At 52.5% G+C, this 55,111-nt stretch carries 68 protein-coding genes, 1 tRNA gene and 1 pseudogene (2 of these 70 cut by a window edge); 49 read left to right on the top strand and 21 right to left on the bottom strand.

The window, feature by feature from the left end:
* Both pyrD and zapC read left to right on the top strand, forming a co-directional pair.
* Nucleotides 1–769, top strand: the 3' portion of a protein-coding gene (pyrD, locus tag Y71_RS17800) for a quinone-dependent dihydroorotate dehydrogenase (protein WP_007374172.1). It extends 242 nt beyond the left edge of the window; only the last 769 of its 1,011 coding nucleotides appear in the window; its start codon lies off the left edge, out of view; the stop codon is at nucleotides 767–769.
* 166 nt (nucleotides 770–935) lie between these two features.
* Nucleotides 936–1,478, top strand: coding sequence for a cell division protein ZapC (zapC, locus tag Y71_RS17795; RefSeq protein WP_007374173.1), 543 nt, complete (start codon nucleotides 936–938; stop codon nucleotides 1,476–1,478).
* Here the strand turns inward: zapC and Y71_RS17790 are convergent.
* Nucleotides 1,475–2,584 (bottom strand): YcbX family protein, encoded by a 1,110-nt coding sequence (locus tag Y71_RS17790; protein WP_081120824.1) that lies wholly within the window; start codon nucleotides 2,582–2,584, stop codon nucleotides 1,475–1,477. The two genes, zapC and Y71_RS17790, sit on opposite strands and share 4 nt — an antisense overlap.
* Nucleotides 2,585–2,684: 100 nt before the next feature.
* Between Y71_RS17790 and rlmKL the strand changes: the two genes are divergently transcribed.
* From rlmKL to rmf, 6 genes are all read left to right on the top strand, one after another.
* A complete protein-coding gene (rlmKL, locus tag Y71_RS17785; protein ID WP_007374175.1) occupies nucleotides 2,685–4,793 on the top strand; it encodes a bifunctional 23S rRNA (guanine(2069)-N(7))-methyltransferase RlmK/23S rRNA (guanine(2445)-N(2))-methyltransferase RlmL in 2,109 nt (702 codons plus the stop codon).
* 12 nt (nucleotides 4,794–4,805) lie between these two features.
* Nucleotides 4,806–6,713, top strand: coding sequence for an ABC transporter ATP-binding protein (locus Y71_RS17780; protein ID WP_007374176.1), 1,908 nt, complete (start codon nucleotides 4,806–4,808; stop codon nucleotides 6,711–6,713).
* 11 nt (nucleotides 6,714–6,724) lie between these two features.
* A complete protein-coding gene (gene pqiA / locus Y71_RS17775) occupies nucleotides 6,725–7,993 on the top strand; it encodes a membrane integrity-associated transporter subunit PqiA (RefSeq protein WP_035943243.1) in 1,269 nt (422 codons plus the stop codon).
* A complete protein-coding gene (gene pqiB, locus Y71_RS17770) occupies nucleotides 7,983–9,623 on the top strand; it encodes an intermembrane transport protein PqiB (protein WP_007374178.1) in 1,641 nt (546 codons plus the stop codon). The genes pqiA and pqiB overlap by 11 nt, the downstream gene beginning before the upstream one ends.
* On the top strand, nucleotides 9,620–10,192 hold the full coding sequence (pqiC, locus tag Y71_RS17765) for a membrane integrity-associated transporter subunit PqiC (protein ID WP_007374179.1): 573 nt from the start codon (nucleotides 9,620–9,622) through the stop codon (nucleotides 10,190–10,192). The genes pqiB and pqiC overlap by 4 nt, the downstream gene beginning before the upstream one ends.
* Nucleotides 10,193–10,445: 253 nt before the next feature.
* Nucleotides 10,446–10,613: a ribosome modulation factor gene (gene rmf / locus Y71_RS17760; protein WP_017456222.1), complete on the top strand. Its 168-nt coding sequence runs from the start codon at nucleotides 10,446–10,448 to the stop codon at nucleotides 10,611–10,613.
* Between the two features lie 69 nt (nucleotides 10,614–10,682).
* Here the strand turns inward: rmf and fabA are convergent, their stop codons facing one another.
* Both fabA and Y71_RS17750 read right to left on the bottom strand, forming a co-directional pair.
* The gene (gene fabA, locus Y71_RS17755; protein ID WP_007374180.1) at nucleotides 10,683–11,201 is read right to left on the bottom strand and encodes a bifunctional 3-hydroxydecanoyl-ACP dehydratase/trans-2-decenoyl-ACP isomerase; all 519 of its coding nucleotides are present in this window, start codon (nucleotides 11,199–11,201) and stop codon (nucleotides 10,683–10,685) included.
* Between the two features lie 69 nt (nucleotides 11,202–11,270).
* Nucleotides 11,271–13,031, bottom strand: a complete 1,761-nt coding sequence (locus Y71_RS17750; protein WP_007374181.1) for an AAA family ATPase — start codon at nucleotides 13,029–13,031, stop codon at nucleotides 11,271–11,273.
* Between the two features lie 182 nt (nucleotides 13,032–13,213).
* Here Y71_RS17750 and matP point away from each other — a divergent pair, with 182 nt between their 5' ends.
* The gene (gene matP, locus Y71_RS17745; RefSeq protein ID WP_007374182.1) at nucleotides 13,214–13,666 is read left to right on the top strand and encodes a macrodomain Ter protein MatP; all 453 of its coding nucleotides are present in this window, start codon (nucleotides 13,214–13,216) and stop codon (nucleotides 13,664–13,666) included.
* Between the two features lie 77 nt (nucleotides 13,667–13,743).
* Here matP and ompA read toward each other — a convergent pair whose 3' ends face one another.
* Together ompA and sulA are read right to left on the bottom strand one after the other, a co-directional pair.
* Entirely contained in the window at nucleotides 13,744–14,793 is a 1,050-nt protein-coding gene (ompA, locus tag Y71_RS17740; protein ID WP_007374183.1) for a porin OmpA, read from the bottom strand.
* A 366-nt stretch (nucleotides 14,794–15,159) separates the two neighbouring features.
* Entirely contained in the window at nucleotides 15,160–15,669 is a 510-nt protein-coding gene (sulA, locus tag Y71_RS17735) for an SOS-induced cell division inhibitor SulA (protein ID WP_007374185.1), read from the bottom strand.
* A 217-nt stretch (nucleotides 15,670–15,886) separates the two neighbouring features.
* On the opposite strand from sulA, the gene Y71_RS17730 reads away from it, so the two are divergent.
* Complete coding sequence (locus Y71_RS17730) at nucleotides 15,887–16,507, top strand: TfoX/Sxy family DNA transformation protein (protein ID WP_007374186.1); 621 nt, start codon at nucleotides 15,887–15,889, stop codon at nucleotides 16,505–16,507.
* Here Y71_RS17730 and yccS read toward each other — a convergent pair.
* A complete protein-coding gene (yccS, locus tag Y71_RS17725) occupies nucleotides 16,501–18,630 on the bottom strand; it encodes a YccS family putative transporter (RefSeq protein ID WP_007374187.1) in 2,130 nt (709 codons plus the stop codon). The two genes, Y71_RS17730 and yccS, sit on opposite strands and share 7 nt — an antisense overlap.
* A 17-nt stretch (nucleotides 18,631–18,647) precedes the next feature.
* Complete coding sequence (locus Y71_RS17720) at nucleotides 18,648–19,094, bottom strand: YccF domain-containing protein (RefSeq protein ID WP_007374188.1); 447 nt, start codon at nucleotides 19,092–19,094, stop codon at nucleotides 18,648–18,650.
* 122 nt (nucleotides 19,095–19,216) lie between these two features.
* On the opposite strand from Y71_RS17720, the gene helD reads away from it, so the two are divergent.
* Nucleotides 19,217–21,271, top strand: a complete 2,055-nt coding sequence (gene helD, locus Y71_RS17715) for a DNA helicase IV (protein ID WP_007374189.1) — start codon at nucleotides 19,217–19,219, stop codon at nucleotides 21,269–21,271.
* 26 nt (nucleotides 21,272–21,297) lie between these two features.
* Here helD and mgsA read toward each other — a convergent pair whose 3' ends face one another.
* Nucleotides 21,298–21,756, bottom strand: a complete 459-nt coding sequence (gene mgsA, locus Y71_RS17710; RefSeq protein WP_035885840.1) for a methylglyoxal synthase — start codon at nucleotides 21,754–21,756, stop codon at nucleotides 21,298–21,300.
* 136 nt (nucleotides 21,757–21,892) lie between these two features.
* On the opposite strand from mgsA, the gene Y71_RS17705 reads away from it, so the two are divergent.
* Nucleotides 21,893–22,306 carry a CoA-binding protein gene (locus Y71_RS17705; protein WP_007374191.1) on the top strand — a complete coding sequence of 138 codons (414 nt, stop codon included), beginning with the start codon at nucleotides 21,893–21,895 and terminating at the stop codon, nucleotides 22,304–22,306.
* A 29-nt stretch (nucleotides 22,307–22,335) separates the two neighbouring features.
* On the opposite strand, the gene hspQ is transcribed toward Y71_RS17705, so the two are convergent.
* Complete coding sequence (gene hspQ / locus Y71_RS17700) at nucleotides 22,336–22,653, bottom strand: heat shock protein HspQ (RefSeq protein WP_007374192.1); 318 nt, start codon at nucleotides 22,651–22,653, stop codon at nucleotides 22,336–22,338.
* 60 nt (nucleotides 22,654–22,713) lie between these two features.
* Entirely contained in the window at nucleotides 22,714–23,904 is a 1,191-nt protein-coding gene (rlmI, locus tag Y71_RS17695; RefSeq protein ID WP_007374193.1) for a 23S rRNA (cytosine(1962)-C(5))-methyltransferase RlmI, read from the bottom strand.
* A gap of 91 nt (nucleotides 23,905–23,995) precedes the next feature.
* Here rlmI and yccX point away from each other — a divergent pair, with 91 nt between their 5' ends.
* Nucleotides 23,996–24,277: an acylphosphatase gene (gene yccX, locus Y71_RS17690; RefSeq protein ID WP_007374194.1), complete on the top strand. Its 282-nt coding sequence runs from the start codon at nucleotides 23,996–23,998 to the stop codon at nucleotides 24,275–24,277.
* Here yccX and tusE read toward each other — a convergent pair.
* Together tusE and yccA are read right to left on the bottom strand one after the other, a co-directional pair.
* Nucleotides 24,274–24,603 (bottom strand): sulfurtransferase TusE, encoded by a 330-nt coding sequence (gene tusE / locus Y71_RS17685; RefSeq protein ID WP_007374195.1) that lies wholly within the window; start codon nucleotides 24,601–24,603, stop codon nucleotides 24,274–24,276. The two genes, yccX and tusE, sit on opposite strands and share 4 nt — an antisense overlap.
* An 88-nt stretch (nucleotides 24,604–24,691) precedes the next feature.
* Nucleotides 24,692–25,351, bottom strand: coding sequence for an FtsH protease modulator YccA (gene yccA / locus Y71_RS17680; protein ID WP_007374196.1), 660 nt, complete (start codon nucleotides 25,349–25,351; stop codon nucleotides 24,692–24,694).
* Nucleotides 25,352–25,624: 273 nt separating this feature from the next.
* Between yccA and Y71_RS17675 the strand changes: the two genes are divergently transcribed.
* Nucleotides 25,625–27,253, top strand: coding sequence for an ABC transporter substrate-binding protein (locus tag Y71_RS17675; RefSeq protein ID WP_007374197.1), 1,629 nt, complete (start codon nucleotides 25,625–25,627; stop codon nucleotides 27,251–27,253).
* 141 nt (nucleotides 27,254–27,394) lie between these two features.
* Nucleotides 27,395–27,482 (top strand) — tRNA-Ser (locus Y71_RS17670).
* Between the two features lie 105 nt (nucleotides 27,483–27,587).
* Here the strand turns inward: Y71_RS17670 and Y71_RS17665 are convergent.
* The 8 genes from Y71_RS17665 to Y71_RS17625 form a co-directional block, all read right to left on the bottom strand.
* The gene (locus tag Y71_RS17665; protein WP_007374198.1) at nucleotides 27,588–28,607 is read right to left on the bottom strand and encodes a tyrosine-type recombinase/integrase; all 1,020 of its coding nucleotides are present in this window, start codon (nucleotides 28,605–28,607) and stop codon (nucleotides 27,588–27,590) included.
* The gene (locus Y71_RS17660) at nucleotides 28,608–28,832 is read right to left on the bottom strand and encodes a DUF4224 domain-containing protein (RefSeq protein ID WP_007374199.1); all 225 of its coding nucleotides are present in this window, start codon (nucleotides 28,830–28,832) and stop codon (nucleotides 28,608–28,610) included.
* Between the two features lie 211 nt (nucleotides 28,833–29,043).
* On the bottom strand, nucleotides 29,044–29,226 hold the full coding sequence (locus Y71_RS17650) for a hypothetical protein (RefSeq protein WP_035943246.1): 183 nt from the start codon (nucleotides 29,224–29,226) through the stop codon (nucleotides 29,044–29,046).
* A gap of 2 nt (nucleotides 29,227–29,228) precedes the next feature.
* Nucleotides 29,229–29,789 (bottom strand): siphovirus Gp157 family protein, encoded by a 561-nt coding sequence (locus tag Y71_RS17645; protein WP_007374202.1) that lies wholly within the window; start codon nucleotides 29,787–29,789, stop codon nucleotides 29,229–29,231.
* A gap of 10 nt (nucleotides 29,790–29,799) precedes the next feature.
* Nucleotides 29,800–30,240, bottom strand: coding sequence for a hypothetical protein (locus tag Y71_RS17640; RefSeq protein WP_007374203.1), 441 nt, complete (start codon nucleotides 30,238–30,240; stop codon nucleotides 29,800–29,802).
* On the bottom strand, nucleotides 30,237–32,492 hold the full coding sequence (locus tag Y71_RS30415) for a phage-associated endonuclease (protein WP_081120822.1): 2,256 nt from the start codon (nucleotides 32,490–32,492) through the stop codon (nucleotides 30,237–30,239). Before Y71_RS30415 ends, Y71_RS17640 begins: the two co-directional genes overlap by 4 nt.
* A 17-nt stretch (nucleotides 32,493–32,509) precedes the next feature.
* Complete coding sequence (locus Y71_RS17630; protein WP_007374205.1) at nucleotides 32,510–32,698, bottom strand: hypothetical protein; 189 nt, start codon at nucleotides 32,696–32,698, stop codon at nucleotides 32,510–32,512.
* A 12-nt stretch (nucleotides 32,699–32,710) separates the two neighbouring features.
* On the bottom strand, nucleotides 32,711–33,034 hold the full coding sequence (locus tag Y71_RS17625) for a hypothetical protein (RefSeq protein WP_007374206.1): 324 nt from the start codon (nucleotides 33,032–33,034) through the stop codon (nucleotides 32,711–32,713).
* Nucleotides 33,035–33,381: 347 nt separating this feature from the next.
* On the opposite strand from Y71_RS17625, the gene Y71_RS30080 reads away from it, so the two are divergent.
* A complete protein-coding gene (locus tag Y71_RS30080) occupies nucleotides 33,382–33,738 on the top strand; it encodes a hypothetical protein (RefSeq protein ID WP_007374207.1) in 357 nt (118 codons plus the stop codon).
* A 92-nt stretch (nucleotides 33,739–33,830) separates the two neighbouring features.
* On the opposite strand, the gene Y71_RS17620 is transcribed toward Y71_RS30080, so the two are convergent.
* On the bottom strand, nucleotides 33,831–34,232 hold the full coding sequence (locus Y71_RS17620; RefSeq protein ID WP_081120820.1) for a helix-turn-helix domain-containing protein: 402 nt from the start codon (nucleotides 34,230–34,232) through the stop codon (nucleotides 33,831–33,833).
* A gap of 78 nt (nucleotides 34,233–34,310) precedes the next feature.
* Here Y71_RS17620 and Y71_RS17615 point away from each other — a divergent pair, with 78 nt between their 5' ends.
* The 33 genes and pseudogenes from Y71_RS17615 to Y71_RS17460 all read left to right on the top strand — a co-directional run.
* Nucleotides 34,311–34,514 (top strand): Cro/CI family transcriptional regulator, encoded by a 204-nt coding sequence (locus tag Y71_RS17615; RefSeq protein WP_035943249.1) that lies wholly within the window; start codon nucleotides 34,311–34,313, stop codon nucleotides 34,512–34,514.
* A gap of 63 nt (nucleotides 34,515–34,577) precedes the next feature.
* Nucleotides 34,578–35,024 (top strand): toxin YdaT family protein, encoded by a 447-nt coding sequence (locus tag Y71_RS17610; protein WP_007374209.1) that lies wholly within the window; start codon nucleotides 34,578–34,580, stop codon nucleotides 35,022–35,024.
* A gap of 18 nt (nucleotides 35,025–35,042) precedes the next feature.
* Nucleotides 35,043–35,264 carry a hypothetical protein gene (locus Y71_RS17605; protein WP_007374210.1) on the top strand — a complete coding sequence of 74 codons (222 nt, stop codon included), beginning with the start codon at nucleotides 35,043–35,045 and terminating at the stop codon, nucleotides 35,262–35,264.
* Nucleotides 35,265–36,106: 842 nt separating this feature from the next.
* Nucleotides 36,107–36,643, top strand: a pseudogene (locus Y71_RS31015) (HNH endonuclease); the annotation flags it as partial.
* Nucleotides 36,640–38,031, top strand: a complete 1,392-nt coding sequence (locus Y71_RS17595) for a replicative DNA helicase (protein ID WP_035943250.1) — start codon at nucleotides 36,640–36,642, stop codon at nucleotides 38,029–38,031. The pseudogene Y71_RS31015 and the gene Y71_RS17595, both read left to right, overlap by 4 nt.
* A 42-nt stretch (nucleotides 38,032–38,073) precedes the next feature.
* A complete protein-coding gene (locus Y71_RS17590) occupies nucleotides 38,074–38,760 on the top strand; it encodes a hypothetical protein (protein WP_007374213.1) in 687 nt (228 codons plus the stop codon).
* 3 nt (nucleotides 38,761–38,763) lie between these two features.
* Entirely contained in the window at nucleotides 38,764–39,009 is a 246-nt protein-coding gene (locus Y71_RS17585) for a hypothetical protein (RefSeq protein WP_007374214.1), read from the top strand.
* A gap of 121 nt (nucleotides 39,010–39,130) precedes the next feature.
* The gene (locus Y71_RS17580; protein ID WP_007374216.1) at nucleotides 39,131–39,619 is read left to right on the top strand and encodes a hypothetical protein; all 489 of its coding nucleotides are present in this window, start codon (nucleotides 39,131–39,133) and stop codon (nucleotides 39,617–39,619) included.
* Nucleotides 39,616–39,840 carry a hypothetical protein gene (locus tag Y71_RS17575; RefSeq protein ID WP_007374217.1) on the top strand — a complete coding sequence of 75 codons (225 nt, stop codon included), beginning with the start codon at nucleotides 39,616–39,618 and terminating at the stop codon, nucleotides 39,838–39,840. Before Y71_RS17580 ends, Y71_RS17575 begins: the two co-directional genes overlap by 4 nt.
* Nucleotides 39,833–40,027, top strand: a complete 195-nt coding sequence (locus Y71_RS17570; RefSeq protein WP_007374218.1) for a hypothetical protein — start codon at nucleotides 39,833–39,835, stop codon at nucleotides 40,025–40,027. The genes Y71_RS17575 and Y71_RS17570 overlap by 8 nt, the downstream gene beginning before the upstream one ends.
* Complete coding sequence (locus Y71_RS31125) at nucleotides 40,020–40,841, top strand: ead/Ea22-like family protein (RefSeq protein WP_007374219.1); 822 nt, start codon at nucleotides 40,020–40,022, stop codon at nucleotides 40,839–40,841. Before Y71_RS17570 ends, Y71_RS31125 begins: the two co-directional genes overlap by 8 nt.
* A gap of 2 nt (nucleotides 40,842–40,843) precedes the next feature.
* Nucleotides 40,844–41,023 (top strand): DUF7167 family protein, encoded by a 180-nt coding sequence (locus tag Y71_RS17560; RefSeq protein ID WP_007374220.1) that lies wholly within the window; start codon nucleotides 40,844–40,846, stop codon nucleotides 41,021–41,023.
* Nucleotides 41,020–42,153: a phiTE_015 family protein gene (locus Y71_RS17555; protein WP_007374221.1), complete on the top strand. Its 1,134-nt coding sequence runs from the start codon at nucleotides 41,020–41,022 to the stop codon at nucleotides 42,151–42,153. Before Y71_RS17560 ends, Y71_RS17555 begins: the two co-directional genes overlap by 4 nt.
* Before the next feature lies 1 nt (nucleotide 42,154).
* Nucleotides 42,155–42,433 (top strand): DUF4752 family protein, encoded by a 279-nt coding sequence (locus Y71_RS17550; RefSeq protein WP_007374222.1) that lies wholly within the window; start codon nucleotides 42,155–42,157, stop codon nucleotides 42,431–42,433.
* A 66-nt stretch (nucleotides 42,434–42,499) separates the two neighbouring features.
* The gene (locus Y71_RS30410) at nucleotides 42,500–42,667 is read left to right on the top strand and encodes a hypothetical protein (RefSeq protein ID WP_007374223.1); all 168 of its coding nucleotides are present in this window, start codon (nucleotides 42,500–42,502) and stop codon (nucleotides 42,665–42,667) included.
* A 127-nt stretch (nucleotides 42,668–42,794) separates the two neighbouring features.
* A complete protein-coding gene (locus tag Y71_RS17545) occupies nucleotides 42,795–42,986 on the top strand; it encodes a hypothetical protein (protein WP_035943255.1) in 192 nt (63 codons plus the stop codon).
* A 67-nt stretch (nucleotides 42,987–43,053) separates the two neighbouring features.
* Nucleotides 43,054–43,650: a DUF1367 family protein gene (locus Y71_RS17540; RefSeq protein ID WP_007374224.1), complete on the top strand. Its 597-nt coding sequence runs from the start codon at nucleotides 43,054–43,056 to the stop codon at nucleotides 43,648–43,650.
* Between the two features lie 10 nt (nucleotides 43,651–43,660).
* Nucleotides 43,661–43,963: a Ref family recombination enhancement nuclease gene (locus tag Y71_RS17535; RefSeq protein ID WP_007374225.1), complete on the top strand. Its 303-nt coding sequence runs from the start codon at nucleotides 43,661–43,663 to the stop codon at nucleotides 43,961–43,963.
* Entirely contained in the window at nucleotides 43,951–44,307 is a 357-nt protein-coding gene (locus Y71_RS17530) for a helix-turn-helix domain-containing protein (RefSeq protein WP_007374226.1), read from the top strand. The genes Y71_RS17535 and Y71_RS17530 overlap by 13 nt, the downstream gene beginning before the upstream one ends.
* Nucleotides 44,304–44,588: an Acb2/Tad1 domain-containing protein gene (locus Y71_RS17525; RefSeq protein WP_007374227.1), complete on the top strand. Its 285-nt coding sequence runs from the start codon at nucleotides 44,304–44,306 to the stop codon at nucleotides 44,586–44,588. Before Y71_RS17530 ends, Y71_RS17525 begins: the two co-directional genes overlap by 4 nt.
* A gap of 35 nt (nucleotides 44,589–44,623) precedes the next feature.
* Nucleotides 44,624–45,139, top strand: coding sequence for a DUF2829 domain-containing protein (locus tag Y71_RS17520; RefSeq protein WP_007374228.1), 516 nt, complete (start codon nucleotides 44,624–44,626; stop codon nucleotides 45,137–45,139).
* Between the two features lie 60 nt (nucleotides 45,140–45,199).
* Entirely contained in the window at nucleotides 45,200–45,403 is a 204-nt protein-coding gene (locus Y71_RS17515) for a hypothetical protein (RefSeq protein WP_007374229.1), read from the top strand.
* Nucleotides 45,404–45,416: 13 nt separating this feature from the next.
* Nucleotides 45,417–45,716 (top strand): hypothetical protein, encoded by a 300-nt coding sequence (locus Y71_RS17510; protein WP_007374230.1) that lies wholly within the window; start codon nucleotides 45,417–45,419, stop codon nucleotides 45,714–45,716.
* 6 nt (nucleotides 45,717–45,722) lie between these two features.
* Nucleotides 45,723–46,175, top strand: a complete 453-nt coding sequence (locus tag Y71_RS17505) for a DNA-packaging protein (RefSeq protein ID WP_007374231.1) — start codon at nucleotides 45,723–45,725, stop codon at nucleotides 46,173–46,175.
* Nucleotides 46,176–46,259: 84 nt separating this feature from the next.
* A complete protein-coding gene (locus Y71_RS17500) occupies nucleotides 46,260–47,657 on the top strand; it encodes a hypothetical protein (RefSeq protein ID WP_007374232.1) in 1,398 nt (465 codons plus the stop codon).
* Nucleotides 47,657–49,324 (top strand): portal protein, encoded by a 1,668-nt coding sequence (locus Y71_RS17495; RefSeq protein ID WP_007374233.1) that lies wholly within the window; start codon nucleotides 47,657–47,659, stop codon nucleotides 49,322–49,324. Before Y71_RS17500 ends, Y71_RS17495 begins: the two co-directional genes overlap by 1 nt.
* Nucleotides 49,324–49,647, top strand: a complete 324-nt coding sequence (locus Y71_RS17490) for a Bbp19 family protein (protein ID WP_007374234.1) — start codon at nucleotides 49,324–49,326, stop codon at nucleotides 49,645–49,647. The genes Y71_RS17495 and Y71_RS17490 overlap by 1 nt, the downstream gene beginning before the upstream one ends.
* Nucleotides 49,634–50,368, top strand: a complete 735-nt coding sequence (locus Y71_RS17485) for a hypothetical protein (RefSeq protein WP_007374235.1) — start codon at nucleotides 49,634–49,636, stop codon at nucleotides 50,366–50,368. The genes Y71_RS17490 and Y71_RS17485 overlap by 14 nt, the downstream gene beginning before the upstream one ends.
* Before the next feature lie 10 nt (nucleotides 50,369–50,378).
* A complete protein-coding gene (locus Y71_RS17480) occupies nucleotides 50,379–51,374 on the top strand; it encodes a major capsid protein (protein ID WP_007374236.1) in 996 nt (331 codons plus the stop codon).
* 39 nt (nucleotides 51,375–51,413) lie between these two features.
* A complete protein-coding gene (locus tag Y71_RS17475) occupies nucleotides 51,414–52,127 on the top strand; it encodes a Bbp16 family capsid cement protein (RefSeq protein ID WP_007374237.1) in 714 nt (237 codons plus the stop codon).
* A 57-nt stretch (nucleotides 52,128–52,184) separates the two neighbouring features.
* Nucleotides 52,185–52,790, top strand: coding sequence for a phage connector family protein (locus Y71_RS17470; RefSeq protein ID WP_007374238.1), 606 nt, complete (start codon nucleotides 52,185–52,187; stop codon nucleotides 52,788–52,790).
* 1 nt (nucleotide 52,791) lies between these two features.
* Nucleotides 52,792–55,029, top strand: a complete 2,238-nt coding sequence (locus Y71_RS17465) for a phage tail protein (protein ID WP_007374239.1) — start codon at nucleotides 52,792–52,794, stop codon at nucleotides 55,027–55,029.
* On the top strand, nucleotides 55,022–55,111 hold the beginning of the coding sequence (locus tag Y71_RS17460) for a hypothetical protein (protein WP_007374240.1). The gene runs 312 nt beyond the window's last position; the window shows 90 of its 402 coding nt (coding positions 1–90); the start codon lies at nucleotides 55,022–55,024; the stop codon falls past the right edge of the window. The genes Y71_RS17465 and Y71_RS17460 overlap by 8 nt, the downstream gene beginning before the upstream one ends.

The raw sequence follows: 55,111 nt of genomic DNA, 5'->3' as shown, positions 1-55,111 counted from the left end.
CATTGAGATCGGTACCGTTACGCCTCGCCCGCAGCCGGGAAATGACAAGCCGAGGATCTTCCGTCTGGTGGATGCTGAAGGTCTGATCAACCGCATGGGGTTTAATAATCTTGGCGTGGATAACCTGGTCGAGAACGTCAAAAAATCGCATTTTGACGGTGTACTGGGCATTAATATTGGTAAAAATAAAGACACGCCGGTAGAGCAGGGGAAAGATGACTATCTGATTTGCATGGAAAAAGTCTATGCTTATGCCGGTTATATCGCCATTAATATTTCCTCACCGAATACCCCAGGTTTACGCACGCTGCAATATGGCGAAGCGCTGGATGATCTTTTAACGGCGATTAAAAATAAGCAGAACGATCTGCAAAACATCCACCATAAATATGTTCCGGTGGCGGTGAAGATCGCGCCCGATCTTTCTGAAGAAGAATTGATCCAGGTGGCCGACAGTTTAGTTCGCCACAATATTGATGGTGTTATTGCTACCAATACCACGCTGGAAAGATCGCTGGTGCAGGGAATGAAACACTGTGATGAAACCGGTGGTTTAAGTGGACGCCCGCTGCAATTAAAAAGCACGGAAATAATCCGTCGCCTGTCGCAGGAATTAAATGGTCGTTTGCCAATTATCGGCGTCGGCGGTATTGACTCAGTGATTGCTGCCCGTGAGAAGATCGCTGCGGGTGCGTCTATCGTGCAAATTTATTCCGGCTTTATTTTTAAAGGCCCGCCGCTGATTAAAGAAATCGTCACCCATATCTAATCTTTTTTTGTCAGTATGTATCCAGGGCTTTATTTCCGGCCCTGGTTGTTTTATATTCCCTCATTGTTGCTAATTTGTACATTGTGGTCTTTTATTATTAGAGCAATAAGCGAGACGGCGACAGGATAAAAAAGCGACAGGAAGTTTAAGGGGAGGGGAGAGAACAATGCGAATTAAACCTGATGATAATTGGCGCTGGTATTTTGATGACGAGCACGATCGTATGATGCTCGATTTAGCCAATGGCATGTTATTTCGCTCCCGTTTTGCCCGAAAAATGCTGACGCCGGATGCGTTTTCACCTTCCGGTTTTTGTGTTGATGACGCTGCTTTATATTTCTCGTTTGAGGAAAAATGCCGCAACCTTGATCTCTCTAATGAGCAGCGTGCGGAACTGGTACTTAACGCGCTCGTGGCGATTCGCTTCCTGAAACCGCAAATGCCGAAAAGCTGGCACTTTATGACGCACGATACGCTCTGGTCGCCGGCGACCGGTGAAGGTGCCTGTGTCTGGCTGAGCGACACTCAGGAGTGCGTAAACCTGCTGGTGGTTGAGCCGGGCGAAAATGCTGCACTGTGCCTGCTGGCGCAACCCGGCGTGGTGATTGCCGGGCGCACGATGCAACTGGGTGATGCGATTAAGGTGATGAACGATCGCCTGAAACCCCAGCTTCACGCCGAGAGTCTCCGTTTCGAACAGGCGGTTTAAGCCTCCAGTCGCAGTGCCGTTTTCGGAATACAACTGCAACAGAGGATGGCACCGCCCTGCCTGATGGCCGATTTTTTCATCGCACTCACTTCACCTTCAATCAGCTTGATCTGGCAACAGCCGCATATGCCTGCCCGGCAGGAATAGGGTACGCGGATCCCCTGATTTTCCAGTTGCTCCAGCAGCACCTGCTGATTGTTGCCAATAAATGTTTGCCCCTGCCAGCTAATCTCTACTGTTCCCGCTGCCTGAACTTCCGGTTCCAGCGCTTCTGCCACGGCGCCAGCGCCATAAATTTTTGCTGGTGCGGTCGCCAGCACGGCCACGTCGTCGCCCACGCGGATGACGCCACTGTTGCGCGCAATCAGGTTCTGCCCAAAATCGACTTCGCCGTTATCCTGCGCAGTACGAAAACCTTGCAGCGTGGATAACGGTTCGCCGGTCGGATGTTTTTGCCCACGCTCCGGGCTGACGGTGGTAAATACGCAACGGCTACACGGTTTAACAACATCAAACACCACATCGCCGATACGCACGACTTTCCAGCTATCCTCTTCCCACGCTTGCGCGCCAGTTACCACCAGGTTGGGGCGAAACTGCTCCATCTTCACGCTGGCCGGGCAGCGGTTTTGCAAATCACGCAGCGAAGCTTCGTTGGTCAATAAATAAGGGAAACCGTCAGCAAAGGAGAGCGGTACATCTTCATAACGCTTAACACGGCGGGTTAATTCCGGGCCGACCCAGCGCAATTGCACTTCACGGGCGAAAAAGCCGCTGAGCCAGCGATTAATCTCATCCGGCGCGATTAGCGCGGTAAAATGGTTGCCCCACACTTCCGTTGGCGCGCCATCAGGCGCAAAATCGGTAAAACGAATTATCGCGCCACTGCCGTCCGGTGCGGTCAGATGCAGGCCATCGGTTAATGGCGAGGGTGTAAAGCGTACCATCTGCGGATACTGACGCGCGGTAATAAAAGTGCCATCGGGCTGAGTGACCATAAAAATACGGTCAAAAGCAAAGCCGCTGGCATCGGCAAGCGCATGCGTCAGCCCAATACCGCGCATGGATTTCACCGGATGGATAAAGAGACGCGAAATCGTAGGCACGTCTTGCCCCCTGTAAGTCGAAAATAAGCCCTCAACTTTATGACATGACCGCCAGATTAGCTATAATGCGCAACAATTTTCGTTGAGTATAAGTGACATTATGATTTCTCTGTTTGCCAGTACGGCCCGCGGGCTGGAAGAGCTGTTAAAAACTGAACTGGAAAAACTCGGCGCGCAGGAGTGCCGCGTGGTTCAGGGTGGTGTCCATTTTGAAGGTGACACGCGGCTTCTGTACCAGAGCCTGATGTGGAGTCGCCTGGCTTCGCGCATTATGTTGCCGCTCGGAGAGTGCAAGGTTTATAGCGATCTTGACCTTTATCTCGGTGTGCAGGCGATCAACTGGACAGAGATTTTCAATCCTGGCGCGACGTTTGCTGTGCACTTTAGCGGTCTGAATGATGAGATTCGCAACAGCCAGTACGGCGCGCTGAAAGTGAAAGACGCCATCGTCGATAGCTTTACCCGCAAAAATCTGCCGCGTCCAAACGTTGAGCGTGAACTGCCGGATCTGCGTATTAACGTCTGGCTGAATCAGGAGACAGCGAATATCTCCCTCGATCTGAGCGGCGAAGGCCTGCACCTGCGCGGCTACCGCGATCGTACCGGTATTGCGCCGATCAAAGAGAACCTGGCAGCAGCCATTGTGATGCGCTCCGGCTGGCAGCCGGGCACACCGCTGCTCGATCCTATGTGCGGTTCCGGCACGCTGCTGATCGAAGCTGCCATGGCGGCAACCGATCGCGCACCGGGTCTGCATCGCGGTCACTGGGGTTTTGGCGGCTGGGCGCAGCATGATGAAGCGCTGTGGAAAGAGGTAAAAGCAGAAGCGCAAACGCGCGCGCGCCAGGGGCTGGCGGGTTATGAATCTCACTTTTACGGCTCCGACAACGATGCGCGTGTTATTGAGCGTGCCCGCAGCAACGCCCGCCGCGCCGGGATTGGCGAGCTGGTGACCTTCGAAGTAAAAGATGTCGCCCAGCTCAGCAATCCGTTGCCGAAAGGCCCGTACGGTACTGTGATCAGTAACCCGCCGTACGGTGAACGTCTGGAGAGCGAGCCGGCACTGATCGCGCTGCATAGCCTGCTGGGTCGCCTGCTGAAAGCGCAGTTTGGCGGCTGGCATCTGTCGCTGTTCAGCGCCTCTGTCGATTTGCTTAACTGCCTGCAACTGCGTGCTGAGCGCCAGTTCAAAGCCAAGAACGGCCCGCTGGATTGCGTACAGAAAAATTACCATCTGGCCGAAAATACCGGCGAAGCAAAAGCGCCAGCGATGGCGGAAGACTATGCCAACCGCCTTCGCAAGAACGTTAAGAAACTGGAGAAATGGGCGCGCCAGGAGGGCATTGAATGCTATCGCCTGTACGATGCCGATCTGCCGGATTACAACGTGGCGGTCGATCGCTACGCCGACTGGGTGGTGGTGCAGGAGTATGCCGCGCCGAAAACCATCGATGCGCAAAAAGCGCGCCAGCGCCTGTTTGATATTATCGCCGCCACCATCCAGGTGCTGGGTATCGCCCCGAACAAGCTGGTGCTGAAAACCCGCGAGCGGCAAAAGGGCACCAATCAGTATCAGAAAATGAACGAGAAGGGCGACTTTATGGAGGTGAGCGAATACAACGCCCGCCTGTGGGTCAACCTGACGGACTATCTGGATACCGGCCTGTTCCTTGACCACCGTATTGCCCGCCGTATGCTGGGGCAGATGAGCAAGGGTAAAGACTTCCTCAATCTCTTCTCCTACACCGGCAGCGCCAGCGTGCATGCCGGTCTGGGCGGCGCGCGTTCCACCACTACGGTGGATATGTCGCGTACTTATCTGGAGTGGGCCGAGCGCAACCTGCGCCTTAACGGCCTGAGCGGCCGCGCTCATCGCCTGATTCAGGCCGATTGTCTGAGCTGGCTGCGTGAGACCGATGAGCAGTTCGATCTGATCTTTATCGATCCGCCGACCTTCTCCAACTCCAAACGTATGGAAGACTCTTTTGATGTGCAGCGCGATCATATGCGTCTGATGCAGGATCTGAAACGCCTGCTGCGCAAAGGCGGCACCATTATGTTTTCCAATAACAAACGCGGTTTCCGTATGGATCTCGACGGGCTGGCGAAACTGGGTCTGCAGGCACAAGAAATTACTCAAAAAACGCAGTCGCAGGATTTTGCCCGCAACCGTCAAATCCACAACTGCTGGCTGATTACCGCAGCCTGAAAGGATAAATAAATGTCATTAATCAGTATGCATGGCGCGTGGCTGTCGTTCAGCGATGCGCCGCTCCTCGATAATGCTGAACTGCATATCGAAGAAAATGAACGCGTCTGTCTGGTCGGCCGTAACGGCGCAGGTAAATCGACGTTGATGAAGATCCTCAACCGTGAACAGGGCCTGGATGATGGCCGCATTGTTTACGAACAGGATCTGATCGTTTCACGCCTACAGCAGGACCCGCCGCGCAATGTCACCGGTAGCGTCTATGACTTCGTCGCGGAAGGTATTTCTGAACAGGCTGAGTATCTGAAGCGTTATCACGAAATCTCCCATCTGGTGATGACCGATCCGAGTGATAAAAATCTCAATGAACTGGCGAAAGTGCAGGAGATGCTGGATCACCACGGTCTGTGGCAGTTGGAAGATCGTATCAATGAGGTGCTGGGGCAACTCGGTCTGGAGCCGGATATGGAGCTGTCGGCGTTATCCGGTGGCTGGTTGCGTAAAGCGGCGTTGGGCCGTGCGCTGGTCAGCGGGCCTAAAGTACTGCTGCTGGACGAACCGACGAACCACCTGGATATTGAAGCGATCGACTGGCTGGAAGGTTTCCTGAAAACCTTTAGCGGCACCATTATCTTTATCTCGCACGACCGTTCATTTATCCGCAATATGGCGACGCGCATTGTCGATCTCGATCGCGGCAAGCTGGTTACCTATCCTGGCGATTACGATACTTACCTGCTGGAGAAAGAAGAGAACCTTCGCGTTGAAGAGCTGCAAAACGCCGAGTTCGACCGCAAACTGGCGCAGGAAGAAGTGTGGATCCGTCAGGGGATTAAAGCGCGCCGTACCCGTAACGAAGGCCGCGTCCGTGCGCTGAAAGCGATGCGTCGCGAGCGCAGTGAACGCCGTGAAGTGATGGGTAGCGCGAAGATGCAAGTCGAAGAGGCATCTCGCTCCGGCAAAATCGTCTTTGAGATGGAAAACGTTAATTATGGCGTGGAGGGCAAAGTGCTGGTGCGCGACTTCTCTACGCAGGTACAGCGCGGCGATAAAATTGCGCTGATTGGTCCCAACGGCTGCGGTAAAACTACCTTGCTTAAGCTGATGCTGGATCAACTGAAAGCCGACAGCGGCCGCGTGCATGTGGGTACCAAGCTGGAAGTGGCGTACTTCGATCAGCACCGCGCCGAACTTGATCCGGATAAAACGGTGATGGACAACCTGGCTGAAGGCAAGCAGGAAGTGCTGGTAAACGGTAAGCCGCGCCATATTCTGGGATATTTGCAGGACTTCTTGTTCCATCCGAAACGGGCGATGACGCCGGTACGCGCGCTCTCCGGCGGGGAACGCAACCGTCTGTTACTGGCGCGTTTGTTCCTGAAACCCAGCAATCTGTTGATTCTCGATGAACCGACCAACGACCTGGATGTGGAAACGCTGGAGCTGCTGGAAGAGCTGATTGATAGCTATCAGGGCACCGTTCTGTTGGTGAGCCACGATCGTCAGTTTGTGGATAATACAGTGACCGAATGCTGGATTTTCGAAGGCGAAGGCCGGATTGGACAGTATGTGGGCGGTTACCACGATGCCCGCGGTCAGCAAGCGGCTTCACAGGCCTTTAAACAGGCGGCGGCGAAGAAAACGGTGGAAGTTCCAGTAACCAAAGCAGGAACTGTCAAACGCGGTAGTAACAAACTAAGCTATAACCTGCAACGAGAACTGGAACAATTGCCGCAAAAGCTGGAACAACTGGAAGCGGAACTGAGTGATTTGCAGGCTCAGGTCGCCGATGCCAGCTTCTTTAGCCAGCCGCACGATCATACGCAAAAAGTCCTGGCTGACATGGCTGCGGCGGAACAGGCGCTGGAAGAGGCGTTTGAACGCTGGGAGTACCTGGAGGCTTTGAAAAACGGCGCATAAAGGGAGTCAGTATGTGTGAACACCACCACGCCACACGGCACATTCTTTGTTCGCAATGTGACATGCTGGTGGCGCTGCCGCTGTTGCAGCATGGTCATAAAGCGACTTGTCCGCGCTGTGGCACGACACTGACAACCGAATGGGACGCGCCCCGGCAGCGTCCCACGGCTTATGCCATTGTGGCATTGTTCATGTTGTTGCTCGCCAACCTTTTTCCTTTCGTTAATATGCAGGTCGCCGGTGTCGCCAGCGAGGTCACACTGCTGGAAATTCCCGGCGTGCTCTTTTCTGAAGATTACGCCAGCCTTGGCACTTTCTTCCTGCTGTTCGTACAACTGGTTCCGGCATTCTGCCTGGTGACTATCCTGCTGTTGGTGAATCGTGTGCCGATGGAGTTCCGTCTGCGCGTTAATCTGGCGCGGGTGTTATTCCAGCTAAAAAGTTGGGGAATGGCGGAGATCTTCCTCGCAGGCGTGCTGGTGAGTTTTGTCAAGCTGATGGCCTATGGTGATATTGGCATTGGCAGCAGTTTTATTCCCTGGTGTCTGTTCTGTCTGTTGCAATTGCGCGCTTTCCAGTGCGTTGATCGTCACTGGTTGTGGGATGACATTGCGCCCGCGCCGCAGCCGCAACAGGCATTGCGCGTCGGTGTGCCGGGGATCCGTCAGGGGCTGCGTTCCTGCCCGTGCTGTACGGCGATTGTCGCGATCGATCAACCTGTGTGCCCGCGCTGCCACACGCGTGGACACGCCCGACGGCGCAACAGTATCCAGTGGACGCTGGCGCTGTTGATGACTGCGATGATGCTCTATCTGCCTGCCAATATTTTGCCGATCATGGTGACTGACCTACTGGGCGATCGCATGCCATCGACCATTCTCGCCGGGGTGATTTTGCTGTGGAGCGAGGGTTCTTACCCGGTGGCGTTGGTGATTTTTATCGCCAGTATTATGGTGCCGACGCTGAAAATGATAGGCATTGCCTGGCTCTGTATTGATGCAAAAGGCCATGGCCGACGAGACTGCGAGCGGATGCATTTTATTTATGAAGTGGTGGAGTTTGTCGGGCGCTGGTCAATGATTGACGTGTTTGTGATTGCCGTACTCTCCGCGCTGGTGCGGATGGGCGGGCTGATGAATATTTATCCTGCGATGGGTGCGCTGATGTTTGCGCTGGTCGTTATTATCACGATGTTTGCGGCAATGACTTTCGATCCGCGCTTGAGCTGGGATCGTGAGCCACAAACGCACCATGAGGAGTCGTTAGAGCATGGAGAATAAGAGTGGGGAAGCCAACGTGCAAAAGGTGAGAAACTGGTCGCCGGTGTGGATTTTCCCGATTGTTACGGCGCTGATTGGCGCATGGATCCTCTTTTATCATTACAGCCACCAGGGGCCGGAGGTGACACTGATCACCACTAATGCCGAGGGAATTGTCGGCGGTAAGACCACCATCAAGAGTCGCAGCGTTGATGTCGGCGTGGTGGAAAGCATGACGCTGACTGACGATTTAACTCATGTGGAAATCAAGGCGCGGCTTAACTCCGGTATGGAAAAGCTGCTGCATGATGATTCTGTTTTCTGGGTTGTGAAACCGCAGGTGGGCCGTGAAGGGATTAGCGGTCTGGGCACGCTGCTTTCGGGTGCCTATATCGAGCTGCAACCGGGTGCAAAAGGCAGCGCGCCGGATCGTTATAACTTGCTCGATTCCCCGCCTCTGGCGCCGCCTGACGCCAAAGGCATTCGTGTGATCCTCGACAGCAGCAAAGCCGGGCAACTGAGCCCCGGCGATCCAGTATTGTTCCGTGGTTATCGCGTCGGTTCGGTTGAGACCAGCACGTTCGATACGCAAAAACGCACGATGAGTTATCAGTTGTTTATCAATGCGCCGAACGATCGGCTGGTGACCAGCAATGTGCGTTTCTGGAAAGACAGCGGTATTGCCGTTGATTTGACCTCCGCCGGAATGCGTGTGGAGATGGGCTCGCTGGCTACGCTGTTCGGCGGCGGCGTCAGTTTTGACGTGCCGGAAGGCGTGGATCTGGGCCAGCCGGTGGCGGAGAATGCCGCTTTCACGCTGTATGACGATCAGCGCAGCATTCAGGAGTCGCTCTATACCGATCACATCGACTACCTGATGTTCTTCAAAGACTCGATTCGCGGCCTGCAACCTGGCGCGCCGGTTGAATTCCGTGGCATTCGTCTGGGCACGGTAAGCCGGGTGCCATTCTTCACTACCGGTATGCGTCAGGCGCTGAATGATGATTACCGCATTCCTGTGCTGGTCCGTATTGAACCTGGGCGGTTGATTAATGAACTGGGCGAAGATCCCGATGTGAGCGCGCGTCTGAATGAACTGCTCAAACGCGGCCTGCGCGCTTCGTTGAAGACCGGGAATATTATTACTGGTGCGCTGTATGTCGACCTCGACTTCTATAACAACGTACCTGCCGTAAGTGGCATGCGAGAGTTTGCTGGCTACCCGATCATTCCAACCGTGAGCGGCGGGCTGGCGCAGATCCAGCAGCGTCTGATGGATACGCTGGATAAGATCAACAATCTGCCGTTGAATCCGATGATCCAGCAGGCGACGTCAACGCTTGCTGAAAGTCAGCAGACGCTCAAACGTCTGCAAACGACGCTGGATAATCTCAACAAGCTGACGTCCAGCCAGTCGATGCAGCAGCTTCCGGCGGATATGCAGTCCACGCTGCGTGAACTGAATCGCAGTATGCAGGGCTTCCAGCCTGGCTCTGCTGCCTATAACAAGATGGTGGCGGATATGCAGCGCCTGGATCAGGTACTGCGGGAATTGCAACCGGTGCTGAAAACACTCAACGACAAGAGCAATGCGCTGGTATTCGAAGCGAAAGGGAAAGACGATCCGCAGCCGAAGAGGGCGAAACAATGAAAAAGAGCGCGCTAATAATTGTGGCGCTGTTGCTGACGGCATGTGGCAGCAGCGGTGACAATAAAAGTTATTACCAGTTACCGTCGCCGCCACAAACGGCAGTGCAGGCCAGCACCGTGCAGAGCCAGGGCAATCGTCAGTTATGGGTTGAGCAGGTTTCAGTGCCGGATTACCTGGCGGGTAATGGTGTAGTGTATCAAACCACGGATGTGCAATATGTTATTGCGAATAACAATCTGTGGGCCAGCCCGCTTGACCAGCAACTGCGCAATACGCTGGTCGCTAACCTGAGCAATCAGTTGCCGGGTTGGGTTGTGGCATCGCAGCCGCTGGGCAGTGAGCAGGACACGCTGAATGTTACGGTGACCGGTTTCCACGGGCGTTATGATGGTCGCGTTATTGTCAGCGGGGAGTGGTTGCTCAAACACCAGGGGCAACTGATTAAGCGACCGTTCCATATTGAGCTCAAGCAACAGCAAGATGGGTATGATGAAATGGTGAAAATGTTGGCTCAGGGCTGGCAGCAGGAGGCGGCGAGCATAGCCGCACAGCTAAATCGTCTGCCATAAGAAAATTTAATCAAAAATGAACCGTCATGGCTAAAAACCGTGACGGTTTTTTTTATCAGTATGCTCCGTACATTAGTTGTGCTGGCTCACATTTTTTGTACAAATGAATTTCTGTGTAGCTCACATTTATGACACTGGCGTGAATTTTGCGCATTGACGACAACGCCTATTCAAGGTATTCGTTACCTGTGGCTGCACATTAAGTGACCACTGTTTTCTTTTCCACCAGATCAAAGAGTGAGGGAAACGAGGCATGAAGAGACAAAAACGAGATCGCCTGGAACGGGCACATCAACGTGGTTATCAGGCTGGTATTACCGGACGCCCGAAAGAAATGTGTCCGTACCAAACCCTGAATCAAAGGTCCGAATGGCTGGGAGGCTGGCGAGAGGCCATGGAAGACAGGGCCGTTATCGCCTGATTCTGTCTCTTTAAAAAGAAACCTCCGCAATGCGGAGGTTTCGCCTTTATAGCGGATGAGAATTCGCTATCAGAAAGTGGAGGTGTCCTGGAACAGGCCCACTTTCAGGTCGGAAGCAGTGTAGATCACGCGACCATCGACCAGAACTTCACCATCGGCCAGACCCATGATCAAACGACGGTTAACAACGCGTTTGAAGTGGATACGGTAAGTAACGGTTTTTGCTGTCGGCAGAACCTGACCGGTAAATTTCACTTCACCGACGCCCAGCGCACGGCCTTTACCTTCGCCGCCAAGCCAGCCGAGGTAAAAACCAACCAGCTGCCACATGGCATCCAGACCAAGACAGCCAGGCATCACCGGATCGCCGATAAAATGGCAGCCAAAGAACCACAGGTCCGGATTGATATCCAGCTCAGCTTCGACATAGCCTTTATTAAAGTTACCGCCGGTCTCGGTCATTTTGACCACACGGTCCATCATCAACATATTGGGTGCCGGCAATTGCGGGCCTTTTGCGCCAAACAGTTCGCCGCGACCAGAGGCAAGAAGATCTTCTTTTGTATAGGATTCGCGTTTATCTACCATGTTCTCAGTAAACCTTATTTGTAATTTCGGACGCAGGATAGCTAACACGTGTACGCTGAACAAGTCCGATCAGTTTTGGTTAAACCAATTCAACCAGCGCAGCGGCCACGGGAAACGGTGGCGTGCATCCTGTTGCGTCGCCTGTGCAATACGTTCCTGAATGAGTTGCTTGAGGTTGTTTTGTCCTTCAGCTTCCCACGGCAGGCCTGTTAATAAAGGTAGCGCATCACGAACATCGTCTACGGCCCAGATAAAGAATTGTTGTGCCTGAACCGCGTCCAGCAGTTCCTGATGCAACGAGAGATGACGTACATTTGCTGAAGGAATAATCACCCCTTGCTTACCTGTTAGCTCCCTCTGCTGGCAAATGGCGAAAAATCCTTCGATTTTTTCATTCAACCCGCCAACCGGCTGTGAACGACCGAACTGATCCACGGAGCCAGTGATCGCCAGACTCTGATTGATGGGCACTTCTGCAAGGGCGCTCATTAAAGCGCACAGCTCCGCCATAGAGGCGCTGTCGCCATCAACCTCGCTGTAAGATTGCTCAAAGGTTAGCGAGGCAGAGAAGGGAAGCTGCTGTTCCAGCTCCAGTTCCGCCATCAGGAACGCTTGCATGATCATCATGCCTTTCGCGTGGATATTGCCGCCCAGTTCGGCTTTGCGTTCAACATCGTTGAACTCGCCGTCACCGACATGAACGACGCAACTAATACGTGAAGGCTCACCGAAAGCACGTGGGTGACCAGGAAACTCGATGACTGACAGCGCGTTGATCTGACCAATCTGTTCGCCTTCGGTTTCGATGAGAATTTGTTCCAGCAGAATTTCGTCCTGCATCCGTTCAGCGAGGAATCCTTCGCGCCATTCACGTTGAGCAAACATCGAGCGAAGTTCTTCGCCACTGAACGTTGCGCCTGTGGTTGTCGCCGCGACTTCCCTCAACTGGCGCGCCAGCCATAATGGGCAGAGCGGCAACGTCTCCTGATCGCCGGTATAGCGCACGGCTTCACGAACTAACGGCTGCCACGCATCGGTACCGGGTGAGGGGAGCTGAGCGCTGTGGGCAACCTGCTCGACCCATTGACGCCAGATTCCCATTGTTTCGGCATCCACAATTTGCAGCGTTTCTTCATATTCGCTGTAAATTGCCTGGGCGGCCAGATCGGGCTCCATCTCCTGGAAATCAGCCAGCGATTCGCGTTCTCCAACAAGAATGACTTTCAGATCCAGCGGCATAGACGGGATACTTACCGGCAGAGGGCGAGATTCGTCGAAGGAGATCCAGTCAAAACGGTGCTGAGACACCATTGTTTTCAGACGCATCCACAGCAGCGGTTGCGCAAGCAACGTGCGCAGGGAAATGATTAGCACGCCGCCGTTTGCCTGATGTACCAGACCAGGCTGCAAAGTAATTTCATGATTGAACTGACGCAAACAACCAAACAGTTGCTCCGCTTCGATCCACTCAGCAATTGCTACAGGCTTACTTCCCGTGAAAGTAGATTGCGCACTGGTTGCCGGGTCAAAACTTACGGATGAGCCGTTGATGTTGTATTGCCCCCCGACAAGCGGGCGGTCCTGAGGGAGCATTTCTCCGGTAGCGCTGGCAATAAGTGCCAGGTATTCAGCTTCTTCTGGCGCTTTTGCCAGTAAAAAGCGTGACGTCGCCTGCGGATAGAGCAGTTGCTCCAGCGCGTACTGTAATCGGGGTTGCGTATCGGCCAGCGAGAAGACCGCTTCGTGCGCAGATCCGGACGATTCAAAAACTTCCTGATAGCTTTCAGTATCAGGAACCAGGTCGTTCCATTCAAGTTTTGTAATGGTCAAAGTCGTTTTTTTGGTCTGGTGTAAAAGGCGAGATTATACCGTAAACCCTTCTTTAACACACCGGGATTACGCGCTTTCGCGATGCGAAGCTGGATGATAGCTCACAGCGGATGATTTCTTTTAAGCAGAGTGACAAAAAACTGATATTCTGAACTGAGTTACACGGTAACGTTGAGAGAGCAATGAAATATCAACAACTGGAAAATCTCGAAAGCGGCTGGAAATGGAAGTATCTGGTTAAAAAGCACCGTGAAGGGGAACTGATCACGCGTTATATAGAAGCTAGTGCTGCGAAGGAAGCCGTCGATGTATTGTTGACCCTCGAAAATGAGCCGGTACAGGTGAATGAATGGATTGGTCTCCATATCAATCCGGCACTGGTTAACCGAATGAAACAGACTATCCGTGCCAGGCGTAAACGGCATTTTAACGCGGAGCACCAGCATACGCGTAAAAAGTCAATCGACCTGGAGTTTGTCGTCTGGCAACGACTTGCGGGGCTGGCGCAGCGGCGGGGGAAAACACTGTCTGAAACGATTGTACAACTGATTGAGGACGCGGAACATAAAGAGAAGTATGCTTCGCAGATGTCCACACTGAAACATGATTTGCAGGCGCTGTTAGGTAAAGAGTGAGTTTTCCCTAAGACGTGACAGAATTTCAGGCAATAAAAAACCCCGCACTCTGGCGGGGTTTTTGCTAAGACGTAAACTTAAGCCTGCGGCTGAGTTACAACGTCTTTGCTGCCTTTCACTTCGATCTCTACGCGACGATCCGGTGCCAGGCAATCGATCAGCGCTGCGCGTGGTTTCACGTTGTCGCAGGTGCTGCCGGTAACCGGGTTGGATTTGCCCATACCACGTGCGGAGATTTTGTTCGCCGGGATACCTTTGGAGACCAGGTAATCAACAACGGACTGAGCACGTTTCTCGGACAGGCCCTGGTTGTAAGCGTCAGAACCGATACGGTCGGTGAAGCCCAGAACCACTACTGAACCGTCTTTCGGATCCAGGTTGCTCAGCTGACCATACAGCTGATCCAGCGCCTGCTGACCTTCCGGTTTCAGAGTTGCTTTGTTGAAGTTGAACAGAACGTCAGACTTCAGGGTGAAGTGTTTGGTCTGCACTTCCGGAGCCGGAGCCGGTGCCGGAGCTGCAACTACCGGAGCTGCATCTTCCTGCTGACCGAAACGGTAGGAAACGCCTACGCTCAGCATACCGTTATCCGGGCGAGCACCAACGGTGCTTGCGTCACCGATGTTGTTAACCCACTGGTATTCCAGACGGGTAGCGATATCACGAGTCAGTGCATACTCAACACCACCAGCGAAGACCGGAGAAACACCGGTATCGTGATCTTTGAAGCCCTGGTTGCTCTGACCATCAGCACGCCATACCATACCACCCAGACGGGTATAGATATCCAGATCGTCAGTGATCGGGTAACCCAGTTTAGCAGTCAGTTGAACGCCCTGAGATTTGAACGCGCCGTTAACTGTGTCGCCTTTGTACGGCATACGGCCCAGCCAGTCATAACCCAGTTCGAAACCAACGTACGGGTTAACCTGGTAGCCACCGAACGCACCAGCACCCAGTTGGCTTTCGTGGGTCGGGCCATCGTTCTGCCATACCGCACCTTTGTCATGATACTGGGACCAACCCAGTTTGCCACCTGCATACCAGGTGTTATCTTTCGGAGCGGCCTGCGCTACGGTAGCGAAACCAGCCAGTGCCACTGCAATCGCGATAGCTGTCTTTTTCATTTTTGCGCCTCGTTATCATCCAAAAATCGCCATGGTTATCTCTCAGAGATGCCACGGTTAAATCCTTCACCGGGGGCGTTGCTCACTAACTATTCAACAGATATCTTTACCGATATCTTTGGCTTATGCCGAGCACCCCTGGCGATGTAAAGTCTACAACGTAGTTGGAAACTTACAAGTGTGAACTCCGTCAGGCATATGAAAAAAAAGGCTTTGTATACACAATATTTAACAATTCCGCTGTTATTTTGTCCGATGCAATTAAGCTGAAAAGCGCGCCACGCAGGCTTTGTCGCTGTATTTTGCGGATAAAATGCAAAAGCAACCTTCAGGCAAAAATAATCCCAGGAATACTCTTAAATTTACTCAATGATACAAATTTGAGTGAATTTTTATCCCGGAATGCTGTCTCGCAGCCAGGGGATCATGGCGTACTGGACGCATAACGAAGCCGATCGCGTTGCCTTCTTCTGCTGCCATCACCAGACGGTGGTGCTCATCTTCGGTTAATTCTTCCGCATGCCAGCCAATTACGACGCTATAGTTCCCGGTGCGTAATGCGCGGATCATTGATTCCAGCGTCAGGCAAGGTGAAAGCTGGTTAACCTGCATCACCTTGGTGAGTGGCAGACCAACGGATTGCACCCATTCACGGCTCAGTTTCTGCTGTGGCGTAAGCCATAACTGCCAGCGGGACTGTTGGCCAAGTTGCTGCAACAAGGGCAATAAAAGAAGCTGTGTCATTCCTGGCTGATCTTCGCGATAAACCACTTCGCTAATAAGCCCGGACGCTCCGCGGGAGGAGTCAGCATGATTTAACGTAGTGAGTGCGGAATCGAATGTCGTTGAACGCTTAGCATAGCCTGAAGTGTACATAATCAATCCAGCCCTGTGAGTTACTGTATAAACATACAGTAACCCCTGAATGTTCAAAGATCAACCTCAATTTCTGAAACTATCTCGCATTTTTGTTTTGTCTTTACCGCACAACGAAAAATTCGCTTGCTGTCCCGTCCACAGTTGCCTATGTTCCTGCCTAACGAAACAGCTAACATTGTAGTGGCTTTACTGTGTGATTTATAAGGAAAAAATCATGGAAGACCTTTCTTATCAGCGTATATATCAATCATGTGAATGTCTCACATCGCTTGGCGAAATTCGTCACCGTGCGCATTTTGGCGGTTATAGCTTGTCGGTGGATGACACGGTTTTTGCAATGGTGGCCGAAGGAGAGCTTTATCTGCGGGCCTGTGAACAAAGCGCTCAATATGCAATAACGCACCATGCGCCACTTTTAGTATTCAACAAACGTGGACGGGAGGTTTCGTTAAATTACTACTTTGTGGATCAGGCATTATGGAACGATCGCCCTATGCTGCTGGAACTTTCGGCATATTCTCTCGATGCTGCACGGCGTGAAAAAGTGCAGCGCAGCGCCCGGAAACGTCTTCGCGATCTCCCTAATCTGACGTTTCAGCTCGAAATGCAGCTTCGTGATGTCGGAATTATGGATGTACAGACGTTGCGTCTTCTTGGCGCAAAGGCCAGTTGGCTCAGGTTGCGGAAAGCGAATTGCCATCTGGGGGTGAAAATTCTTCTGGCGCTGGAAGGCGCTATTACTGGATTGCACGAAGCGGCGCTCCCGGCGCAGACGCGCCAGGAACTGATGGAGTGGTTCACTATTGTGATGAAGAAAACGGCCAATCCTCACTGAACCAGTTGGCTTTTCAGACGGCAAACTTCCGGCAATAATGCGATAAGCAGGCCTATCTGTTGAAGGACCAGCGGCTCTTTGCTATCCGGGCGCGGATCTAAATGTTTAATGCGCTGCGACAGGGAACTTAGCGTTTCCTGTACGCGCGCATGATCAGAAGGAAGGTGATGCAGGGCGTCGTCTACATAACAGACGGCGTCATCAAGCAGACGCAAAATATCGGGATGGGTGAGCTGCTCGCGATGCGCACCAAGTGCAGAAATATAGCTGGTAAAGGTGTGGTTCAGGCACAGTAAACGGAATGCCACATCGCGGAGTTCAGGCGATGCACCGGGTTCTGAAGACATATTGGATACGACCGACGCCAGCTCAGCATCACGGTTATAAGCATTGCGCCGGGCAATACGGTACGCCAGCCGGTTGTCGCGCCCCTGATGATATTGTTCCAGAATAGCGTCGAGGTAACGGCAGTTGGCATCGAAAGCCTGCTCTGTCACGCGTGGCAGGTGGCGAAAACGCCAGTCAGGCCAGATAAAGCTTACCGCCGCCCAGGCAATCACGCAGCCTATAAGAGTGTCAATGATACGGGGAATCGCTACTTCAAAACCCTCGCCGAGCAGATTAAAGCAGAGCAGCACCAGCAGGGTGATAAACATCGTAGCATGCGCGTATTGCACGGTGCGAAAAGCAAAAAACAGTACGCCGGTAATCACGATCAGCACCAGTTGCCCTTCATGGGAAGGAACGAAATAGAGCACCGGCAAACCTATCGCCACACCTACCAGCGTGCCGATGACGCGCAGGGTCAGACGATGGCGGGTGGCGTTATAGTTGGGCTGGCAAACGAAAAGACTGGTCAGCAGGATCCAGTAACCATGCTGTAAACCGGTGATCTGAATAAATGCGTAGCCAACACACAGTACCAGCGACATACGTACAGCGTGGCGGAAAAGCGCAGACTCCGGCGTCAGATTATTGCGCAGCCGCAACCAGATATCGCTAAAGCTATTCAGGCTGTCATCCGCTAACTGGTTTTCTGTCTCATTCAGAAGCTGGGACTGCGGCTGTTCCGTTTCGATCGTAGCTAATTGCGCGTCAATCGCGCGCAGGTTATCAAGCAGAAAACCCAGAGCTTTCAGATGATCGGCTGACGTTACGCCGCTGGCGCGAATGCGATCTAACGCGGCATCAAGATGAGTAAACGCACGTTCGAAGCGTGAATCATGTTGATAGGGCGTTCGCAGCAGAATGGCATGTGACAGCCTGTCGCAGGCCTGCGATTGCATTGATAGCAGACGCTGAAAGCGGAACATCACATCGCTGTAACGGAAATGTTCGCGCAGCGTCTGGTATTGAATGTGCGATGAGCTGGCGCGTTCATGGATATCCTGCGCGGCAAAATAGTAATGCAGGGACTGGCGCGTGCTTCGTTGTCCACGATCGCCACGCAGGCGCGTCAGCAATGTTGCTTTGGTCTGGTTGAGCGTAGCGACGAGCTGACCATTCGCCAATGCCAGATCGTAAAGTGGCGCCTGGCTTTCATCTTCAATATCCGGATCAAACAGGCGGGATTTCAGTTCAAGGTAGTGTGCCAGTTGTCCGTAACTGCGTGAAAGGTTGTCCTGCAAAGCGCGAACGGGGAAAACAAGGTGCCCAACCAGCGTCAGGAAATTGAACCAGACTGCGCCTGCCAGCAACAGCAGTGGTTGCTGATACCACTGGTCGAAAAGCGAAATCCCCAGCATGGTGTAAACCGCAATCAGCAAGGCACCAAAAGCGATGGTGGCGTAGCGCTGCCCAAGCCCGCCTAACAAGATAAAACCGCAGGTGGAGCTGACAAGCCCGATAGCAAACAGCCACGGCCACGGGAACAGCAATTCGACGGAGGCAGAAGCAATAAAAAAGGAGATCAACGTGATGATCAGGTTCTTCAGCCGTCCGCTCAGGCGATCGTCCAGATCGGCCAATGCGGCAGCCACGACGCCCAGCGTTAAGGGGATGGTCAGTTTGACCTCGCCAAGCAGCCAGGGGAGCGCTGCTGTTCCGCAGAGGGCAATAAAAATTCTGACGTTATACAGCCAGGCGCTATTCCATGTGTAACGACGAAGCAGAGGGCTTAACATAGCGGCATTCGGTCCGGTTACTGAAAACGACGACGAGCGTTAGCTTCGCGGGCTGCGCGGGCGGTTTCGACGGAAACCACACGACGACCCACTGGCCAGAGCGCAATCGCCGCAATTTTAAAATTCGCCACGCCTACCGGGATGCCGATAATGGTGATGCACTGCGCGATACCGGCGGCAATATGCATGACGCATAACCACCAGCCAAACAGCACAAACCAGATGACATTCAGAGCTGTTCCCCCCGCGTTCAGCAGGCTATTCTGGCGCTCAGGTTCCAGTTCATCTATATGAATCGCTTCATTTCCCCACGGAACAAGCGAGAGCTTCGTGATTTCCCAGCAGGAACGCGTCAGCGGCAGCGTTACAATCAGCACGATACTGACCACGGTTGCCAGCAACCAGCCCAGTGTGGTGGCAAAACCACCAAGAACAAAGTTCAGAATATTCAGAACAGTACGCATAAAACCTCAGAACAACCCTATGAGTGGTGTATCCCGGCAATTGTAACGACTTTTTGGACTGGAGCGCCAATTCTCTGGCAGGTAAACTGGCTTTTATTGTCACAGGCTGAGAACGATAAGTCATGGAACTGAAAGCGACTTCACTGGGAAAACGGTTAGCCCAGCACCCGTACGATCGCGCGATAATTCTGAACGCGGGCATCAAAGTCACGGGTGACCGGCATGAATACCTTATTCCTTTTAATCAGTTGCTGGCAATTGAGTGCAAACGCGGGCTGGTCTGGGGCGAGATGGAGTTTCAGCTTGCCGATAAGAAAGTGGTGCGTCTTCACGGCACGGAGTGGAGCGAAACCCAACGTTTTTATCACCATCTTAATGAGCGCTGGAGTAAATGGGGCGCGGAGATGAGCGAAGTAGCGGCTGGCGTGCTATCGGAGCAGCTTGAGCTTATTGCCGGGCGTGTCGATCAGGCGAAATGGTTGACGCGCAAACAGCTTACCGGACTACAACAGCAGTTGCAGCAGGCGTTTACTGCGCTGCCGATGCCCGTAAGTCGACTGACGGAGTTTGAGAACTGCCGCGAGCTCTGGCAGCAGTGCCAGGCATGGCTGAACGATGTTGAAGAACGAAGAGCGCAGCATAATAAGGCCTATACCGAGGCGATGCTCACGCAATATGCCGCCTTTTTTGAGCAGATAGAAAGTTCCCCGCTCAATCCTTCGCAGGCGCGAGCCGTGGTGAATGGAGAACAGTCGCTGCTGGTGCTGGCCGGAGCCGGCAGTGGTAAAACCTCCGTATTGGTGGCGCGCGCTGGCTGGTTGCTTACGCGCGGCGAGGCGGCTCCCGATCAGATTTTACTATTAGCTTTTGGCCGCAAGGCGGCTCAGGAAATGGATGAGCGCATCCGCGAACGGCTGCATACCGAAGAGATTACCGCGCGGACTTTCCATGCGCTGGCGCTGTATATCATCCGGCAGGGCAGTAAAAAAGTGCCTGCGCTGAGCGAACTGGAGAACGACACTGCCGCGCGCATGGCGCTGCTTACGGAAACCTGGTGTCAGCAGTGCAGCGAGAAAAAGGCGCAGGCAAAAGGCTGGCGGCAATGGCTTGAGGAGGAGATGGCCTGGGACGTGCCGGAAGGCAATTTCTGGGAAAATGACAAACTTCAGCGCCGCATAGGGCCACGCCTCGATCGCTGGATCGGCCTGATGCGAATGCATGGCGGTGCGCAGGCTGAAATGATTGCCGACGCGCCAGAAGAGGTACGCGACCTGTTCAGTAAACGTATTAAGCTGATGGCTCCGCTATTAAAAGCCTGGAAAGCAGCGCTGAAGGCGGAAAATGCGGTCGATTTCTCAGGTCTGATTCATCAGGCCATCAATGTGCTGGAGAAAGGGCGTTTTATCAGTCCATGGAAGCATATCCTGGTGGATGAATTTCAGGATATTTCCCCACAGCGAGCGGCGCTGCTGGCGGCCTTGCGTAAACAAAACTCGCAGACTACGTTGTTTGCCGTCGGTGATGACTGGCAGGCTATCTACCGGTTTAGCGGGGCGCAGCTTTCGCTGACCACCGCGTTTCATGACTACTTTGGCGAGGGCGATCTTTGTGCGCTCGATACCACTTACCGTTTCAATTCACGCATCGGTGAAGTAGCAAATCGCTTTATTCAGCAAAACCCGTGGCAACTGGCGAAGCCGCTTAACAGCCTGACCGCTGGGGATAAACACGCGGTAACGCTGATGGTTGAGGATCAACTCGATGCCTTACTGGATAAACTCAGCGGTTATGCGACGCCCGAGGATCGCATCCTGGTATTGGCGCGTTACCATCACCGTAAACCGGAAAGTCTCGCGAAGGCTGCAACCCGCTGGCCGAAGTTGCAGCTCGATTTTATGACCATCCATGCCAGTAAAGGTCAGCAGGCAGATTATGTGATCGTGGTGGGGTTAGATGAGGGGCAGGACGGTTTTCCTGCTCCGGCGCGCGAGTCGATTATGGAACAGGCGCTGCTACCTCAGACAGAAACGTTTCCTGACGCGGAAGAGCGGCGATTGCTGTACGTGGCGTTAACGCGCGCGCGTAAGCGTGTCTGGCTGCTGTTTAATAAAGAAAACCCGTCGCGTTTTGTCGATATCCTCAAATCGCTGGATGTTCCTCAGGCGAGAAAACCCTGACAACAGGCGGCTTTTGCCGCCTGTGCTTACTTCAGCCGTTCGGCCAGATAGCGTTGATAATCCGGGATCAAAATGTCGACGCTGTCGTTGAATTGCGGTGAGGCGATAATAAAGTCCGCTGTCGATAAGTTAGTCGCCACCGGGATGTTCCAGACCGTCGCCAGACGCAGCAGCGCTTTGACATCCGGATCGTGCGGAACGGCATTCAGCGGATCCCAGAAGAAAATCAGCACGTCGATTTTCCCTTCTGAAATCAACGCGCCTACCTGTTGGTCACCGCCCATGGGGCCGCTCAGCATGGCGTTCACTTCAAGACCTGTCGCACGCTGAATCAAATTACCGGTCGTGCCGGTGGCATAAAGTTCATGTTTTGCCAGCACCGGCTGGTGCCGCTCTACCCACTTCATTAACGATTGCTTGCAGTGATCGTGTGCCACCAGTGCAATATGTTTGCGCACGGGTAGGGTGCGAGTTGTTGATTCCATCATCGGTTCCCGTCAGTTATTTTCGCTACAGATTACTGGAAGCACCTGATGCTGCAAGAGAAGTAGATAAAAAAATCTGAAAATGGTTGAGAGGCTCTGTTTGACGTACACTTTGGGAAATCGCCCGGAGGAAACCATGAAAGAAACCGAGATCGCCGATATTTTACAATCGACCCAGACTATTGCGCTGGTGGGGGCAAGCGATAAGCCTGACCGCCCGAGCTATCGCGTTATGAAATACCTGCTGGATCAGGGATATCACGTGATCCCCGTTTCGCCAAAAGTCGCCGGCAAAACGCTGCTTGGGCAGCAGGGATATGCAACGCTCGCGGAAGTGCCGGAAAAAATCGATATGGTGGATGTCTTCCGCAACTCGGAAGCGGCCTGGGGTGTGGCGCAGGAAGCCATTGCTGCTGGTGCGAAAACGCTGTGGTTGCAGTTAGGGGTGATTAACGAGCAGGCGGCAGTGCTGGCGCGTGAGGCAGGATTACGGGTGGTGATGGATCGTTGCCCGGCGATTGAAATACCCCGGTTGGGCCTGGCGAAGTAAAAAAATACCCCGCAGTCGGCGGGGTATGTTCAGTTACGCAGGCGTGGCGCCTGAAGTTGTCTGCGGATGGTGCGCGCCAGTTCGTCCATTGAGGGTTGTTCCGGGTGCTCATCCATCACTTCACTGGTGAGTTGCGCCTCCGCGAGGTAGGTATGAACCGCCTGGCCGTCGTCATCTTCCATAACGACATGATACCAGGGCAGAGCGCGTAACTCGTCGTTTACCGCCAGCTCATCCGCCGACGGCTCCTCAAGTGAATATTCAGGGTCGATATCGACCACCACGCCAAGATATCCCAGCAGCGAATGGCGAACCTGCTGACCGATACCGAATTTGCTGGCTATCATTGTCACCTCCCGGGAACCTTCTGTTCCCTCAGATATGAGGGTGCGGCTCCAAAATTCAAGTTACATGACGCGACAGGCAAACCCTTTCAGATACAGCCCTTCCGGGTAGGGAGCGATCACAGGATGATCGGCGGCCTGACGGAACTGTTCTATAAATTGTACATCACGGCCTGCATCTATTGCGGCATCGGCGATGATTTTCTGAAATAAATCGGTGGTCATCAAACCGGAACAGGAAAATGTCAGCAGTATGCCGCCAGGGTTCAGCAACTGAATCGCCAGCATGTTGATATCTTTATAACCCCGGCATGCGCCCATCAATTGGCTCTTGTTTTCAACGAACTTCGGCGGATCCATCACGATCACATCGAAGGTTTCGCCCCGATCGCGGTATTTGCGCAGCAGCTTGAACACATCATCGCGGACAAACTCGGCTTTACTCAGATCAAGCTTGTTGAGCGTGACGTTCTGCTTTGCCACATCCAGCGCTTCCTGGGAAGTATCCACGCTGACAACCTGGCGGCAGCCGCCCATTAGTGCAGAAACGGCAAAGCCGCCGGTATAGGAGAAACAGTTCAGAACGCGCTTATCCGCGACATAGCGGCGGGTCGCCAGGCGACTGTCGCGCTGATCAAGGTAGTAGCCGGTTTTATGGCCGCCCTGAATATCGACATACAACTTCATGCCGTTCTCTTCGATGGGCAGCAACGCAGGCGGCAACTCACCAAGTACAGGGCCCTGCGTCAGTTCCAGCCCCTCTTTTTTACGCACTGCGACATCGCTGCGATCGTAAACAGAGCATTGCGGATAGAGGGTTTGTAGCGCGGAGAGAAGCGCCGGACGCTGGTATTCCGCGCCTGCGCTCAGCAACTGCAATACGAGGAAATTACCAAAACGGTCGATAGTCACGCCGGGCAGCCCGTCGGATTCCCCCGCAATCAGGCGATAGCTGTCCAGCCCGTCGCGCTGCGCCAGCCAGTCACGCCACTGCTGAGCCTGTTGCAGGCGACGCGTAAAGAAAGCGATATCAATACTTTCATCTTTATCGAACGTCCAGACGCGAGCGCGAATTTGCGAGGCAGGCGACAGCGCTCCGCGCGCCAGCCATTTGCCCTGGTGATCAACGATATCAACGGTTTCACCGAGGCTGGCTTTGCCCTCCATCCGTGCGACTGCACCGGAGAAAACCCAGGGGTGACGGCGCAGCAATGATTTCTCGCGCCCTTTGGCTAACACTAAACGTACGCTCATATTCGGCTATTCTGTAGACTGAAGAAAATGGGCGCTATTGTCACGGGTTCGCCGGGCAAATGCAACGCGCCAGCACAGAAAGGGGAACAAGATGACACAAGTTTGCACAATTGCCTGGGTACACGGAATGGTGCAGGGCGTCGGATTTCGTTATAGCACGCAGCATGAAGCTCAGCGTCTGGGGCTAACGGGGTATGCACGTAATCTGGACGACGGCAGTGTCGAGGTGGTGGCTTGCGGAGAAGCGGAAAATGTCGACAAACTGGTGGCATGGCTGAAAGCGGGGGGGCCGCGCAGCGCCCGGGTTGACAGAGTGCTGACTGAACCGCATCAACCCGGCAGAGAATGGACGAACTTTGGCATCCGCTATTAAATACATTTCACCGGTTTAGGCAGGCCGGCGATTTTCGTCGCCTGTTTTGCCGGGCCTTTCGGGAACAGGCGGTACAGATAGCGGCTGTTGCCTTTCTCTTCGCCAAATTTATTCGCCATCGCTTTTACCAGCATGCGAATGGCCGGCGAGGTATTAAATTCCAGATAGAATTCGCGCACAAAGCGCACCACTTCCCAGTGTTCCGGGGAGAGTGTAATGCTTTCTTGTTGCGCAATAACCTCTGCCAGAGCTTCGCTCCAGTGGGAGGTATCTTTCAGATAGCCTTCGCTATCGGTTTCAATTTCTTTGCCTTCAAACATCAACATAGTTTTTCACAACGTCAGTCAACAACGGCGGCAGTGTAGCAAAAAACAAAGCCCCGCATAAGCGGGGCTTGTTGTACAGATGTGCCGTTTAGTCTCTGCTGGCGAAGCCCAGAATACTCAGCAGGCTGACAAAAATATTGTACAGCGAGACATACAGGCTGACGGTTGCACGAATATAGTTCGTTTCGCCGCCATGAATGATGTTGCTGGTTTCAAACAGAATCGCGCCGCTGGAAATCAGGATAAACACGGCGCTAATTGCCAGGTGCAGTGCCGGTAGCTGCAGGAAGATATTCGCCACCATACCGATCAGCACAACCACTACGCCCGCCATCAGCATACCGCCGAGGAAGGACATATCTTTGCGCGTGGTCAGCACGTAAGCCGAGCAGCAGAAAAACACCAGCGCAGTACCGCCGAGCGCCAGCCCGATCACATCACCCATACCGGCTGACAGATAGGCATTCAGGATTGGCCCAAGGATATAACCCAGGAAACCGGTGAATGCGAACGCCGCCAGAATACCGGTCGGTTTGTTGGCCAGTTTATAGGTCAGGAACATCAAACCGTACATTCCCACCAGCGTCAGGATCAGCCCCGGCGAAGGCAGCATCAGCACGGTGCTGGCTGTGGCGGTGATAGCGGAAAACGCCAGCGTCAGGCTAAGCAGAAAATAGGTATTGCGTAAAACTTTGTGCGTGCTGAGCAGGGAACTGCGGTCACGCGATGAAGTAATAATACGATCCATGAGTCACTCTCTTATGACAGATGTAATTGTCTGCCGAGTCTAGAAAAGACTGGCTTTGTAACAAAGTTGTTTTACCCATCTTTACTCATAAAGCAAGGGTACCAGCACAATATTTCCTGCGACGAAATGAGCTCCAGGCAGAATAAAGGGATTAATGTGAAGCAGAACCATATCGGTGTCTTATATGTCACTGAAATCTATTGCTATATAAATCTTTGGGCGCTAAGAGTGTAAACGCGTCGGCATACTATAAATGAATAAGGCGAAAAGGACATGAAACCACAACCACGTAATCATATTGCACTTTCCCTCCTGGCTGTCGGCATTCTGAGCGCATGCAGTGGCGCGTTTGCCGCAACCGTGCCAGCAGGGACTGTGCTGGCAGAAAAACAGGAACTAGTACGCAACAATGGCAGCGAGCCCTCTTCACTGGACCCGCAGAAAGTAGAAAGCGACGTCGAATTTAATATTATTAGCGATATCTTCGACGGGCTGGTGGCAGTCAGGAACGACGGTTCCATCGAACCGCGCCTCGCGGAAAAATGGGAGAACAAGGACAACACGGTCTGGGTATTCCATTTGCGTCCGGGCATCACCTGGTCAGATGGTACCGCCATCACCGCGAAAGATGTGGTCTGGAGCTGGCAGCGTTTAGTCGATCCGAAAACCGCATCACCTTACGCCAGCTATCCTGGCAACATGCACATTCTGAATGCGGCGGAGATTGCATTAGGCAAGAAATCGCCTGATACGCTGGGGGTAAAAGCGCTGGATGATTCAACGCTGGAAGTCACGCTGACGCAGCCAACGGCCGCGTTCCTGGCGATGCTGGCGAACCCGACGCTGGTGCCGCTCGATCCGGTGCTGATTAATCGCTTTGGCGATAAGTGGACCAAACCGGAGCATATCGTTACCAGCGGCGCATATAAGGTCACCGACTGGGTGGTCAACGAACGCATCGTTGCCGAGCGCAACGCGCGCTACTGGAACAACAAACAGACGGTCATTAATAAAGTCACCTATCTGCCCATTAATGCCGAAACGGCGGATGTTAACCGCTACAAGGCGGGTGAAATCGATATTACTTACACCATTCCGGTGAATCAGTTCGCGCAGCTACAGCAAACGCTGGGCGATCAGGTACATGTCTCACCGCAACTGGCGACCTATTATTACGAGTTTAATACCACCAAAGCGCCGTTTAACGATCCGCGCGTACGCCGCGCGCTGAATATGGCTCTGGATAAGGACATCATCGCCGATAAAGTGATGGGGCAGGGGCAGCGTCCGGCATGGGTTATCAGCCAGCCGCAAATCGGCGGCGTGAAAATCGCGTCGCCGGATTATGCGTCATGGCCGCGTGAAAAGCGGATAGCCGAAGCGAAAAAACTGCTTAACGAAGCCGGGTTCAACGCGTCGCATCCGCTGAGCTTCAATCTGCTTTATAACACCATGGAGACGCATCAGCGTATAGCCATTGCCGCCAGTTCGATGTGGAAGAAAAACCTCGGCGTGGAAGCGAAGCTGCAAAATCAGGAGTGGAAAACCATGCTGGATACCATGCATACCGGCAATTTTGATGCGGTACGCTATGCATGGATTGCCGACTATGATGATGCCGCGACCTTCCTGAATAACTTCCGAACCGGCGACAGCGAAAACACCAGCAAGTACAGCAATCCGGCGTATGACGAAGCGATGCAAAATGCGGCGAAAGCGAAGGACGTTGCCGAACGCGGGAAATACTACCAGCAAGCGGAAGATCTCCTCGCCCAGGATGTTCCGGCCATTCCGGTCTACCATTACGTGCGTACGCATCTGGTGAAACCGTGGGTGGGAGGTTTTGCGCCTGACAGTCTCGGTGTCTATCTGACAAAAGATTTGTACATCAAGAAACACTAAGTTTTGCCGGGAGGCGCGCTGAATAAACGATCATAACGCTGATATTTCAGACAAATAACACGTTTTTGATTGTTTTTCAGGCAAACAAACATTCTCAGGCTTTACAGACGACCCGGGGATGTTTATAGTGCGCCTCATTCCGGAAGTGTGGCCGAGCGGTTGAAGGCACCGGTCTTGAAAACCGGCGACCCGAAAGGGTTCCAGAGTTCGAATCTCTGCGCTTCCGCCAGATTAAACAAGGGGTTAGCAATAAGCTAGCCCCTTTGTTTTTGAGGCGAAGAATTGAAAAAGAATATTCGCGAAGAATATCGCATCCTCACATTTGCATAATCATTCACTTTTTCCCAATAACCGGGCGATCAAGCGTCGGACTGATTTGTACTTTTCGGTCGTAGATCAGCACCTGGCTTTCTGTTTTATGCCCGCTGAAAATCTGTTTATCTCTGCTGCTTCCCTCAAAATCTGAAATAGCTTTAGCCTTGATATCGTGGAAGGTATAGTCCAGCTGGCGGCCCAGTTCATTTTGTGCCGCGCGCACGGCTTTAAGCCAACGATTGTTAAAGGTCTTGCGGATAAACTGGCCCCGATCGCTGTTGTAAATCACAAGCCCATCAGGGGACAGTTTCGGACATTCCACCTGTGCCGTTTCCAGTGCCTCGCGCAGGCGAGGTGTCCAGGCCTTGATCTGTTTCTTCCCTGTCTTGCCCTGCTGAATGAAAATCCCTTTATCAGAAATCTGCATCCAGCCCAGTCCCAGAACATCAGCTTGCCGCGCCGCGCACAGGTAGGAAATCTCCATTGCAGCTTTAACGACGTGATCGGCATGTTTATAAATTGTCAGGTAGTCCTCGTCCGTGATGTATTGCTCACGCGCTTTGAGAGAGAATTTGCGGACGCCAGCGGCTGGGTTACTTTTGACATAACCACGTTCATATCCCCAGCGGTACACGCGAGACATGCTGCTCATCTCCTGGTTCGCCTGGTTCTTGCTTTGCACCCCACGACGATCCATAAACTGGCGCACATCTTCAGGCCTGATAAGATCGGCTTTCACTTTACCGAATACAGCGAGCAGCTTTTTCTGGTGTTGCAGGTAGTCCCGCTGGGTGCGTATCGCCAGTTCAGTGTAATAGGCACTTTTAAGGAACATTCCCCAGAGTTTTTCGAATGTCATTATGTCGCTGTGGTTACGGCGTTCTTCCTCGTAGCGCTTCCACAAAGCAGACATGGTTAGGGTGACCGGCCCCAGCGTAATCGTTTCGCGTGAGGTTGGTTTGTAGTAGTAACGTGTTTTTGTCTTTGATACGCGCGGCGGAAGCCTGTTATCAGCCGGATCCTTTCTGCTTCTTCCCATTTAAATTGCACCGAAATCGGGTTTTTCTTCTTCGCTGGCTTGCGCGGTGATCTGCCCGTTCAGAACGGCGTTTATGTGCGTCCACGTCACCATCGGACGGCCTTCGCGGTCTTCGATGTATGAAACGCCGCCACGGTCTAATACTTCCCGTTGTTTTGACGGTTTCTGATAGCCGGTAAATTCGATCAGCTCAGCGTCGGTCAGAAGATCGTTGTTTCTGGTCATGGTCTTTCCTCATCATTCTGCGTATTGCGTCATCGGCGGCATCGCATGAATCAGCTATATCGGACATGGTCAGTGTCCTTTTCCGCGCGCTGGCGGAGAGCCGACCGATTTTGATATCGAAATCTGAGAGCAAAACTGCTCCGGGTTGCCATCGCAGCATTGTGGCTCCTTTAGTGGTTCAGGGAGCCACAATGCTAACGATGGTGGATGGTTATTTCTGATTACGCTTAATCAGGTTTTCTCGATGGAACGCTCGCGGTTGCCGCGTCATCTTGACAGTTGGTGGCATGTGCAGCCATATCTCGCTGCGGCTGCGGGCTTCGATTATGCCGTTGGTACCATCAGGAAGCACAACATGCAGACCGTCGCCGGGTTTAAGAGTGATTTTCAGCATGGTTACCGTACCTGTAGCGAACGTTCGCCAGTTTCAAGATGAGCACCGGGCACCGGGTTAAGCAATTCTGCCGGGACTTCGCCGCCGTCTGCGGTGATCTGAGCTGCCGCCGCTTCGGCCGCTTCAATCGCTTCTTTGATGGCTTTTTTGTCAGGAGTGATCACGGTTTGGACGTCTACTACCTCATCGGGCAGCAGCTTCTCGTTGTCGATCACCACGCTCACCGAACCTTTGCGGGCGGTGAAAGTGTTTTTCACCGTCTTAAGGTTATCCAGCCCGGCTTCCAGCAGGCATGACAGAATGTATTTGCGCAGAGCCTTATCTTTATTCTCGAAAGACTTCTTGCGCTCAGCCAGGCGTTTCATTTCCTCTTCGCAGGTTTTTGCATTACCGAGGTTATTGCGCGCCACGACCATTACAGCGTCCAGCTTGTCGCCGAGTTGGCCTTCGATGCCCTCCAGCGTGTCGGCGATCATTTCCGGCGTAAATTCGTCTGAGGTTTCCAGCAGGTTCAACAGGCTAGAGTAGTCATTTGCTAATGCGATTGCAGTTACGTTGCTCATTTTGTAATCCTTAGGCTTTCACCAGATCCGAGAATGTTGAACGCCACATATGGCCACCATGAATACCAAGCTGTTTTGCCAGTGAAGCCATAGCTTCAAGCTTGTTATCACCGAAACCGGCAGGGGATGATTCCAGGTCAATAAAGTCAGCCTTGTGAGCACACCATGCGTTACCATCTTTTTTGATGGTTATGCCGATGACCTCAGCAAATTTTTCTGCATCGGCATCGTCGCAATGCCATTTTTCAGCCAGTTCGCTGACCCGTTGTTTGTTGGCACCAAGAGCCAGCGCCTCTACAAGAAATTCCCATGCTGTTTTTCTGCTGCTGGCATCTAAAGGCCATGAGCAGACAGCGAAGTCAGAATCCCTGATATCGACGATTGCATCTGGTGACGGCTTGTAAATGAGATCGCCATTTTCGTGAAGGTAGTACCAACCATTTTTGCTCACGATGCTTTCTCCTGTGCTTTTTTCAGTTCCTGAATGCGACCGTCTTTGATGTCCGTCAGTCGGCGCAGACGTCCGCTCAGATAGCGTGCATGCTGCGTATCACCTTTTTGCTCGGCGGCCTGTCGGTGTGTGTCCACTTCGCGGGCAATGGATGAATAGACCTTATTCACCTCATTTTCAGAAACGCCGGTGGCCAGCGTGTTGGCAATGCGGGAGAGTTTCTCGTCAAGTTCCTGCCGCAGCTGCGCCGCGCTTTCTGCGCTTTCGCTGGCGTTCTTGATCGCGAATTCTTCCTTGTTTTTCTGGCGGTATTCCGGGTTGTCGTACAGTCCCATGAAAATATCAGCGGCAAAGCCGAGGGAAGAGAGCGCCTTTTTGGTGGCGTCAGTCAGAGATTTTTTAGTGGCTTCGCCGTCGCAAATCGGCCCGTATTTACTATCGTAAAGGTAAGGAGTGCAGCCGTAAGAAAGCTCCTCCCCACGCTCGCCAAATTCATTCAGGTACCACAATTTGATTTTGATGACGTGGTTGATCTCGGTCAGGTAGCCACCTTTGCCATCAGGAATAAGTTCCCACGTCTGGTTTCCGTCAGCGCCTTTCACTTTGCGCGTGATCGGTGCGCCGTTGTCGAAACGCTCTTCGAGAATTTCCACGCCCCAGCCAATCCCTTTAGGGCCAAACTGACTGGTTGCCAGCATGGTCATATAGGTGCCGTTGATCGATGTTCCGCCGCCGTTCTGTGTAAATGCTTTGGTAAAGCGCTCATCGGTTTTAAAGACGCGTTTCCACAGCGCAAGATTTTCTGTGTCGGGGCGGGATTCGAGGCTTTTTTCTACTTCCTCCACGCGGGCGCGGGCAGCTTCTTCTTTTTCCAGTTGGTCGCCCAAAGTGCCCACGGATTCAAGTAATACTTTTGCCTTGTCACTCAGCTTTTCATCTGGTGCTGGTGTGTTTGTCGTTTCATTTCCGGCAGTCGCATAAATGCCATAACCCATTTCGTTGAGCGTTTCGCGCGCCTGCTGTGCCTGGCTTTCAGTAACGACGGGCTGTTGCACTTCCTGTTTTTCGCCCTGATTTGAGGGGGTGCCGATCAGCCCTTCGATGCTGTATTTTCCATCGCCGTGATTGACGACCTTTGTTTTTTCCTCTGGCTGGGTTTCAAAGCGGCCATTTTCAGCCAGCCAGGAATCGATATAACGACGCAGGGAATCCGGGAAATGGTAGGTGTCTTTTGCTGGCACATGCTGGATTACGCCGAATATTGATGCCCGGTCATAATTAAGAATCTTGTCAGTCGTCCGCAGAGCCGTAGACCAGCGTTTAAAATCTTCGCGGTCAGGGTTGATAATTTCTTCCTCAGCCGCGCGTAAGGCGGTGGGAGAAACCATTGCTCCGGCTTCTATCGGAAGTAATGCGAGAGCAATTTCCTGATCGAGAGTGGCGTAAGTGTGTTTGTAGCCGCGCTGGCCGGTAGCCGTTGACGGTCCGGATTTACCTGATTCACCGTTGCTGGTGCTGGTGCTGGTGCTGGTGCTGGTGCTGGTGCTGGTGCTGGTGCTGGTGCTGGTGCTGGTGCTGGTGCTGGTGGCAGCCATTAGTTCTTCGCGTTTCCCCGGGTTATCTGTCCAGGCTTTAACGAATTGCGATAATGCGGCGCGCCCCGGCTGCGAATCGGCAAATTTAGTAATGACCGCCTGCACGAGATTATCCAGACCTTCAATATGCATGTGTTTCACAGGCTCATGCCCGTACATTGCATTTATCAGATAACGGTTAAAGCGCTCATCATATTCATCTGAATTGCCGTCGCTGTTATCCAGATCGTCAAGATAATCACGAACCTGAGAAAGCGCAGACCCTGTGAATGCACCATCACTGAACAGTACGACGGCGGCAATACGTTCGCGTGGTGACAAAGTCATCAGATCCACAATTTCATCCGGGCCAGGGAATTCAGTTTCCTCGACGGAAGGGGCTGCGTTCGGTACCCACTTTGTACCGTCGAAAGTATTTTCCTGCGGAAATTGCTCATCAAAGCGGCCTATCTCCGGACGCGGTTGTCCCGGCGCGTCTTCCCAGATTTTTGGGTTGAAATAATGGTCACCGCTGGCAGGGTAGGATTCCCAAAGTTTGCCAAGCAGAATACTGCCAGCCACTTTTTTGTTTGGGGCTTCGATACTGATTGCCAGTGGCACTGCGCCATCTTTTATCGATCCCTTTTTGGGTTCAAATAATGCGTTATATACAGGCATGGTCTTTCCTCTTTGGTTTAAATAGCGCTGGTCAGGCGCAGTTTTTTACGAAGTGATTCAACTTCTTTTTGCAGGTGTTTCACTTGCCGATCATGCTGGCTAAAAAGGACATAACGACCGCTTTTATCTTTCTCCATGCAGTCGCCAAACTCGCCGCGACGATCGCCAACAGTGCAGGTATAACGGGCAATGCCCAGATCGTTCATAGTGAATACTCCCTAAAAAGGAATTTCGTGTTTGTCTTCCGGGGAATGGTCGATGCACAGCAGTTGCTGGATCTCATCGTCGATAACAGCTATCTGGCGATCAGCGCTGGCGGAAATACTGGCTTTGCGCTGGCGAAGGTTTTCCACCTGCGCACCAATGATGTCGATGGTGTCAGGATTCGCGATGGAGAGATCAATCTCCTTCGTTTCAAGCAGGAGATACTCATCAGGATCGGTCTTTGAAAAATCGATGGTACTGGCTACGATTTTTTGTTTTGCATACGGGGCAAGGCGGTACTGAACGTACAGCGTAACGGGGATGGTAAGCGCTTCCATAGCGACTCCTCTGTGATATACTCAGAGCCGATCAGTGTTTGGCTCTGTCAGGCATTGGTCTTTCCTCGCACAAGGTTGGTCCCTTGTGCACCTCCGGCGCGGTTTGGTCACCAGTCCGGGTAAAAGAACCCACTTCGGTGGGTTTTTTTACATCTGCCGGTCTGTTCCCGGCTGTCAGGGCTGGTCAGGCCCGTTGGTCTTTCCTCCCGGTCTTTCCCGGCGTCACACTGCTGGTCAGGTCTCACCCATTCGGGAAACGCTATCGCGGCAGTAAAATCGTAACTGTGTTGAAAAAAAGGCCCATCACGGGAGATGGGCAAAGACTACACACAGCAATTTTCGGTTGGGTGTCCGGAATCGAACCGGAAAGCTGGCAGGGAAACCAGCTCAACCCCTGTTCACCGCAACTGGGAGCGCACTCCGCCATTTTGCATTTAACCACCAGACCCATAACTGATAACGATGGAATGCGCTCTCATGTTGCGTTGTTGCGGTCTTTCCCGCATGTCAGCGTACTGCCGGCGCCCCGGGCATTAGTGCCGGTTACGTTATCCGGCGTTCCGCCACTGGTCAGTATTGGAACCGTCCCTCAGCGCTGGCTGCGCCTCCCGGAAGCTGGTCTTTCCTCGATTGCCTGTCTTTCCAGACCGTCAGAACTGTTTCTGAACAACTGCCGCGTGGTTAGTGCGTCGTTGATGGAATGAAGCTTAATTAAAGGTAAGTTGAAGGTCAATGCTTTTTACTTAAAAAATGTTAAGCTTTGGGGCATGGTAAAATAACCAATTGAATAAATTAGTTATTTTTTTGATATTTTTTTTCTGGCTGCTAATAACTCTTCAAAGAGTGCGTTGAAATCATCAACTTTTTGTTCAAGCTCAGCTAGTTGGCGATCCTTTTCAGACTCAGGTAGTGAATCGAAAAGCTCGAGGAGTTTTAACTGCCGATCATCCAGTTCTGTAGGAATCTCAGCGGGAGGCAATGGGGTTTGATCTTCATCGCCATAAAGCAACCAGGTGGGGGAACACTTCAATGCCTTGCTTAGAGTAAATAAGTTTTTTCCTCTGGGCTGTGTTTCCCCGTTCTCCCATTTAAAAACAGTGACGTGAGAAACCTTCACAGCATCTGCAAGTTTCTGCTGCGACATTTCCAGCTCTGTTCTTCGCTGCCTTATGCGGTCATTCAGTTCAATGTTCTTCATACAGTTAATGTAAATTAATTTGACTTACCTTATGTTAAGCTGTAGTTTCCAAACAAACGTTAATAACTGGAGGTGTCTGTGCTAACTCAAGATGCGGTTAATTACTTTGGCAGTAAGGCCAAACTGGCAAAAGCCTTGGGCGTATCCCAACCGGCTGTTTCTCGTTGGGGGGAACATATCCCGGAAAAAAGGGCTGCTCGCCTTTCTCTTATGACTAATGGTGACCTCGTGTATGACCCTTGCGAGTACCAGGACCTTTCCAAAACTGATAACGCAGCTTAACAACATGCGAATTTGAAATCTGATTAAGCGTAATCAGGTTTGCAGCGACAGGAGACGCGGGAAGTGGAGAGCCTTGAAGAACTGAAAAGAGAGATTTTTAGCTGGGCGGCCGAATACGGCCAGGAATATGTAGCAATCGAGATCACCCGCATGTGGTTCCGTCTTGGCGGTAACACTGGCGGCGTTAAGTTGCATCAGATGGAAGATGCCAACGGCCTGGCCGACTGGCGCGCCATCAACAATAACCGACAACAGATTTTTCGCTGGCTGCGTGGTGACACGAAAGCGGCAAGAAACAAAACGCTGGCGCTGGCCAAAGCGATGGAAGCCGCGCTTCCGGCAGAACGCTACGCCAGACTGGGGATGACTACCCAGTATTTGATCTGTATGGCGATTAAAGAGTTCGCGGCCGCGATTATTGCGCTGTTGCTCGATGCCAGAGACAGACCGCAGCAAGTTGCACGGGCCTTGCAGGCCATGCAGGAAACACAGCGGCTGACCAGCGTTTAAAAGTGCGAGGAAAGACCAATGAAAACTCAAGATCGTATCACCTGGCGGAACGGCTTTCGCCTGAACGGTGAACCCGTGCCGGTTAGCGATGTGCGGGACATTTTTGAAGAGCGACTTTCTGCCAAAAAATGGGAGGCCTACGAGCAGCGCAAAGCTGAAATGTTGGAAGAGTGCGTTTTTCTCACTCCGAAAGATTACGAAATTGCCTGCCGCCAGTTGGCTGAATCGCTGGGGATCTGACGATGAATATCTTGCCACTACTCGACAGGCCGATCGCCTTCCAGCGTAGTTTTATACGCCTGAACATTGGCGTTGCTGCCGCGCTTTTTCTGTCTCAGATGACCTACTGGACAAATCGATCAGATGATGACGGATGGGTATATAAAACCCAGGAGGAATGGGAAGAGGAAACCGGGCTTTCCCGTTATGAGCAGGAAGGGGCACGTAAGAAACTTCGTTCACTTGGTGTACTGATTGAGAAAAAAAAGGGAGTACCTGCACGACTTTTCTACAAAGTTGATAATGATGTTTTATATCAGGCACTTGTATCTGCAAACAAGGATGCGGAAAAACCACAAACTGGAATGCGGAAAACCAGCAAGCAAGCATGCGGAAAACCAGCAAACATTCATACAGAGAATACTACAGAGAGTAATGCTCCCTCTAAATCTCCCGTTGGGAGAAATGACGGTCATGTTTTGCGTGAGCAATTGATCTCGCTCCTCGAAGGTAAATTCGATTTTGATAAAGCTGGCGAACTTCATGATGCTGTTGAGGCTGTGATTGTTGGTGCAGGTTTCGAATGCCAGCGCGAATATCCAGTAGCGGATCGCGGTGATGGCCGTAGAGGCCGGGTAGATTTACTTGTCACCAGCAGTGATGGCGAACAGTGTGGTATTGAAATTGACCGCATCAACGTGCGTGACAAATCCGTAATAAAACTAAAACAGCTTAGTGACGGTTTTATTCTGGTACGAGATGGCGTAATTACAGAGCGCTACGAATTTGAAGGGATCGCTGTTATTGGCGCGCACCCGGCAACCTCCTCAGTGGAAAATATTTCCCGCGAACAACTTCTTGCTGATGCGAAAAAAGCATTGGAGTTTTACAACGTGCAAACCGGTACCCACTGCCGAGACATGAAACCGTTCCTGATGCTCATGACCCCCACGACTACTCGCGACGGTTATACGCTGGATGATGTTCAGTTAGTTATTCGCTGGGTGCTGGCCACATGGCGCCGCCGTGGCGATAATCTGCCGAAACCGGCAAATATCTGCCGTGTATGCCGCTTTGATGGCTACCTTGCCGACGCTGAGGCGTGGGCCGTTCTGGAAGCTGAGATCGATCCGGAAGCCGTTATGAACGGCTACAACGAAATTTTCGCTGATGTTCTGCCTGCTGCTGAACTGGACACCGATCGCCGCCGTTCAATCATCCGCCTGGCTGCGCACATGAAAAATAAAACGACCGGGGCATTCCTTGGGTATTTCGCGCGCTTCCGCGAAACAGCATCAGATTTTTATTTTGGTGGCGAGCATGACGACGGCTGGCGCGCAAATTTTGACTACCTGATGAAACCCGAAACACTTCGCAAAACTCGCGAGGGGGCATTGTGAGTCCACAACAACTGGAATCCATCGTGCTGGCCGGACTGATTAACGGCGGCGCCACGCCTGACGCGTTCGACGTTATCGCAACAACACCGGACGTGGCATTCAGCACGAGCTTTTACCGCCGCGCATTTAGCGAAATCAAAAAGCAGGCGCTGACTAACGGCATGATCGATCTGCTGTTTGTAAGTGAAGCGCTGGGCGGCCAAGGGACGCTGGGCAATCTGGCCGAAATCTGCAAACAGCCAGCGACCGTGGCAAACCTCAAAGGCTACGCCGGAAAAATGGTTAAGGCCTGGCGCAGCCGCGAAATGGCTAAGCTGCTTCAGGAAGGGGCCGACAGCATCCGTAACGCAATTAATCAGGAACAGCGTGATCTGGTTACAGAAAATGCCGTCGCGCAGCTGCTGGATATGACTGCTGATACTGGCGACGTTCAGCCTGTCCACATTTCTGAACTTTTGCCAGCGTACATGGACACGGTTCAGAAGCGTATGGATGGTGATGCATCGGTGCGGAATCTGCTTACTGGCATCGACGATCTTGATCATGCAATGGGCGGGATAAACACCACCGATTTAATTGTGGTGGCCGGTCGCCCGGGGATGGGTAAAACAGAATTTACGCTGAATATCGTCCATAGCGTTACAGAACGGCGTAGCGGGGCGCTGATATTCAGCATGGAGATGCAGGCCGGGCAGATCGTCGAGCGTTCACTTGCAGGGAACGGGAATATGTCCGTGTCACGTCTGCGTAATCCTCGCGATATGGATGATGAGGACTGGGCGCGCCTGACAAATGCACTCACATTGCTGAATGACCGCGATATCTGGATCGTTGATGCTACAGATCTGACTATCGAGCAGATTCGCGCTATTGCTGAGACGCACAAACGCCGCTACCCGCATCTGGGGATGATTGCGATCGATTACATGGGACTGGTTAAAAAGCCCAAAGCTGAACGTAACGATCTCGCTATTGCCCACATATCACGAAACCTCAAAACGATGGCGATGCGTCTGCATACGCCGGTGTTTGCCCTTAGCCAGTTATCACGTGCAGTTGACGCCCGCCCGGCGGCACAGCGCCGCCCGGTAATGTCCGACCTGCGTGATTCCGGCTCTATCGAGCAGGATGCCGACAGCATTCTTTTCCTGTACCGCGACGAAGTTTATAACCCGGAAAGCCCAGCAGCTGGCGTGGCGGAAGTCATCCTTGGCAAATGCCGCTTTGCCGCTGCCGGTACCGTAATTTACCAGGAGTTTAAAAACGGCCACTTCCTGCCAATGGATCAGCATGTCGGCAAAGAAAAAACGCGCATTCAACTGGAGGCCACTAAGCCACGAAAACAGGCGAGAAAATATTCAGAGAAGTACAGAACCGATGCATTTTAACCGCGCCTGACCAGCGCTTTTAAAACCAAAGAGGAAAGACCAATGACCGAAATTATTTATACCGATCGCACCAAACATGAAGATGATGGCTGCGACTACACTGCCGTTATTTTGTGGCAGATGAATGCTGGTGCCCGCGCCCGTAGCCGCTCAGCTTATGTGCCACCACCTCGCCCGGTTCAGGTTGTTAAACCCCGCGTTGCCACCAAAGCAACAGCAAAAGCCAAAAAAGCCACACCTGAAACCAGCGCAACCAGATTCCGCAAAACCCACACAGCGGTGGTGATCCGTTCTGATGGTGAGCACACCGTTAAAATTCGCGAAACTGCGACCGTGTGGACTGCCGGTAGCAAGGAAAACTACGATAAGAAAACCGGGCATCGCGTCGGCACCCGCGGGCGCTGCCGCATGCTGCTGGAAACCATCACACCGATTAAATCAGAAAAATCAGCTGCTGATGAATCCCAGGGTGAAGATCTCTCAGCACAGAAACTTGTCGCACTGATGAAAGGCAAGACATTGTCATATCAGGCCATTCTCGCCGCTATTGCTAAGTATCACCCCAGCGTAAAGATGTCGCTCCAGCAACTTCAGAGACGTGTATTCGGCATGATGAAGTCGAACTATGTCGGTATTACACGGCATGACGATATGCCGGTACCGCATTTCACGCTTACCAGCGTCGATCCACGTTTCTACGTTCACTCGGAAAAAAATACCAGGGCGTAACCAATGGCCGGGCAATCGGATTATCTCCCGCCCGGCCTGCCGCACAACCGCGCGTTATGGCCGCAGGAATGTCAGCTCAAAGAGCATTACGACATGCGTGCCGCCGCGATGATTCGGCAGCTTTACGAGAAAAAAATGACTCGTCTGGCTATCACCGAACAGCTTGATGCGACGCCGGAAACGTACCGGGAGTTTTTTAGAGAGCGCCTAAATTACTGGCGCGAACGGAAAGAGAATGGCGAAAAATGAAATATGAAAAACACTCAAAAATTCAGCAGGTTATGCTTGAATCGGTGATTAACTTTTGTGGCTGGACACTGATTATCAGTGGCCTCATCGGTCTTTATTATCTGGTTAAGGCGGCATGACAATGAATATAGAATCTGTGAAAAAGCTTATCGCTTCACTTGAAATAGCGGGCGAACTGACGATCAAAGAGCGCATTTATCTGTACTCAATGAAAGAGCATATAGCGCTTGAGGCGCAGGTTAAGCAGTTGGCTGCGGAGAATGCGGCGTTATCAGCGGCAATCACCGACATCATCGCCGAACGCCAGCGCCAGCAGTCAGCAGAGGGCTGGACACCTAAACATGACGATATGCATACCAGCGGAGAAATGGCAGGTGCGGCAGCTTGTTATGCGAAGCATGTAAATTCGCGCGGATGGATTTTCAAATCAAACCCTGGCGCTTATCAATCCGAGGCCGAGCCAGGTAATTGGCCGTGGGATAAGAAATGGTGGAAGCCTACTAACCCGCGCCGCGACCTTGTGAAAGCTGGCGCACTGATTGCCGCAGAAATTGAGCGTATTGACCGTGATGCCAGCCAGTCTGAGCAGGTGAAGGGGGTGCAATCATGAGCGAATTAAAACCAGGTAACGTGTATGTCGAAATTTCGCGCAATCAATCGGGTGGCTTATCACTTTGCGTTGGAAATGACGATTTTGGTTATCGCGTCGCTGGTGACAAGGTAGGCGGATGTTCAACGCTTGAACGCTTCGAAGTCGATGCGGAAGAATTAATTTCGCAAATCCGCGAACACATGGCGGTGAAAGGCAACGCAGGAGAAGGCCATGAGTGATCCGATTAAACGCATCAAACTATTGAATGCTGAAAATCAGCGCCGTGTGACTGTCACTGTCGGCCTGTTAAAGTCTGCGCGTTCAGAAATTGAAGCTCATGTCATGGTGAACGGCAAAGGCGTGCTCACAGACATGGTTTTGAACTCATTAAACGAAGCTATCAAGCAGGCGGTGCAGCATGACTAACAACGACGAGCTGGCGATTAAGCTGAAAGCAGCGGCAGAAGTAGCAATGGATGCATGGAAAAAATTCCTATCTCTCCCTGACGATGTGGATTTGGAGCGAGGATTATCTCTGGATGAGTTTACGTTAATTAGCTACCACAACGGAGCATCAAATCCAGCCAACATCCTCGCCCTGCTGGCAGAGCGTGACGCCAAAGACGCGCGGATTGCTGAGCTTGAAGAACTAGCAGACCTTCAGCGCGACAAAATAAAGCGTCTTGAGTCTGACCTTTGGGATGAGCAGCATGAAAACGTGCATTACGCCGACGCTGCTGAGCTGGAAATTGCTGCTTTGCATGATCGCATCACCGAACTGGAAGCGCTCGCCACTGATTACGGCATGAAGTTCCAGCGGGCGCAGGATGACCTGAAAAAGATGGCGCTGATGCATCGCGACGGAGAAGCGCGGACGGTGAGCGTTAAGTTGCCGAAGCCTCATGCGCATCTCATCTGGATTCAGGCTGGACGTGGCCCGGATGATTACTGGGATGATGTCGAAGTTTCCCGTAGCGAGAAAGACCGTTGCTGTGATGGCTCTGAGCGATATCCAGTGTATTCAATTTTTGAAATCCAGAAAGCCTGCGCAGCTGCCGGCGTCAAACTTGTTCTTTCCGATGTGTCGTTCGTGGCGGACTCACGCTCGGTGAAGCTGCCTAAGACCATGTACACAGAATTTGATGATGACGATTACTGTCGAGAGGTGGCGGTGCTTGATAAACAACAAGTTATTGATGCTCTCGTCGCCGCTGGCATCAAACTGGATGTGGGGGAGTAGGTATGCGTAAGTTCCAGGTAATTATTGAAACGCCTTTTGCTGGCGGGATTATCGTTGAATATTTCGAGATCGAAGATGATGCGAGCGAAAAAGATATTGAGGATGAAGCTCGCGAAATTTTCCTCAATAACTGCAACTACGGCTTTCATGAAGTAGACATCAACGACGAGGAGGCCGTATGACAGCACAAATGAGCCGTGAACGGCTGGAAGAAATCAAAGAATTTGGCAGCGCACGAATCATCACGCCGATTAATGACGACGAGATTATGACGCTCGTTGATGTTGCGCTGGCGGGAATGGACAGCGAGCCGGTTGCTACGCTGGATATACAAAGCGGGCGACCTGATGGAAATAAGTTCGCGCTGGTCTATTCGTCTGCGGCTCACCGATTACCGGATGATGTTTACTATCTCTACGCCGCACCGCCAGCGCCAGCGGCTAAACACATCAACGAGCCATACGCAGACCCTGATTTTGATGAGCCAGCGCCGGTGGCGGTGCCTGATAAATGGCCGGACTGTTCCAGCGCAGGTTTTGGCACGTATGATGGTTGCATTACCGTAGTCACACCTGCCGGAAAGGTCGTCGATATTGACGCCTGTCTGGTCTCCGAGGTTATCGGTTTGTGGCAACGGGGAATTACCACTATCGAAAGCTGCTGCGGGCATGGGAAGGCGTCAAGCTACATCGCCGTTATTCCCGATGATGACCACAAGATGCTTGCGTTAGGTTACGTTCCGTCGACAGAAAGCGGCGCTCCGCATGTGTTTTACAGCAAGACCAGTAAGCACGGGGTTAAAGACAAATCATCGGCGACTGTGCCTGATAATCGTGAAACATTCGAGCAATGGTGGTGTGTCTACGCCGACGAACCGAAGGCCTATGTTGAAGGTCAGCGCACATCGATGGGAGGTTACTATAACGAGTTCATAGACCGCGCCTGGCACTCTTGGCAGGCCTGCCGCGCCGCCATGCAAACCGAACCTGTAACTCCGGCTTACACGTTACCGCCTCATATTTACCGCGAACTCGTTAACCAGTTGCGTGATACCGCGGTGAAGTATCAGGGGAGCCAGCAGCTACGGGAGCAAATTAGCGCAACGCTTCGCGCTGTGGTTACTCCAGCCGCTGATAGCAGCATCCCAACAATATCAGGCGGTTACACGTTGCCGGATGGGTGGAAACTGGTGCCGGTTGAGCCGACCGAAGAAATGCTCAATGCGGCATGGGTATCACACGGCATATATCACCCATCTGCCTATCGGACAATGCTCGCAGCAGCCCCGGCAGCGCCAGAGCAGGAGGTGTGAGGTGGAAGCATTCAAAGACTACGGGTTTCTTGACTGGACGATGCTGGCTCAGTTATCGCTAATTTGGTTTTATATGGCGTTCAAATCCGGTCAATGGCTTGTCAATTTTGCAGTGCGGAAAGGCTGGCGATGGTGGAACCGCAAGGATGCAAAAATGATAGCTATTGACGCGATATATGAAGCTTTTAACGCCGATAAAATTGCGCCTGGCGAAAGCATAATAGCCAAAATGGAATCTGGGCTAATCATTCAGATTCTGCGGGAGAAGCGCGATGCCTAACCCATTCGACGCCGTGATGTTCATCCTGCTTGTTGCTGGCGTGCTCAATGAGCTTTGGCGGTTTCCATGGTGAGCAAACTCAAACAGCGGCGCTTGCGCCGCCTTAAAGCAAAGCTGATATCTCAGCAAAAAGAGATTGCGTTGTTACGCCGGATGGTGATCCGCGTACCCATGCCCGTTGTGGTGCCGGAGTCCGTAGCCGATGAACTGAAACTGAGGGATGTTTATACATAACAAACAAGTGGTTAGTGTTTGAATGAACTATAATTCACAACCTTTTTTAAGCGTTAAAATTTGCACTTCCTATCCCTCGGGGGTATATATACTGTATAAAAAAACAGTATTCATACGGGAGGATGGCGTGATTGAAAAATCGGAGGTGGGAGATCATCTCCCCGATAATGGGCGCGTTCTTCTGACCTGCAAGAATGGCAAGGTTTCCGCTATAAGAACAGTTTACGACGATGAACACATAGCCTCTCTTAAGTCATTGTTTGAATTGGCGGAATTAGCTGGGTTTGCCGTTGTGAAAAAAGACAAAACTAAGGTATAATTCTGGTACCGGCCTGAACACCCGGCACCTGTATTTCTGAGCAATTGCTGCGCTAAAGGGGAAACCTATGGCGCAGTACTCATTTATCAAATCCGCTGGTGGGGTATTAGTTCCCGCCACTCCTGACGCCCGCGAATTCATCGAAAAAAAAGTTCGCTTGGGCGCTGTGCTTTACGCCGATTTTAAACAGGCTCGCAACGCAGCATTTCACAGAAAGTTTTTCTCACTCCTCAACCTTGGTTTCGAATACTGGCAACCCACCGGCGGCGCAATCTCACCGGCAGATAAAAAACTGGTCCGGGGTTACGTCCAGCTTGTCGCCCATTATGCCGGTCACGAAGAAACGCTTGAGGAACTGGCCGATCAATACCTGCGTGAAGAGGCAGAGAAGCGCGCCGGTAATATCAGCGCCGTCAAATCGTTTGAAGCTTTCCGGGCATGGGTAACTATCCAGGCTGGTTTTTACACCGAATACCGGATGCCAGACGGCAGCACCCGCAAAGAACCCAAATCAATATCGTTCGCCAAAATGGACGATATTGAATTCGCCCAGCTTTACAAATCCGTTCTCGATGTCCTCTGGAACTTCATCCTGTTCCGCAACTTCCCGACCCAGCAGGCAGCAGAAAATGCCGCCTCTCAACTGTTCAGCTACGCAGCCTGAGACGTCAACCATGACAAAAGACGATAAAGACTGGCTGTCTGACGTTGCGGATCTCGGTTGCGTGGTTTGCCGCAATCTGGGTTTTGGGGCATCACCTGCGGAAATTCACCACATCCGCACAGGGCAGGGCGCGGGCCAGCGCGCCGACCATAAAAAAACACTCCCGCTTTGCCCTGCTCACCATCGAACTGGCGGCTACGGCGTAGCCATTCATGCCGGACAAAAACATTGGGAAGGATTGTATGGCAGCGAGCTGCAACTGCTCGATCAGGTTGTGGCAGAAGTGAAGGTATTGCGCCTGTGCCGGGTTTAACCAGGAAAAAATCGGCGGTGCTGGAGCTTATTCGCACCTGTTCCGGCGGCGTGACATCTGCTGAGGTGATGTATTCCCTCGGTATGCCGCGCAGCACCGTATTTTACGTTCTGGATAGCCTGCTGAAAGAAAATCTCATATTCCGCGCGCACAACGAAATAGGCCGAAATTCCCGGCGCATTTATTTCTCAACGCCAGAACTGGCTGAACAATTTGGCGGGAAAAAAGCCCCAATGGGCAAGCGTGAGGACTTTTTCGAATCCTGCCGACGCAACAGCAAAAACTACATGATCACCCAGCTTTTGCGGGGTGTTCGACAACCACCCACTGAGGAAAACCAATGAATGAAGCAAAACCGCAGGACGGCACCACGGTTAAGGGCTACCGCACTTTAACCCCGGGCGATATTGAGCGAATGAACCGCTTCAAAGACATCAGCCGTCATTTTTGCAGCCTGCTGGATACCGAGCACGAATGCCTGGTGGCTGAAGTTGTTGCGCGCGGCCATAAGTCTGAAACAGAACGCGCAGAAGCATTGCGCTGCCTGGCAATCGCTCGGACCAAAATGCAGGAAGCCTGTATGTGGGCGAGTCGTGCAGTAGCCCGTCCGGATGCTGATTGTTAAATAACCATGTCTCACCCCATAAAGAGGAAGCCTGAATGACACAGAAATTTATTGGCATGAAATTAATCAACGCATATCCGATGACCCGCACCGCGTACAACGAGCTTCGCGGCTGGAAACTTCCGGCCGACGAGAACGGTGAGGATGAAGGTTATCTGGTTGAGTACCTGGACGGCGGCAAACCCAACACGGATCGCTTTGACGGTTATATCTCATGGTCGCCGAAAGACGTTTTCGACAAGGCATATCGTCCGGTATCCGGCCTGAGTTTTGGCCTGGCTATTGAAGCGTTAAAGCTCGGCAAACGCGTTGCACGCTCAGGGTGGAACGGGAAGGGAATGTATCTGTGGCTTAATCGTGGTGCATTTGCGGGGGAGCCGCCTGTTTCACACATTCAAGGCGTCAGCACTGCTTTTTTCGATGCATACGAAGGCAATGTATTTACCCGCCTGCCAAACATCAACATGTGTTCTGCTGATGGTTCTACGGTCACCGGCTGGCTGGCGAGTCAGACCGATGTTCTGGCTGATGACTGGATCATTATCGAGTGATTTTTGCAAAGGCCATCACTGCTGGTGGCCTTGACCGAAAACACATGAACGGAGCAACTCATGATCACCCTGACCGATGAAGAAGCAAAGAAACTGCTCGCGCTGATGAAAGAGCGATTTCTGAAAGCCCACATCAACACCGCAATGTATGGCGCAGCCGCTTACATGAATGGCAATTCTGACCGCGTAATTCTGAAAGCGGTAAAAAACGGCGACGCGCCAGAGCTACGGATCGTTATGGCAGCAATGGATCTTTTACCCTGAGAGGAAAACAACAATGAAAAAACTGCATGAGCTGGATTTGTCGCTGCAAGTGGAAATTGTGAAAGCCGCTGGTGATGTACTGGCGCGTAATTTCTCATGGCCGGGCGCATCAGACGGCAAAAACGCCGCAGCAGATATTGTGTCTGCATCAGTCGATGCGTTCTTGGCTCTTTACCCGGATGACGAGAAGAAAAACGAGCCTGAAAAATTAGACGCGGAAAATGGCGACAACGAAATCGAGCCGCAAGAAAAAAACAGCGCTGTGGAAGTGGCTCAAAAACGGAAATACAACCGCCGGAATTCTACGGAGTAACGAAAAATGGCCGCGCCAAAAGGAAATAAATTCTGGCTTGCCCGTAGCAAGCATGGAAGAAATCCAAAATTTACTGACCCGGAAAAACTATGGGATGCATGCTGTGAGTATTTCGAGTGGGTGGAAAAACATCCGCTGTGGGAAACCAAAGCTTTTGCATTTCAGGGCACCGTCACTAAAGCCACACTCCCAAAAATGCGCGCCATGACGCTTGGCGGCCTGTTTCTGTTCCTCGATATCGACCGGAAAACGTGGGAAGCCTACAGCAAGAAAAAAGATTTTCTCCCAGTCACTACGCGAGTGGAAAACCTCATTTACGAACAGAAATTTTCTGGCGCGGCTGCTGATCTTCTCAACGCAAACATCATCGCAAGAGAGCTTGGCCTTACGGATAAAAAATCTGTCGAAGGCGATCTCGACCTCACCGTCAAAGTAAAACATTTCCGCGAGAAAGAATAACCAGGCGTTTTTATTGCCTGGCTAATCGGTGAAGTGGGAAAAATCCCGGCATTTTATCCATTGAAGTGAATAGGACGTGAATAGATGGCAGAAATTATCCTACCCGCGAACAACTGGACACCACGCCCACACCAGCGCCGGGCATGGTCTGCCATTCAGGAAGGCAATATCAAGCGTGCCGCTTTGTGCTGGCCGCGCCGTTATGGCAAAGATGATTTCAGCCTGCACATGACCGCATGCAAAGCATTTGAGCGTGTGGGGAACTATGCGCATTGTCTGCCGCAGGCGAATCAGGTTCGCAAGGCTATCTGGACAGCGATCAACCCGCGCACCGGCCAATTGCGCATTGATGAGGCTTTCCCGAAAGAAATACGCCGCAAGACGCTCGACAACGAAATGATGATCGAATTCGTCAACGGCTCAACATGGCAGGCCGTTGGCAGCGATAACTACGCCTCGTTGATTGGTTCCGGGCATGTGGGAATCGTGTTTTCTGAATGGGCGCTGAGTAATCCCGCAGCATGGGCCTTCCTGCGTCCTATCCTGGCCGATAACGGCGGCTGGGCTTTTTTCGTTTCGACGCCACGCGGCAAGAACCACTTCTACAAAATGTTTCAGGGTGGCCTGAAAGATCCGGATAACTGGCTTTGCGACCATCTCAGCGCAGACATTACGCAGCATATCCCGGCTGAAACGCTGGCGCAGGAACTGCGCGAAATGCAGGAAGAGCGTGGGGAAGATGAGGGGCTGGCGCTTTTTAACCAGGAATACATGTGCGACTGGAATGCCGCGATTCCCGGCGCATATTACTCGTCAATTCTGGTGGAACTGGAAAAACTCGGGCAGATAGGAAATGTGCCATGGGATCCACAATACGAAGTTTACACCTCGTGGGATCTGGGCATCGGTGACGCAACCGCAATCTGGTTTTATCAGTTCATCGGCAAAGAAACTCGGGTTATCGATTATTACGAGAGTTCTGGCGTCGGCCTTGAGCATTACGTTAAACACCTGCGCGAAAAACCCTATACCTACGCTGAAAGGCATTTCTTCCCGCATGACGTCCGCGCGCGGGAACTGAGCACTGGGGCATCGCGTGAAGAGACGCTCGGTAAACTCGGGATCCGCTGCAAAGTTCTTCCTGCATCTTCCGTAGATGACGGGATCAGCGAGGTACGCATGATGTTGCGCTCCTGCTGGTTCGACAAAACCAAATGTGAAAAAGGGCTGGAGGCGCTGGGGCAGTACCAGAAAGAATGGGACGAAGTGCGCAAGATGTACAAGCCAACGCCGCTACACAACTGGACGTCACACGGCAGTGATTCATTCCGCTATGGCGCTGTAGGCAGCAAGTCGCTGCGCAGCGGAAACCGCGCCACCACACAGCAATTTGCCCAGTCTGCTTACGATCCATATAACCCACCCGGATACGGCCAGCAGTTTAACGCTGAGTCATCCTGGGATCTGTACGGGGATAACTAATGTCCGATATGAAGATCGATAAAAGCGAAACTGAGCGCATCGCCAGTATCCTGCGCGAGCAAAAGAGCATGGAGACAGAGCGCTCTGTGTTCGAACAGCACTGGCAGGAGATTGCCGAGCGCATATTGCCGCGCAGCGCTGAATTTAAGGGAACCCGGCAGAAGGGCGGAAAGCGTACTGAAAAAGCCATCGATGCCACCGGCGCGCTGGCGCTGCAAAAATTCGGGGCGGCCATTGAATCAGTTATCACACCCAGAACGCAGAAATGGCACACGCTGAGCAACGAGAAGTTTGTGAACGATGAAGAGGTCCAGCGTTATTTTCAGGATGTGCGGGATATTCTCTTCCGGCTCCGCTATGCACCCTGGGCGAATTTTGCCTCTCAATCCCACGAGCATTACATTTCCGCTGGCGCATTCGGTACCGGCTGCACGTTCGTTGATAACGTGACGGGGAAGGGGCCGCGCTACTGCACCTATCACCTGCGCGAAATCTACTTCACCGAGAATTTCCAGGGGATGATCGATATCGTCCACCGGAAATATTGCATGACCGCGCGCCAGGCTATTCAGCAGTTCGGGGAAGATGCTTTGCCTTCGATGGTGAAAACCGCAGCCAAAAGTAACCCGTCACAGACATTCAATTTCCTGCATCGCGTCGAGCCAAATGATAAACGTGACGTGTCACGACAGGACAAAGAGGGCATGCCGTTCCGGTCTGTGCATATTTGTCTTGAGGGCACGAAAATTGTGCAGGAGGGCGGCTACTGGTCGCAACCCTACGCAATCAGCCGTTACTACACCGCGCCGGGCGAGACTTACGGACGTTCCCCGGCAATGGTTGTGCTGCCAGATATTAAGCTGCTGAACGAAATCAACCGGGCCATTATTGAGGGCGCGCAGATGGCTGTTCGCCCGCCGATGCTTTTGCCGGAAGACGGCATTTTGCAGCCGTTCAAAATGATGCCCGGCGCGCTCAATTTTGGCGGCGTGGGGCGTGATGGCAAACAACTGGCGATGCCGCTGAACACATCAACAGATTTCAGCGTAGCGCTGACACTGGCAGAGCAGAAACGCCAGACCATCAATGATGGCTTTTTCATCACGCTGTTCCAGATCCTCGTCGATAACCCGCAAATGACCGCCACCGAAGCGATGTTGCGCGCGCAGGAAAAAGGCCAGTTGCTGGCACCCACCGCCGGGCGAATTCAGGCCGAGTTTCTGGGGACGCTCATCCTTCGCGAGATCGACATTGCCTATCAGAATGGCCTGCTTCCTGAGCCGCCGGAACAACTGGTACGCGCAAATTACGAATACGACATCGAATACACCAGCCCGCTGGTGCGCCTGCAAATGAGCGAAGAGGCTACCGGCATCATGAACGTTATCAACGCCGCCGGCACCATCGGCCAGTTCGATCAGAATTTGGCAAGAACGCTGAATCCTGATGCGGCCCTGCGCTTTATTGCCAAAGCCAGCGGCGCACCAGTGCAGATCATCAAAACCGAAGATGAAATGGCTGAGCAGGATGCTGCCGATCAACAGCAGTTACAGCTTCAGCAGTTGCTTGCCGCTGCGCCGGTTGCCGCCACCGCTGCAAAAGATTTCGCCCAGGCCAATCAGATTGCGCAGACTCCTGCGCCTTCACCTGCTCTTCAGGGGGGTTAATGAACCGCTTACAAAGCCTCTGGCTGACATTCAACCGCGCAAAAGCATTCCAGAATGTTTTCGGCACGCCGGGGAATATGACGCCGGATCAGGAAATTGTTATTCGACTGCTGGCGAAGCTCTGCCACGTCAATTCGTCCAGCGTCGCAATTTCTCCCACTACCCAACAAACCGATCCTTACGCCGTCTTTGTTTCCGAGGGGCGGCGCGAGGTTTTTTTGCACATCAACCACTATCTGGGCCTGTCGCAATCTGAGATTTCTGCGCTGATTGCCAAAGAGATGAACGAACTTAACGAGGACGAAAACAATGAATCTGTTTGAACGCTTAATCCTGCGCCGTCTGATGAATGCAACTGTTGAAGGTGGGGAGGGCGGCGGCGGTGCTGCTGATACCACCGCCCAGCAGCAGGGCAATGATACTGCCCAGCAGCAGAACCTTTTAAATCCGGGCGCTCAGCAGCAACAGGACGGGCAGGGCCAGCAGCAGCAAGCCGCCAACCAGCAGGGCCAGGCTGCGTTCCTCGAAAAACTGCCTGACGAAGGTGATGCAAAAGGCTGGCAGGATCTTTACGCGAAACTCGGCCGACCGGAAAAAATTGAAGATTACGGAATTAAGCCGCCGGAAGGCAGCGACGGGAAATTTTTAAATACCGCTCTGGGCTGGATGCATGAAAGCGGACTTAATAAAAAACAGGCCGAAACGGTAATCACTAAATTCAACGAATACGCAGCCGGGCAACAAAAAATTGCCCAGGAAAATCTCGCTAATCAGAATGCCGCTAACCGGGAAGCGGTTATTAAGTCGTGGGGAAAAGATGCGGATGCAAATACCGCGATCCTACAGAACGCAGTTCAGCGTTTTTTCCCTGACGCGGTGGTAGCGAAATTCGATAGCGCCGGATTACTTAATGATCCAGACCTTGTTAACGCAGTCCTGGCGATCGGTAAAGCGCTGGGTGAAGACAAAACCGTTACGACCTCATCGCAGGGCAATGCAGCAGAAAAAGACATTGCTCACCGCATGTGGCCGAACATGCAATAAGGAGTTTTAAATGCCAACACTTACCGGCTTACCGACTCTCTGGGACGCAGCGAAACTTCTCGATCCTGATGGTAGCTCTGCGAATGTGGCCGAGCTGCTTGATCAGGACAATGAAATGCTGTGGGACTGCCCGTTTTATGAGGGCAATTTGCCGACCGGGACGCGCATTACAACCCGTACTGGTTTACCTGCTGTGTACTGGCGCAAGCTGAACAAAGGTATTCCGGAAAGTAAAGCAACTACGGCTCAGGTTGATGAAACCTGCGGTCTGCTTGAAGCCCGTTCGCAGGTCGATGTGCGCGTGGCAAATCTTAACGGTAACACCGCTGGTTTCCGCCTTAACCAGTCTAAGCCGTTCATGGAATCCATGAACCAGAAAGCACAGTTCCAGTTGCTCAATGGCTCGCTGGTGGGTCAGCCGGAAGCGTTTCTGGGGCTGGCGCCGCGCTTTAGCGACCTGTCCGCACCTAATGCCGACAACATCATTGATGCTGGCGGTACCGGGGACAACCTGACATCAATCTGGCTCGTCGGCTGGGCACCGGAAAAGGTTTACGGCGTATTCCCGAAAGGCTCCAAAGCGGGTCTGACTCATCGTGATCTGGGCGAAGGTGATGCCTTTGATGATGAGGGGAACCGTTTCCGCGCATACATGGATTTGTATTCCTGGGATTTAGGCCTGGCGTTGCATGACTGGCGTTATGTGGTGCGTATCGCAAACATTGACGTTACGGCCCTGCGTACGAATGCCAACGCAGGCGCAAACCTCATCAAGCTGATGGCTATTGCGGAAGAGCGCATTCAGTCGCTGGTTGGTGTCAGCCCGGCGTATTACATGAACCGTACGCTGCGCGCAATGCTTCGTCTGCAACTGGTGGATGTGGTGAAAAACTCCACTTTGACCATGGAAATGGCTGGCGGTCGTCGCGTTATGTTCTTCGGTGAAGTTCCGGTCCGCCGCGTTGACCAGTTGAAAATCGGGGAAGCTCAGGTAGTCGCCTCTTAACGGGGCGTCTTTCCCGTTCACTTTTTCAGGAGATAACCCATGTTTGTAGATGCCCAGCTTGAATTTTCTGACGCGCAGGCGATCACTGCCTCTGCGGCCAGTACGAACATCATCGATTTTAACCCGGCATTCGATTACAACACCGTGATCGACGCTGGCGCAGGCGAGCCAACTTTTCTCGTCGTTATTCCCGGTGTGACATTTACCGCTGCCGGAGCCGCGACACTGACTATCGAGCTGCGTTCTTACGCCAACGAAGATCTGTCCGATACACCGACCGTTATTTTTACGACGACAGCCAGAGCGCTGAGTACGCTTGTTGCTGGCAAACCTGCCGCAGTTGTGGCGCTGCCGTCTGCGGAGTACAAGCGCTATCTGAGCCTGTATTACACGGTCGCAACCGGTCCGTTTACTGCTGGCAATCTGGACGCCTTTATCACCAAAGACGCCCAGACGTGGCGCGCGTACGCCAATAATGTGGAGTTTGCCGAGCTGAATCTCAGTGATTCTGTGGAAGACAGCATCGGCTTTGATTCCACTTCCGTTTCTGTGGCGGTTGGCGACGATGTGACTGTCGCGCTTGAGCTGGCGGGTGATTCTGCTGTGACAGTCTCCTCTTCGGCTACCGGTGTCGCGACGGCGACGTATTCCGGTGGTGTTGTCACCGTTACTGGCGTGGCTGCCGGTTCGGCCGTTATCACCATCACGAAAGGTACGGCCACGGCGACAATCAATGTCACCGTTACCGCTTAACAGGGTGGAGACGTGCTTTCAGGGGCTGCGGCCCCTGCTTTTTTATGAGGTACCACGATGACCGGTGAAACCGATATTATGAATCTGGCGCTGGTTTCTTTCCTGGGTTCCGATCATCTCATGGACAGGAATACACAGGATAAAAATTCGCGCCTGATGAACCTGATTTATAACCCTCTCCTTGAAAAGCTTCAGCGTGAATACGCATGGAATTTTTGCGCGCGAAGTGTCCAGTTAACACCGCTGAACAAAACCCCGACCATTGATTACCAATTCACGTACCAGTTGCCTGTAGATTTGCTGGCGCTCGTTTCCGTGGGGGATATGTACGTCGATGGCAACTGGACGGAATACGATCCCCGACTTGTTATCGCTGAATATCGTATTGAAGGCCGGGAACTGCTGACAAATTTACCGCCGCCACTCAGCCTGCGCTACCGTGCCAGGGTTACCGATGCCGCGCAGTTCGATTCCACGTTCGTTGATGCGCTGGCCTGCCAACTGGCGATCCGGTCATGCAAAGCCGTGACGGGAAAAGACACGCTGGTTACTTCGTTACGCGACGAATTCCAGACGATTATTGCTGGCGCCGTCCGGGCTAATGCTATCGAAAAACCCTCTGAAAGATTTCCACCTTCTACGTGGATGGCTGCGAGATTGTGATATGGCAAAAATAAAACCAACAAAACGATCGTTTAACGCGGGGGAGCTGGCGCCTGTCATGTACGGGCAGGTCGATTTCGATAAGTGGGCCAGCGCCGTTAAGTACATGATGAATTTTATTCCGCTGCCGCAGGGACCAGCCAGGCGGCGGGGCGGGACTTATTTTGTCGCAGAAGTGAAAGACAGCTCAGATCGGGTCTGGCTTGCCAGCTTCGAATACAGCACATCGCAAGCCTTTATCATGGAAATTGGTCCTGGCTACATCCGCCTGTTTTATGATCATGGTGTCGTTTATGACGGCGACAGCAATATTCTGGAAATCGAAACGCCCTATACTGCGGATGACCTGACCAATAACGGTAAATTTGGCCTGTCCCTGCAACAAAGCGGCGACGTAATTTACGTATGCTGCACTAACGGAAATTATCCGGTACACAAGCTAACCCGCGTCACTAATACCAACTGGACTTTCGAGGAAGCCACTTTCAGCGGTGGACCATTCCAGGACGTCAATTCTGATAAAACAATCGTGGTCACCACGAATCAGTTTCGTCCGTGGTCAGAAGATGGTGCAGATTTACCCGATGGCACCCCAACTACAAGTTCACTTTGTACCATTACCGCCAATGCCGATATTTTTGAGAGCGGCCACGTTGGCGCTTTGTTTTATATCGAAAGTGTCTCTTCAGATGCCAATACCTGGTATTCAGGAAAAACAGTGTCCGTGGGTTATATCTTCTTTTCTGACGGTAAATTCTATGAAGCTATGACCGCCGGGACAACCGGCAACGTTCAACCCACGTGGACGGCTGGCGCGCATTACGACGGCGCTGGCGACTCAACAACAAAAGTAAAATGGAGATATGCCGCTACGTGGGGCGCTGTCCTCATCACATCAGTAACAGACTCAAAACATGCAGTTGGCAAAATACTCCTTGAACTTCCGGCATCTGTCATGTCATCCCCGACCTATGCATGGGCATTCGGTGAATGGTCTGAGGCTGCTACTTACCCTCAGTTTGTGGCTTTTTTCCGTGGCAGGCTGGTTTTCTCTGGTAACCGAAAAATCTGGTCAAGCGTTGCGGGTGATCTTGAAAACTTCAACCCGATGACAAACGGATTTGAGGCAGAAAGCGATGATTCGATCAACGATCGCATTGATGACACTCAGGATGCATTGCAATGGATGATCCCGTCTTCCGGGAAAATATTCATAGGTACGGCCGGGGCTGAATTCACTTATGGCGAGCAGAGCATTACATCAACTTTTGGGGCTGGTAACACCAAAGTAGAACTCAACAGCTCGTTCGGGGCAAATGAGGTAATGGCTGAACGTATGGGCAACAACGTCGCTTTCGTTCAGCGCGCCGGGCGGAAAGTGCTTAGTGCTGTGTTTGATTCTGCGTCAGACAGCTATAGCGCTAACGATGCGACCATTCTCGCACCGCATATCACAGCCCCCGGCGTTATCAGCATGTCATACCAGCAGGAGCCTAACCGCATTTTGTGGTGTGTCCTTTCTGACGGTTCACTGCGGGCACTTACCCATAACACCGAGCAGAACGTGATCGGCTGGCACCGGCACAATGTCGGCGGTGAAGTTGAGTGTGTGAAATGCATTCCCGATATAAATGGCGGACGTGATGAGGTCTGGATGGTGGTGAAACGCACCATCAACGGCAGCACGAAGCGTTATATCGAGTACATGACGCAGGAATTCGACAGCACAGAGATGGACCAGCAGGATGCGACAGTGCCTGACTGCATGTTGACTTATGACGGCGACGCGGTGACAGAAATATCCGGCCTCAGCCACCTGGAAGGTGAAACTGTCAGTGTGGTGACAGACGGAGCCACACATCCGAATCGGACTGTCAGCAGCGGGAAAATCTCACTGGACTGGGCTTCGAAAGTCGTGCACGTGGGGTACAACAACGCCGCAGAGTTGATCACACTCCCTTTAGAGGGGGGACAGAAACGCTTTGCAAAAGCGCGCCTGCGTTTTCTCGATACACTGGGCGGGAAGTATGGCGATGAGGATGGACAAAATCTGGATGCGATCCGGGCGCGCGATTATGCCGACAACATGGATGAAGCACCACCGTTGTTTAACGGCGTCGTGACCGTGCCGTGGCCTGGTGGATACAACGAAGACGGATGCCTCCGCATTGTACAGGATCTCCCGCAACCTATGACCCTTGTCAGCATCGATCCCGTAGGGGAAATTGAAGATGACTGATGCCGTTATTGTCCGCCTTGAGGATTTTCACCTTGACGAAATATTCCCGGAACCACTACCGCCGGAAACTATTGCGGCGCTG

It is taken from the genome of Kosakonia radicincitans DSM 16656 (assembly GCF_000280495.2).
Classification (GTDB): Bacteria; Pseudomonadota; Gammaproteobacteria; order Enterobacterales; family Enterobacteriaceae; genus Kosakonia; species Kosakonia radicincitans.
Note: the sequence above shows the minus strand (reverse complement) of the source record. Positions and strands in the feature narration are given on the sequence as shown.

Coding starts and splice junctions, on each gene's coding strand:
- zapC (WP_007374173.1), top strand. CDS start 936: ATGCGAATTAAACCTGATGATAATTGGCGCTGGTATTTTGATGACGAG.
- rlmKL (WP_007374175.1), top strand. CDS start 2,685: ATGATTTCTCTGTTTGCCAGTACGGCCCGCGGGCTGGAAGAGCTGTTA.
- Y71_RS17780 (WP_007374176.1), top strand. CDS start 4,806: ATGTCATTAATCAGTATGCATGGCGCGTGGCTGTCGTTCAGCGATGCG.
- pqiA (WP_035943243.1), top strand. CDS start 6,725: ATGTGTGAACACCACCACGCCACACGGCACATTCTTTGTTCGCAATGT.
- pqiB (WP_007374178.1), top strand. CDS start 7,983: ATGGAGAATAAGAGTGGGGAAGCCAACGTGCAAAAGGTGAGAAACTGG.
- pqiC (WP_007374179.1), top strand. CDS start 9,620: ATGAAAAAGAGCGCGCTAATAATTGTGGCGCTGTTGCTGACGGCATGT.
- rmf (WP_017456222.1), top strand. CDS start 10,446: ATGAAGAGACAAAAACGAGATCGCCTGGAACGGGCACATCAACGTGGT.
- fabA (WP_007374180.1), bottom strand. CDS start 11,201: ATGGTAGATAAACGCGAATCCTATACAAAAGAAGATCTTCTTGCCTCT.
- matP (WP_007374182.1), top strand. CDS start 13,214: ATGAAATATCAACAACTGGAAAATCTCGAAAGCGGCTGGAAATGGAAG.
- ompA (WP_007374183.1), bottom strand. CDS start 14,793: ATGAAAAAGACAGCTATCGCGATTGCAGTGGCACTGGCTGGTTTCGCT.
- sulA (WP_007374185.1), bottom strand. CDS start 15,669: ATGTACACTTCAGGCTATGCTAAGCGTTCAACGACATTCGATTCCGCA.
- Y71_RS17730 (WP_007374186.1), top strand. CDS start 15,887: ATGGAAGACCTTTCTTATCAGCGTATATATCAATCATGTGAATGTCTC.
- yccS (WP_007374187.1), bottom strand. CDS start 18,630: ATGTTAAGCCCTCTGCTTCGTCGTTACACATGGAATAGCGCCTGGCTG.
- Y71_RS17720 (WP_007374188.1), bottom strand. CDS start 19,094: ATGCGTACTGTTCTGAATATTCTGAACTTTGTTCTTGGTGGTTTTGCC.
- helD (WP_007374189.1), top strand. CDS start 19,217: ATGGAACTGAAAGCGACTTCACTGGGAAAACGGTTAGCCCAGCACCCG.
- mgsA (WP_035885840.1), bottom strand. CDS start 21,756: ATGGAATCAACAACTCGCACCCTACCCGTGCGCAAACATATTGCACTG.
- Y71_RS17705 (WP_007374191.1), top strand. CDS start 21,893: ATGAAAGAAACCGAGATCGCCGATATTTTACAATCGACCCAGACTATT.
- hspQ (WP_007374192.1), bottom strand. CDS start 22,653: ATGATAGCCAGCAAATTCGGTATCGGTCAGCAGGTTCGCCATTCGCTG.
- rlmI (WP_007374193.1), bottom strand. CDS start 23,904: ATGAGCGTACGTTTAGTGTTAGCCAAAGGGCGCGAGAAATCATTGCTG.
- yccX (WP_007374194.1), top strand. CDS start 23,996: ATGACACAAGTTTGCACAATTGCCTGGGTACACGGAATGGTGCAGGGC.
- tusE (WP_007374195.1), bottom strand. CDS start 24,603: ATGTTGATGTTTGAAGGCAAAGAAATTGAAACCGATAGCGAAGGCTAT.
- yccA (WP_007374196.1), bottom strand. CDS start 25,351: ATGGATCGTATTATTACTTCATCGCGTGACCGCAGTTCCCTGCTCAGC.
- Y71_RS17675 (WP_007374197.1), top strand. CDS start 25,625: ATGAAACCACAACCACGTAATCATATTGCACTTTCCCTCCTGGCTGTC.
- Y71_RS17665 (WP_007374198.1), bottom strand. CDS start 28,607: ATGGGAAGAAGCAGAAAGGATCCGGCTGATAACAGGCTTCCGCCGCGC.
- Y71_RS17660 (WP_007374199.1), bottom strand. CDS start 28,832: ATGACCAGAAACAACGATCTTCTGACCGACGCTGAGCTGATCGAATTT.
- Y71_RS17650 (WP_035943246.1), bottom strand. CDS start 29,226: ATGCTGAAAATCACTCTTAAACCCGGCGACGGTCTGCATGTTGTGCTT.
- Y71_RS17645 (WP_007374202.1), bottom strand. CDS start 29,789: ATGAGCAACGTAACTGCAATCGCATTAGCAAATGACTACTCTAGCCTG.
- Y71_RS30415 (WP_081120822.1), bottom strand. CDS start 32,492: ATGCCTGTATATAACGCATTATTTGAACCCAAAAAGGGATCGATAAAA.
- Y71_RS17630 (WP_007374205.1), bottom strand. CDS start 32,698: ATGAACGATCTGGGCATTGCCCGTTATACCTGCACTGTTGGCGATCGT.
- Y71_RS17625 (WP_007374206.1), bottom strand. CDS start 33,034: ATGGAAGCGCTTACCATCCCCGTTACGCTGTACGTTCAGTACCGCCTT.
- Y71_RS17620 (WP_081120820.1), bottom strand. CDS start 34,232: ATGAAGAACATTGAACTGAATGACCGCATAAGGCAGCGAAGAACAGAG.
- Y71_RS17605 (WP_007374210.1), top strand. CDS start 35,043: ATGAAAACTCAAGATCGTATCACCTGGCGGAACGGCTTTCGCCTGAAC.
- Y71_RS17590 (WP_007374213.1), top strand. CDS start 38,074: ATGACCGAAATTATTTATACCGATCGCACCAAACATGAAGATGATGGC.
- Y71_RS17585 (WP_007374214.1), top strand. CDS start 38,764: ATGGCCGGGCAATCGGATTATCTCCCGCCCGGCCTGCCGCACAACCGC.
- Y71_RS17580 (WP_007374216.1), top strand. CDS start 39,131: ATGAATATAGAATCTGTGAAAAAGCTTATCGCTTCACTTGAAATAGCG.
- Y71_RS17575 (WP_007374217.1), top strand. CDS start 39,616: ATGAGCGAATTAAAACCAGGTAACGTGTATGTCGAAATTTCGCGCAAT.
- Y71_RS17570 (WP_007374218.1), top strand. CDS start 39,833: ATGAGTGATCCGATTAAACGCATCAAACTATTGAATGCTGAAAATCAG.
- Y71_RS31125 (WP_007374219.1), top strand. CDS start 40,020: ATGACTAACAACGACGAGCTGGCGATTAAGCTGAAAGCAGCGGCAGAA.
- Y71_RS17560 (WP_007374220.1), top strand. CDS start 40,844: ATGCGTAAGTTCCAGGTAATTATTGAAACGCCTTTTGCTGGCGGGATT.
- Y71_RS17555 (WP_007374221.1), top strand. CDS start 41,020: ATGACAGCACAAATGAGCCGTGAACGGCTGGAAGAAATCAAAGAATTT.
- Y71_RS30410 (WP_007374223.1), top strand. CDS start 42,500: ATGGTGAGCAAACTCAAACAGCGGCGCTTGCGCCGCCTTAAAGCAAAG.
- Y71_RS17540 (WP_007374224.1), top strand. CDS start 43,054: ATGGCGCAGTACTCATTTATCAAATCCGCTGGTGGGGTATTAGTTCCC.
- Y71_RS17535 (WP_007374225.1), top strand. CDS start 43,661: ATGACAAAAGACGATAAAGACTGGCTGTCTGACGTTGCGGATCTCGGT.
- Y71_RS17525 (WP_007374227.1), top strand. CDS start 44,304: ATGAATGAAGCAAAACCGCAGGACGGCACCACGGTTAAGGGCTACCGC.
- Y71_RS17520 (WP_007374228.1), top strand. CDS start 44,624: ATGACACAGAAATTTATTGGCATGAAATTAATCAACGCATATCCGATG.
- Y71_RS17515 (WP_007374229.1), top strand. CDS start 45,200: ATGATCACCCTGACCGATGAAGAAGCAAAGAAACTGCTCGCGCTGATG.
- Y71_RS17510 (WP_007374230.1), top strand. CDS start 45,417: ATGAAAAAACTGCATGAGCTGGATTTGTCGCTGCAAGTGGAAATTGTG.
- Y71_RS17505 (WP_007374231.1), top strand. CDS start 45,723: ATGGCCGCGCCAAAAGGAAATAAATTCTGGCTTGCCCGTAGCAAGCAT.
- Y71_RS17500 (WP_007374232.1), top strand. CDS start 46,260: ATGGCAGAAATTATCCTACCCGCGAACAACTGGACACCACGCCCACAC.
- Y71_RS17495 (WP_007374233.1), top strand. CDS start 47,657: ATGTCCGATATGAAGATCGATAAAAGCGAAACTGAGCGCATCGCCAGT.
- Y71_RS17490 (WP_007374234.1), top strand. CDS start 49,324: ATGAACCGCTTACAAAGCCTCTGGCTGACATTCAACCGCGCAAAAGCA.
- Y71_RS17485 (WP_007374235.1), top strand. CDS start 49,634: ATGAATCTGTTTGAACGCTTAATCCTGCGCCGTCTGATGAATGCAACT.
- Y71_RS17480 (WP_007374236.1), top strand. CDS start 50,379: ATGCCAACACTTACCGGCTTACCGACTCTCTGGGACGCAGCGAAACTT.
- Y71_RS17475 (WP_007374237.1), top strand. CDS start 51,414: ATGTTTGTAGATGCCCAGCTTGAATTTTCTGACGCGCAGGCGATCACT.
- Y71_RS17470 (WP_007374238.1), top strand. CDS start 52,185: ATGACCGGTGAAACCGATATTATGAATCTGGCGCTGGTTTCTTTCCTG.
- Y71_RS17465 (WP_007374239.1), top strand. CDS start 52,792: ATGGCAAAAATAAAACCAACAAAACGATCGTTTAACGCGGGGGAGCTG.